This window comes from Arthrobacter sp. M4 (assembly GCF_020251205.1).
Lineage (GTDB): Bacteria > Actinomycetota > Actinomycetes > Actinomycetales > Micrococcaceae > Arthrobacter.
In genome coordinates, this window is record NZ_JAIWYX010000015.1 from 1 (window position 1) to 56501 (window position 56501).

A 56501-nucleotide genomic window follows, 5' to 3' on the forward strand; every position below is an offset into this window, starting at 1 on the left:
CTCACGCGCGTCCCTGATTGACTGTGTCAGCTGTTGCACCGCCAACCCGTGGCACGCAGCGGGCGATTACCCGCTTTGCCCGCTTTGCCCGCTTTGCCCGCTTTGCCCGCACCTAGGCATCACCGGGCAGCAGTTCCTCACGCGCGTCCCTGATTGACTGTGTCAGCTGTTGCACCGCCAACCCGTGGCACGCAGCGGGCGATTACCCGCTTTCCGCTTTCCGCTTTGCCGCTTTCCGCTTTTCCGCTTTTCCCGCACCCAGGACATCACCTAGGCAGTTCCTCACGCTCGTCCCTGATTGCCTGTGTTAGCTGTTGCACCGCCAACCCGTGGCACGCAGCCGGCGATTACCCGCTTTGCCGCTTTCCGCTTTTCCGCTTTACGCTTTTTTCCCGCACCCAGGACATCACCTAGGCAGTTCCTCCCGCGCGTCCGTGATCGCCTGAGTCAGCCGCTGCACCATTTCAGCAAGCAGTTGCAACTGCTCCGGGCTGTAGTCGGCCAGCACGGGTAACATGTGCCGCACCATCGGATCGAACATTTCCCGGCCCGTACTGACGGCATTCGGTGTGGCGGTGAGCAGCACTTGCCGCCGATCGGAGGGACTGTGCTGTCGTTGCAGGTGACCGGTTGCCTCCAGCCGGTCAACCAACGCGGTGGTGGCTGCTGAACTCAGAACCAGCCGCTCGCGCAGGAGCCCGGGAGTGGCTTCGGCATCCGTGCGTTCAGCTTCGATCACGACGTTGAGCGCGTGAACGTCATTGCGGGCCAAGCCGTGCAGCCGACGTGTAGTTTCCGCGTACCTGTCAGCTTCCGTGGTGAAGCGCTGCAACAGGAAGAGAAGCTCGAAGCCCGGAGCGGCGCGCAGTTCGTCACGGTCGGCGCTGGAGTCTTCGCTGTTGGAACGCCCTCCGCGGTTGGAACGCCCTCCGCGGTTGGAACGCCCTCCGCGGTTGGAACGCCCTCCGCGGTTGGAACGCCCTCCGCTGTTGGAACCGGGCTCGGGGGTCGTGGACATGAAGGTCATTTTAGTGCGACGGCCGGCGGCCTCATTTGATCTCCCGATAAGCGTCCAGGGCCTCTTGCCTGCTGGCTTTGAGGTCAACCACGGGGTCGGGATAGTCCGGGGTGTCGAGTTCCGGGATCCATTGCCGGGCGTAGCGTCCGTGGGGATCGAACTTCCGGGATTGTGTTTGGGGATTGAAAATGCGGAAGAACGGTGCCGCGTCTGCCCCGGAGCCTGCTACCCATTGCCAGTTTGCGGGGTTGGAGGCAGGATCCGCGTCCACCAGCGTGTCCCAGAACCACTGCTCACCGAGCCGCCAGTCGATGCCGAAGTTCTTGACCAATAGGCTTGCGGAAACCATACGAACCCGGTTGTGCATCCAGCCGGTCTGCCAGAGCTGTCGCTGGCCGGCGTCGACAATAGGCACGCCAGTCCGTCCGCGTTGCCAAGCCGTCAGCAGCCGCCCGGCGGGACTGTTTGATCCTTGGCGGGGCTGCTCCCACGGGAAGTGATTGAACTGTGGCCGCAGGTTGGTGGTGGCAAGGTCAGCGTGGTGGTAGTACTGGTGCCAGCAAAATTCACGCCATCCTAATTCCGAGGCAAAAGCGCGAGAGCCCTCCGGATGCTGCCGGCGGAGCGTGGACTGAGCGTGCCACACCTGGAACGGGCTCAGCTGTCCCCACCGCAGGAATGGTGAGAGCCGGCTACTCCCGGGAAGATCCGGGCGGTCCCGATCCTCCGCGTAGCGGCCGAGGTGATGATGGGTGAAGTCGTCCAGGAACTCCTGCGCCTGTTGCGTGGATGGCCGCCAGGTTTCCGCTAGTCCGGTTGACCAATCGGGGACAGAAGGGAGCAGCAGCCATTCCTCCAGCCGCTCCCCCTTCGGTAGGTTCCCCTCGAACCCAAGACCGGGTTCGGGCGGGTCCAACGGCCGCCTTATGTCCAGGGCGGAGACAGCTTTCCAGAACGGCGTGTATACCTTGTACTGCTCGGCTTGGCTGGTGCGGACTTTCCACGGTTCGTGCAGGAGGGAGGCCTGGAATGATTCTGCATGAAGCCCGAAGTCCGCGGCCCATGACTTCACCGCCGCATCGATATTGCGTTCCGGCTGACCGTAGCGGCGATTCCAATAGACAGCGCCGGCGTCGAGGTCGCGGGCAACCTCCGGCACAACAGACATGGCCGCCCCGCGGCGCAATAAGAGAGGCACTCCAATGGCGTCGAGTTCTTCCCTCAAAGCCTCCAGCGAATGGTGCAGCCACCAGCGCGCAGCGCCGCCCAGCTGCCTAATGCCCGGCGTCTCCTCGTCCAGGACAAAGAGGGCCACCGCCGCACCGTCGGTCGTCGCTGCGCGGAGTGCGGGATTGTCACGTACGCGGAGATCATCGCGGAACCAGGCGATGGAGGTCTTCGAAGTATGCAAGTGTGTCCCAATGTGGAGCCGACGGAGTGCGGAGCCGAGAGAGTGTGGAGCCGAGGGATAATTATCTCGATAATCTATAAATATCATGATCGAGATACCTTGGGGATGTCCAGACCGTTGCTAACGGGAAGAACGAATGCGAGGAGGATAAAGCCATGAGCACTGACGCTGCAGAGGAGGACGCTGTAGAGGAGCTGGTCCAGTTAGTGGACGACCATGGTCGTCTGCTGGGCAGCGCTCCGAAAGCCACCGTGCACGGCCCCAACACTCCCCTGCACCTGGCGTTCTCCTGCCACGTCGTGTCGCCGCAGGGCCTGGTTCTGGTAACCCGCCGCTCACTCGCCAAAAAGACCTGGCCTGGTGTGTGGACGAACGCGTTCTGCGGCCATCCGGCCCCGGGCGAACCCACAGAGGCGGCCGTCCGCCGTCGAGCAGTCCAGGAGTTGGGGCTGCAATTGGGTTCCAGTCCCGGAAAGCTCGACGCCGTTCTGCCGCACTTCCGGTACCGAGCCGTCGACGCATCGGGAACGGTGGAGAACGAGCTGTGCCCGGTCTTCCGGGCGGTAATCGACGTCGACCCGTCGCCTGATCCGCAGGAAGTTGCGGAGTGGGTGTGGACAGAACCCGCCGAGCTGAGGCGGGCAGTGGCCGCCGCTCCATATGCCTTCAGTCCGTGGCTGGCTTTGCAGCTTCAGGAACTCGACGCCCCTGCTTTATCGCCGGGCGCTGGATAGCTACTTGTTGCCGGTTCCGCCAGTGTGCTTGGAACCCTCCCGCAGGGCTTCCGTGCCTTTGGCCTCCGCTGCCCGCTGCACCACTGCCTCGAGTTCATCCGCACTCAGTAGTTCCGGATGGAGGTGCTTGGTACGGTAGCCCGCGCGTCCCACCATGTGCGCCGCAACCGGGACCGTGAGGAGCTGGAAAATCCAGGCCACCAACAGTATCGGCCAGACCCACCACGTACGCATTTGCAGTCCGATAGCCGCCAGAACCAGGAACAGGCCGAGGACCTGCGGTTTGGTGGCAGCATGCATACGGCTCATCAGGTCCGGGAATCGGATCAAGCCGATGCCGGCGCCCAGCGACATCAACGCGCCAACGATCAGGAAGACGGCGGTCAATGAGTCGATCACCACGTCGAATCCCGAGTCAAAACCGGAGCTGTCAGTCACGTCCCTGCTCCCTTCGGTCGGAAACGAAGCGGGCAACCGTCACCGAACCAATGAACCCGATGAGCGAAAGCGCCACCAGAAGCATGAGGTTGTTGAGGTGCCTATTCACAGCCATGTCGATCGCCAGGGCGGCACCAAGTATCGCCAGGAGGACGTCCGAGGCCAGCACGCGGTCAAGAAGTGATGGGCCGACGGCAATCCGGTAAATCGCGGCGGCAGCGGCAAGGCTGAGGATCACGGCGGTTACCACCAAAACAAGGTCTTTCACCTTCCCCCCTTCCCCCGAGCATCATTTCTGATCGCCTCGGTGGCAGTACCGGCTTCCGCGTCCAGTGCCCTGATCTCTTCGAAGCTGCCCATGATGCGGATGAGCCCTGCTTCGGTGTCCCGGACTTCGCGGCGGAGTTTGTCGGCGTCTGCTGTGCTCCGGATGTTGATTCCATGGATGTAGACGGCGGGCGTCGCCCGGTCCACCTCAACCACCAAGGAACCCGGGATGAGCGAAATGACGTGGCCTGTCGCCGTCACCATGAGGTCTGAGTGGCTGCGCAGCGGCACCTCGACTACAGCGTTAGTCACCTTGGGCCCGTGAAGGATAGCCAGGTACATAACTTGGAAGCTCGCAGCCACAACCTTGCCGATGAACACAATGGCAAAAGGGATGGCCCGGAGAACGTCGAAGCGGCCGCTGAGTTCCACCGGGGGCAGATAGAAAAGTCGGGTGATGACAATGGCAATCACTGCACCGAACAACAGGTTGCCGGGGCTGAAGTCATTCCACAGGGCGCCCCACACGACGACCAGCCAGATGAGCAGGGGCAGTTCGGTCTTGAGCGAGATCGGCTTGCGGCTCACTTGGCCACCGCCTGGGCTGTGGTGTCCAGCTGTTCCGGCTCGCTCGGTAACGCCGACTCACGGTGGGCCGTTGTGCCAGGAACGGGGGCATTCTCACCGAGGACGGCCTGGATGTAGGAGGAGCGGCCCAGCATATCCGTGGCCGACTGGTCCGCGACGTGGAACAGCGGGCCGGCGAAGACCGTCAGTGCGACACCGAATGCCACGAGGCCTGCGGTGGGCCCCACCATAGTGGCCGGGAGCACGCCCGTCTTCCCACCACTCTGCAGCACCGGGTCGGGATATTCCGCATCTTCGGGTTTCCGCCAAAAGGCCCTGTTCCAGACACGGGCAACTGCCAGCAGCGTCAGCAGGCTGGTCACCACGCCACCCACCACAAGGACGACGGCCAGCGGAGTACCCAGTTGCAGGCCCGCTTGCATCAGGCCGAGCTTGCCAAGGAACCCGGAGAACGGCGGGATGCCGGCTAGGTTCATGGCAGGAACAAAGAACAGCAGCGCCAGCAGCGGGGACAGTCTCGCCAGGCCACCCAGCCTGTCGATCGAAGAACTTCCGCCCCTGCGCTCGATGAGACCGGTGACAAGGAATAGAGATGTCTGGATGGTGATGTGGTGGGCCACGTAGTAAACCGCGGCGCCGAGCCCTGCCACCGAGGACATTGCCAGTCCGAACACCATGTAGCCGATGTGGCTGACCAGGGTGAAGGACAGCAGACGCTTGATGTCGCTCTGGGCGATGGCACCGAGGATGCCAACCACCATCGTTAGGAGGGCAACCACCATCAATGGAGTGTTGAGCGAGTCGCCTGGGAACAGCAGCGTCTCAGTGCGTACCAGGGCGTAAACGCCCACCTTGGTCAGCAAACCAGCAAACACGGCCGTGACCGGGGCCGGAGCCGTGGGGTAAGAGTCCGGGAGCCAGAAGGACAGCGGAAACACAGCGGCTTTGATGCCAAAGGCCACCAACAAGAGCACGTGCAGCAGGGCCTGGGTTCCGGGATCGAGCTCGGCAAGTTTGATGGCCAGGTCAGCCATGGTGATGGTACCCGTTGAAGCGTAGATCATGGCGATGGCGATCAGGAACAGCACCGATGAGACCACAGACACCACCACGTAGGTGACACCGGCACGGATGCGCGGTCCGGTGCCGCCCAACGTCATCAAGACGTAGCTCGCAGTCAGCAGGATTTCGAAACCGACATACAGGTTGAACAGGTCACCCGTGAGGAAGGCATTGGACACACCCGCCACAAGGATGAGGTAAGTCGGGTGGAAGATCGAGACTGGGGCATCTTCGTCGCCGTCGGTCATGCCCTGGCCAGTTGCATAGATCAGGACCGCCAGGCTTACGGCAGAGGAAACCACAAGCATGAGCGAGGAGAATTGGTCAACAACCATCACGATGCCCCACGGCGGAAGCCAGCCACCGATGTTTACCGCGGCTGTCCCGCCCTCCCATACGGACGCCAAGAGCCAGCATTCCAGCAGCAGGGTCAGGGACAACAGGCCAACACTGACAGCGCGCTGCGTCCGTGAGTGTCGGATCAGCAAGAAGGTCAGCGCGGATCCGAAGATGGGCAGGACGACGGCGAGCGGCGCCAAGCTGGCGATGTTCACTCTTCTCCTCCCGTAGGTCCGGCTGTAGTTCCAGGGGCTCTGCGCCCGGGCTTTTCTTCTGCAGCCGCGGCTGCGGCCGGCATATGCGTAGCTCCGGCGGGAACCGTTGCTCCCGTGTCGTCCGGCGCGGCAGGCTCGGCATGCGGGAGCGGGAATTCCGATGTCTCAACGGGAACGGCTGCGTCATCCTCTGCGTCGAAGCTCGGAGTCCGCGCCACCCGGCGGTCTTCAACGTCGTCCTGGATGTCATCCTGCCTAGCCAGCGACCACGTGCGGTAAATGATGCCCAGCATGAATGCGGTCACCGCGAAGGAGATCACGATCGACGTCAGAATGAGCGCTTGCGGCAGGGGGTCATTGTATTCATGCGAATCGGTGGCCTTGTTGAACAGCGGCGCCAAACCCGCGTAGCCGCCCGCAGCCAGGATCAGGATGTTCGTGGCGTTGGCCAGCAGCATGAGGCCTAGGAGGACTCGGGTAAGGCTGCGTTCCAGGATGAGGTAGATCCCGCAGGCGTAGAGGACGCCCATCACGATTAGCAGGGTCAGGTTGATGCTCATTCCTGCCCCCTCGCCGCCGCGCCTGCAACGGATTCCACCGGACCCACGTATGTCTCGGCGTGCCTTTCCGGCTCTGTCTTCGGCGCGCCCTCAAAGTGCTCGTCGATTTCGGCGCCGAGGCTGCGCAGGACGTCCAGCGCCAGCCCGACAACCACTATGTACACGCCGATATCAAAGATCGTCGAGGTGACAAACTTGACGTCTCCGAAGACCGGAAGCCAGATCTGGACGATTGCGCTCTGGAAGACCTGGCCACCCAAGAGGAGTGGCACCAGTCCCGAAGCTGCGGCCGTGGCAAGTCCGGCGCCCAGCAGCGAACCTGGACTCACCGGCGCGGCCTCACTCAGCTCGAACCGTCCGCCTGCCATGTAGCGCACGGTAAGGGCCAGACCGGCGGTCAGGCCCCCGGCGAAGCCGCCACCTGGCAGGTTGTGACCAGCTAGCAAAAGGTAGACCGAAAAGATGATGAGCGAGTGGAAAATCAGCCTGGTCACCACTTCGAAAATGATCGACCGGCGCTCCGGAGCGAGCGTCCGGCCAGCCACCAGCCAGGCATCGCGGGAAATGTCGGCAAAGCGGCGCACCATGGCAAGCGTTGCGCCGTCGCGGGAATTGCGTTCGACGCCGGTGCGGCGCCCCACGCTGCCCTCCGGAACCATTGCTGCGGCGCGCAGCCGCTCGCCTCGGCTCCGGACGAAAATGAGGCTGGCTACGCCTGTGGCGGCCACTGCAAGCACCGAAATTTCGCCGAAAGTATCCCAAGCGCGGATATCCACCAGCGTGACATTTACAATGTTTAGCCCGCCCCCGCCTTCATACGCGAGCTTGGGGAACTCCAAGGAGATGGGAGGGGCCACCCGCGCGCCCATCGCATAGATTGCAACGAAGATCATGGTGACCCCGAAGGCCGCACCGATAATGATGCGCACTACTCGGTACTTCCCACCGGTGCGGTCGCGCAGGCCAGCCGGAAGACTCCGCATTGCCAGGACGAAGGCCACCAATACGATCGTCTCCACCAGCATCTGGGTGAGCGCCAGGTCCGGGGCACCCTGTAGGGCGAACATCAGCGCTATCCCGTAGCCCGTCACAGATACCATCAGCACGGCCAGGAAGCGCTTGTTGGCGCGGACGGCAGCCAAGGCCCCAACAACAATGCCGACGGCCACAACGAGTTGCAGCGGAGAGTTGGGATCGATGAGGTAGATGCCACCGGGAATGGGCTTGTTCGCGATGATGAGCGCTGCCAGCGGCACCGCGAACGCCACAGTCAGAATGACCGCCAGATAAAAGTAGAGCGAACCCCGTTGAGTGCGGCCAGTTACCCACACGGCGGTGTCGTCAAGCGCTCCGATGGTGTGCTGGTAGGCACGGTCCCCGTCCACCCAGTCCGGCACACGGCTCTGCAAGCGTTCGACCACTTCGCGCCCATAGTGCATGCCCGCACCGGCTGCGATCGCCAACACGCTTAAGCCGAGTGCGGGCGTCAACCCATGCCATAGGGCCAAATGCCCCGGGCCGCTTCCTTCGCCTCCAGCTGCCGGTGCGAACAGGGCCGCGTATGGCTGGATCCAGGCATCCACCGGGCTTGGCCACAGGCCGTAGACGATGCTGAGGACGCTGAGAACGGCCGGAACGAACAGAAACGAGGGTCGGATCGCCTTGAACGGCGTAGGCTCCACTCCTGGCTTGACGGCAAACGCACCCCACATGAACCTGGCGCTGTAGGCCACGGTAAGGGTTGAACCTAGGACAATCCCCAGCAGCAGAACCAGCCCCCAGGGCCCGGCTGCGGGGTCTTGGCTGTAGTGGAAAAAGGCCTCGAGGACGGACTCCTTGGCAACGAATCCCGCCAGCAGCGGCACGCCGGCCATGGAAGCCGCCGCTACCGCGGCCACCATCCCCAACGCCCTTGACGAGCGGTACACGCCGGAGAGCCTGCGGATATCACGCGTACCAGCCTGGTGGTCGATGATACCCACTACGAGGAACAGCGCTGCCTTGAACAAACCATGGGCCAGGAGGAGCGCCAGTCCGGCCAACGCGGCATCTGGCCGTCCGAGTCCCACAACCATTGTGAGGAACCCAAGCTGGCTGACAGTGCCGTAGGCCAGTATGAGCTTGATATCCGTCTGCCGGAGGGCCCTGTAACCACCCACCAACATCGTGGCGAGACCGAGGCCCAACACTAGGGGAAGCCAGTACGGCGAATCGCTGAAGCCGGGTGCCAGGCGCGCCACGATATAGATGCCGGCCTTCACCATGGCAGCGGCATGCAGGTAAGCGCTCACTGGAGTCGGGGCCGCCATGGCGCCCGGGAGCCAAAAGTGGAAGGGAACAAGGGCGGACTTGGTCACCGCACCCGCGATGATGAGCACGACGGCGACCGCAATGGTGCCTTGCGCAGGTCCGGCTCCCAGCTCGGCCGCCTTCTGCAAAACGGCGGAGATCCGGTACGTGCCGGCAGCATTGCCCACGATGATCAGACCGACCAGCATGGCTAAGCCGCCCGCGGTGGTGACTATCAATGCCTGCAGTGCGGAACGTCGCGCGGAGAGTCGGGTGCGGGCATAGCCAATGAGCAGATAGGACAGGACGGTGGTGAGTTCCCAGAAGATGAACATGACCAACAGGTCGTCGGCAGTCACTAGTCCGAACATTGAGCCTGCGAAGGCCAGCAGCTGGGCGCCGAAGCCTCCCAGGTGATCGTCACTGTTTTTGAAATACCGCGCACAGTAAACCAGGACCAGGGACCCCACGCCCATGATCAGCAATGACATCACCCAGGCCAGCGCATCCATCCGAAAGGCAAGCTCGAGCTTCAAGTCGGGAATCCACGGCAGTATTTCCTCAACAAAACCGGGAGAGCCGGGATAGACCGAACCGAACTGCAACGCCAGCCAAACGGTGGCCCCAGCCGGGATCGCGGCAAGTAGGTAAAACGAATTCCTCTGCATTCTCTGGAAGATCAAGGGCGCCACAGCTGCCATCACAAAGGTCACGGCAAGAACTGTGATCACTGAAATCTCCGCAAAGTCAGAAAGAGTTGTCAAAGAGTTGGAGCAGGCGGTCATGCGTTGGGTTCGGTGACCCCAGTTTATCAAGGCGTTGGTGGGCTCCCAGCCGCCGCAGAGAGGCTATGTGGACCAACGTTTTCCACTTAGGCACCTCGCGCTTCCCCATCGGCCCGCCAGCGGCGGTTAGCATTCAAGCATGAACACGGCTGCAGCCCCGGAAGCACAGCATCCGGCGTCGGAACTCGCCTCAGGCGCGTCTGTCTCCAGCAAGGGTCGGATCCTCGCTTGGGCCTCGTGGGACTGGGGTTCCGCCGCCTTTAACGCCGTTATGACCACCTTCGTCTTCACTGTCTACCTGACATCCCAGTCGTTCGGGGGTGAGGACGCAGCGTCAGCCTCGCTCGGCGGCGCCCTGGCGATTGCCGGAGCCGTGATTGCCTTGCTCGCCCCGGTAACGGGCCAGAGGTCCGACGCCGGCGGGCGGCGGAAACTGTGGCTGGGGGTCAACTCGGCCGCGGTAGCGGTGCTGACCGCGCTGTGCTTCTTCGTCTACCCGCAGCCCGGGTTCCTGCTACTGGGAGTCAGCCTTATTGCGCTGGGCAACATCTTCTTCGAGTTCGCCGGCGTCAACTACAACGCCATGCTGTCCCAGGTTTCCACTCCAGCCAACATCGGCAAAGTCAGCGGCTTCGGCTGGGGTATGGGCTATCTCGGCGGGATCGTCGCCCTGCTCATCGTTCTGCAGCTCTTCGTACAACCCAGCTTCCACTGGTTCGGCGCATCGACGGACAACGCGCTCAACATCCGCCTTGTTGCGGTGTTCTCGGCGTTATGGTTTTTTGTCTTCGCCCTACCCGTGCTGTTCGCGGTTCCGGAACTGCCTCGACGGACGCAGGCCGCCCAGATAGGGTTCCTGCAGTCGTACGGCCTGTTGTTCCGCCGCATCGGGGCAATCTACAAATCCAGCCCCCACACGCTCTATTTCCTTCTGGCAAGTGCAATCTTCCGGGACGGACTGGCGGCCGTATTCACCTTCGGCGGGGTCATCGCCGCCGGCACGTTTGGCTTCGCCCTCAAGGAAGTCATCTTCTTCGCCATCTTTGGCAACATCGTGGCCGCTGTCGGAGCCATGATCGGCGGCTTCCTTGATGACAGGATCGGGCCCAAAAGAGTCATTGTCCTGTCCCTCATCGGACTGCTCGTTGCAGGATCAGCCATCCTGGTCCTGGGCAACGGCAGCTACACAGTTTTTGACGTGGAATGGACGGGAACCGCAACGTTCTGGACGTTCGGGTTGTTCCTCTGCCTGTTCGTCGGTCCAGCGCAATCCTCTTCCCGGGCCTACCTCGCACGGCTCGCTCCTGAAGGCGAGTCCGGGGAACTATTCGGCCTTTACGCCACCACAGGGAGGGCCGTGAGTTTCCTCGCCCCGAGCCTGTTCACGCTGTGCATCGCCATCGCCGCTCCCCTGGTTGCAGCAGGGCAGGCGCAGCGCTGGGGCATCTTGGGAATCATGATCGTGCTGCTGGCCGGACTGCTGGTTATCCTGCCCGTCAAGGCCCCTGAGAAAGCCGGGATTGCAACGGTTCCGGCACGGTGATCCACGTCGTATCGCAGCGGAAACAAGAGAGTTAGTGTGTTCTTATGAACGTTGATGAGACAGAGCTTCCGGGTCTTGGACTTAGGAAGGACTTCATCACGGCCTCGGGTCGCAGGATTGGCGTGGTTGAACTTCGCGAAGGTGCCACGGAACTATTCGTCTCAACATGGGACGACCCGGACACGTGCCAGGCATCCATCCCGCTGACCGCGGACGAGGCAGCCACGTTGGGAAACCTGCTTGGCGGCCAGCACATCGTTATGCGCCTTGCAGAAGATCACAAGGCGATCCCTGGCATCGTCACCCGGCAGTTCTCCATCGGCGCGGATTCACCGTTCGTGAACCAGCCCATGGGCAAGGCACGCATCCGTACGCGTACCAGCGTCTCCATCGTGGCCATCATGCGCGAGGGCGAAGTAGTCCCCTCGCCAAGCCCGGACGTCCTGCTTCACTCCGGTGATCTGCTTGTAGCTGTCGGCACCCAGGAAGGTCTTGATTCCGCGGCTGACATCCTGCGCAACGGCTGAGCGCCATGGACCCGCTGGCGCTGACCCTGATAGAACTCGGGGCGGTAGTTTTCTGCCTCGGTCTGTTGGCCAGGCTGGCCGGCCGCATTGGCATGTCGCCCATTCCCCTTTACCTGCTGGGAGGCTTGGCGTTTGGCGCCGGCGGACTCATCAAGCTGGAAGGCATGCACGAGTTCGCGCATCTCTCCGGCGAGATCGGCGTTATCCTCCTGCTGCTTATGCTCGGCCTGGAGTACACCGCGGCCGAACTGGTCACTGAGCTTCGCAGGTCCTGGCAGGGCGGCGTGCTCGACTTCGTCCTGAACTTCATCCCCGGAGCCGGCATCGCCGTTCTTCTAGGCTGGGGGCTAGTGGGCGCCATTGTAATGGGGGGTGTCACGTACATCTCGTCGTCAGGAATCGCGGCGAAGGTGATCACCGACCTGGGCCGGATCGGTAACCGCGAGACGCCAGTGGTGCTCTCCATCCTGGTGTTCGAGGACCTGGCCATGGCGATCTACCTGCCCATCCTCACCGCAGTACTGGCAGGCATTGGGTTCCTTGGCGGCATGCAGACGGTGGCGGTGTCGCTCGCCGTTGTCAGCCTCGTCCTGCTGGTGGCGCTCCGTCATGGGCACCACGTCTCCAAAGCAGTGCACAGCGAGAACTCCGAGGTCTTCCTGCTCAACGTGCTGGGAGCCGCGCTGTTGGTGGCGGGACTTGCCTCCGCCCTTCAGGTGTCGGCGGCAGTTGGTGCCTTTATGCTGGGCATCGCCATCTCCGGGGCAACGGCGCATAGTGCGTCCCGCATCCTCGAGCCGCTGAGGGACCTATTTGCGGCACTTTTCTTTGTGGCGTTCGGACTTAACACGGATCCCACCACCATTCCGCCAGTCCTGGGCTACGCGATCCTCCTGGCAATAGTTACGGCCGCCACGAAGATATTGACGGGAGTCTGGGCCGCCAAGCGCGCGGGGATCGCACTTCCCGGCCGGTTCCGTGCCGGAGCAGCATTGATTGCCCGCGGCGAGTTCTCAATTGTTATAGCCGGCTTGGCGGTCACTTCAGGAGTTGTGCAGAGGGAACTCGCGGCACTTGCCACGGCCTATGTCCTGATCATGGCCATCACGGGGCCGCTTGCCGCGCGCTTCGTGGAGCCGGTGGTCAAATCATTCCGACGCAACAAACAGCCTGCGCCGGCGCGGGTGGAGGCCTAAACCTCGGCAGCTCAGACCTGGGTGCGGTGGAAGTTCAAGTGGCTGCGGCTCGCCGTCGGACCCCGCTGGCCCTGGTAGCGGTTGCCGTATTGGCCGGAGCCGTACGGGTGTTCCGCGGCGGAGGACAGCCGGAAGAAGCACAGCTGGCCGATCTTCATTCCCGGCCAGAGCTTGATGGGCAGGGTGGCGACGTTGGACAGTTCCAGCGTTACGTGCCCGGAGAAACCAGGGTCAATGAACCCGGCCGTTGAGTGGGTCAGCAGGCCAAGCCGGCCGAGGGAGGACTTTCCTTCAAGGCGCGCCGCAATGTCGTCCGGAAGGCTTACCGTCTCAAATGTTGACCCCAGCACGAACTCTCCGGGGTGGAGGATGAACGGCTCTTCACCATCGACTTCCACCAGGCGGGTCAGCTCCGGCTGCTCCTCGGCGGGGTCGATGTGGGCGTACTTGTGGTTATCGAAGAGTCGGAAGAAGCGGTCAATCCGGACATCCACAGAGGAGGGCTGAACCATCGCCGGTTCGTACGGGTCCAGCACAATCCGCTGGGTATCAATTTCGGCACGAATGTCGCGATCGGAGAGCAGCACAGATCAAAAATACCGTATGGCTCGCTATGCAACCGCGCTGTGACAAACCTGCCTAGGCAACCCGCCTAGTCTGCGGAAAGCTGGCCCTCCAGGACAGCTTTGAGCTTCTCCAACTGGGCCACTTCGCTGACCATGGTCTTCTGGATCATGCCGTCCATGAGTTTTTTGATCCCCTTCGGGTGGTACTCGAGGGCGAACCGGAGCCGTGTCTTTCGTCCTTCGCTGCTGAGGTAGTAGCCGCCGGATGGCCTGGCTGGACCTGCCACTACAACAAAGCGGACCTCCGCACCGGGCCGGGCCTCGACGATTTCGAAGTCGGCAGCAATGGGCCGGCCGCCCGGACCGGTCAGGGTCTGTTGGTACAGCGCGCCTTTCTTTCCCATGGTTCCCGAACGGAGTTGGATGCTCCGGACACCGGCCCGCCACAACGGATTGTTCAGGCCGTCGATAAGGAAGTCGTAGACGGACTTCGCATCCCGCTCAATCAGGACTTCGTACTCGGCAAATGCCACAGGTTCCACTCCTTCAGCGCACGGCTCCAACTCGTAGCCCGGCCCCCACCACTGCGGCTAACTGGTTCAGAATAGACAGGGTGGACGCCGCATAGAACCTCGCTGGACGTTTGGCGGCCCGGGTTTAACCGAAGCGTTATGGGTCTGGGGTGGTTCGACCGTTCCAGCGATCGCTCCAGCGGCGAGTCGGGTCCAGCACACTGCAAATTCTGCGCTAAGCTGGGATCTGCTCCGGCGCACTCCGGGGCGCTGCGGGCGTAGCTCAATGGTAGAGCGCTAGCTTCCCAAGCTCGATACGCGGGTTCGATTCCCGTCGCCCGCTCCATTCTTGGAGCACGCTTCTTCTCTCCTGCACACCCTCACGTGGATTTTGTGCACACAAACCTGGCTACAGGCACGCAACACAGCGTAATACTGTGACAAAAACGTAATCTAGATCACGTTTAGATAACGCCGGAATGACCTCTCGCAGGAGCCGTGTTCGGGTACGGGGAACGCAAGCGGCGTACCTGGTAATCCCCAGCCATCGTGGGCCAAAATGCGTGTTCACCTCGGAAAATGCAGCCAATGGCAGCTCCTGCGGACACGGAACAGTGGGGCCTGTCAACCCGGGAAATGGCCTGCAAATACCCGTGCTAGTGTCGTCAACCATGTCCAGTCCGACGCTCTCGACCAGCTGGTCCGCGGCCCCGTTCCGCCACCGCTCACTGTAGCCACGGATGTGCAGACCCCAGTGACATGGCCTGCACTGGATCTCCCCTAATGGCCTGCTGCCTGCTGCGGGCAGCGCGACCCGAGGTGCCGTTCGCCTTGGCAACCGCGTGCAGGCAACCACCGGCCGCCGTTGTCGCTGCTGACTGGCGGCAAGGGCCAAAATCCATATCACGAAATCTTCCATCACACCGCATGGCAGGTGTGCGGTTCGCCGGGACAGCACGCCTTAGAACACGAATATTCCCCCCAACACGCACCGGCGAACACTTGGAGCTTTACTGATGCTTACTAAACGGAAACGAAACCTCTCCCTGTCGGCCCTGCTCGTGGCTGGTGCCATCGCCGTTACAGGCGGCATCCAAGCCTTCTCCCCCGAACTGGCGTCCTTGGAAGCCGCAGGCAACGTCAAGAATTGCGGCCACGGCGCGTGCACGGGCTCGAAGACGGCCACGACCCCATCGGCGACCTCCACCTCAACGGCTGCGCCAGCTCCGACGACGACGTCGTCTCCTGCGCCCACAACCACGGCAACGCCGTCGCCGTCCACCACAGCAACTTCGTCGCCCAGCCCCACAACGACGGCGGCCCCCGCACCGACCACGTCAAGCTCGCCGTCGCCGTCGCCGACTATCACCTCGTCGACGAACCCTACGAGCGCGCCCCTGGCAGTGACCGGTACGCAGCCGCTGGGCCCGGGCGGAAACTGGACGCTCTCCTTCAACGATGACTTCAATGGCACCTCGTTGGACTCCAGTAAGTGGACCCCATACTGGTTCAGCCCCACCAGCACAATGAACAATGTGGTCACAAACCCTGCCAACGTCCGCGTCTCCAACGGCGAGCTGGGCTTGACCCTGGCCTCGCAAACTGACGGCGCGTTGGTCAGCTCCAACCCCTCCGGCGGAGCCAAGCCCGGCTTCCAGTTCACCTACGGCTACGCCGAGGCGCGTGTGTACTTCCCGGGCTCAGGTTCCACCATCTACAACTGGCCGGCCTGGTGGACTGACGGCCAGAGCTGGCCGACCAACGGCGAGATCGACATCGCCGAGGGCCTGGGCACCATGACCACCAACTACCACTCGCCGTCGGGAGCCAGCAACTCAGGCACCATCTCCGGCACATGGTCTGCCGGCTACCACACCTACGGTGTGAACCGGCAGCCGGGAAAGAACGATATTTACTTTGACGGCAAGCTGGTGCGCTCTTACGCCACAAACGACGGCGGCGCCCCGCACTACCTCATTTTCAACGTCGGTTCCAGCAACAGCCGGACCAACGTCTTCGGCCCGGCCTCCGAGGTCAAGATTGACTACGTCCGGGTGTGGAACGCCTCCTAGCGGAACCGCTCCTGGAGTCGTGTGATCGCGTCCCGACAAAACATGAGCCCCTTGGTGCACGCTGTTGAGCGTTCGGCAAGGGGCTCTTGTCATCAATGCCTGGCTAACCGCGTCCAGACCGAATCACTGCGTCTGTTCCCGACCTGTTTCAGCGAGCCTGGCTCCGCCGTTGAGGTGGGACATCACGGCCTTGCGGATGTCTGCCACCCGGGCCTCTTCACGTTTCTTGATGCTTCCTGCGGTCATGCCGGGAAAGAGTCTGCCGAACCCGCGGGGAGTGATGTCGGCGGTGACAGTCATGCGTGTGCTGTCGGCAACGGGATACACAACGTAGGAGTAGCTGGCCGCCATGGAAGACGTATTGAGCAACTCCGTCCACGAGCGGTCCTGCACGAAGTCCACGAATTCCGGCAGCGGCACTTCCCGTTCAGTGTTCAGGTAATGGACCTTCCGGATGGCCGTTAAGTAGTAAACCTCGGCCCGTCCGCACGGAATAATGATGCTGGTTTCCACCCGAATTGTTGCCATGAAATTCCACGTCCAACTCGCAGGGCCCCGCCCTGCGCCGGGCCACAGCGAAATTCTCACATCCGCTTGGGGGCCGCACAATACCGGCGGGAGTTGTCAAGACTACTGACCTAGCGGACGCCCGCGCCTACACTCAGAGATACACAGTCCGTAGCGTCCAATCCTCCGGGAGGTTCGTGATGACTCTCAACAATGGTGCTGACAGCCCGCTGGCCACGATCAACCGCCTGCTGGAAGCCACCAACAAACACGATCTGGAAGCCTTGGCAGAATGCTTCTCGCCTGGCTATGTGAACGAAACACCCGCGCATCCACTGCGCGGTTTCACAGGCCGCGACCAGGTCCGCAGCAACTGGGAGCAGTTGTTCGCGGCCGTTCCAGACATCAAAGCCCGATTACTGGATCACAGCGTCTCGGGCAACCGCATCTGGACGGAAATGACCCTCACCGGCAACCGTCGGGATGGCGTCATGCATGACCTCACAGGCGTGATCGTCTTCGAGGTGGATAACGACGCCCTGATCAGTGGGGCACGTTTCTTCCTGGAACCGGTGGAACGCCACAGCGGGGACATCAACGAAGCCATCGCCCGCATCACTCACCGCGTCAGCCACGGTCGGCCCGCACCGGTCCACGAGGACCAACGCGAGCCGTCGAACAGCTCGGTCTAGGCCCGTCGGTCTATTGCCGCGCGTGGGCGCGAGCCGTCGAACAGCTCGGCCTAGCCCAGCATCGGCCTAGGCCCGCGCCGGCCTATTGCCGCGCGTGGGCGCGAGCCGTCGAACAGCTCGGTCTAGGCCCGCGCCGGTCTAGGCCCGTCGGTCTATTCCCAAGCGAAGGTTCCCGGAGCCCCCAAGACTCCGGGAACCGCGCTCAGGCCCGCGCGCCGCTGGCCTGCGGGACGATCCGCACCATCTGCCGGCGGTTCCGCAGGTCCACCTTGAGCTTGAGGGAGGACTTGCGCGCCAACAGGATCCCGACGACGGTCGCGGCCGAGGCGGGGACGCCGCCGGAAACCAACAGTGCTGTGTGCGGTTCAAGGTGCTCCGCAAGCCAGCCGAGCATGGGTCCGCCGATCGCCTGGCCTCCGATCAGCACCATGACGTACAAACTCATGACCCTTCCGCGAATCGCCATGTTCGCACTCACCTGGACCAGCTGGTTGGCTGCGGTGAGGAACATCAGGGACCAGAACCCTGAAAGGACCATTGCCAGGGAAAACCACACCATGGAGGGGGCGGCGGCGGAAAGGCACAGCATGGCTCCGTACAGGCCGGCGCTAAACACCACAGTGCGCAGCCGAAGGACCCGGCGGCGCGCCGAAGCTATGGCGCCGCTTAGCGCACCAAGCGCAACCATAGCGTTGAGCAGGCCGTAGCCACCGGCACCGGCGTCGAACACGTGGTCCGCGAAGGCGGCCAGCAGCACAGGCAGGCTCATCGCGAAAACCGACACAAAGCCGGCCATCAGCCAGGGCCAGTAGATCGTGGGCTTGCTTAGCGCATAGCGAAGGCCTTCCTTCAGCATGCCTTTGCGCTTAGGCGTCGGAGCAGTGACGTGCAGTTCGTCCTTCCGGAGGAGCAGAAGCATGGACACCGTTGAACAGCAGGCAGCCGCATTGGCAGCGAACGCCCATCCTGCGCCGACGGCGTTGAGCAGGATGCCCGCGATCGCCGGTCCAATGAGTCCGCCAAGTTGAAACGTCGTGGAGTTCACGCTGATGGCGTTACGGAGGTAGGCGGGGCCAACGAGTTCGTTGACAAAAACTTGGCGGGCCGGCTGGTCCAGAACCGTCACGAGCCCCAGGGCAAACGCGATCAGGTATACCTGCCAAACCTCAATGTGTCCGGTCAGGGCCAACGTGGCGAGGGCCGCCGCCAGCACTGCGGCCATGCTCTGGCACAGGATGAGGATCCTGCGCTTGGCAAAGCGGTCGGCCATCATGCCGCCCCAAGGCCCCAGCAGCAGCGACGGCGTGAACTGCAGGGCCACGGTGATGCCCACCGCGGTGACGGAGCCGGAAAGCTGGAGAACCAGCCAGTCCTGGGCGATCCGCTGCATCCACAGGGCGATAACTGCGATGAAATGCCCTGCAGCGAAAATCTTGAAATTGCGGACTTTCAGGGAAATAAAGGTATGCCGCCAGGGCAGGCGCTCGCTGACGACGGCGATCGGCTGGGTGACGGAGTCCGGGGCCTGGGCGGCAGCGGCTATGGAATCGATGACGGGCTGACTTACGTTTGCCGCAGAGGGCGGTGGGGGTGCCACAAAGAATCCTCAAGTAAACGGTTTCGGGTCGGTGCCATTAACGCTAAGGTGGCCGGTGATGATTGTGGAAGCTTATTGGGCCTATAACTCTCATTGCAGACCGCAATAGGCGGGAATTTCCCGACCAATTGGCGCCGTATTCAGTGCCGGACAATTCCCGGGACAGCCGAACAAATTCCCGGGACCAGGGGACAAAGGAGTCGCATGTTTGAACCCGTCCAGCTTCGATCGTTCCTGGCAGTAGCGGAGACACTGAGCTTCACGAAAGCCGCGGAACGACTCGGCTTGGCGCAGCCCACGGTGAGCCAGCACGTGCGGAAACTCGAGACCGCCGCCAAACGTGTGCTTGTCGCCCGGGACACGCGCGAGGTGCGCCTGACGGACAACGGCGATGCCATGGCCGGCTTCGCTCGCAGCATCCTCGCTGCCCACGATGCCGCCGCCCGTTACTTCTCTGGCTCAGCGATGCGCGGACGCCTGCGCTTCGGCACAGCGGACGACCTTGCGATAACCGGGCTGCCGCGAATTCTTCGCGAATTCCGGCAACTCTATCCGCAGATCAACCTGGAACTCACGGTCAGCCAGAGCGACCAGCTCATTAAAAGACTCAACGCCGGGCAACTTGATCTGGTTTTTGTGAAGTGGGTGGCCGGCGCCAAGGAAGGCACCGTGGTCCGCCACGACACCTTTGCGTGGGTCGGCCTGGAACAGACAGTCCTGGATCCGCGCGATCCCGTGCCGCTCATCGCCTATCCGGCCCCAAGCCTCAGTCGCAAGCTCGCCATCGACGCACTCGAAGCGATGGGCCGCACTTGGCGCATCACCTGCAGTACCAAGCAGATCAGCGGCGTCCTCGCGGCACTTCGGGCGGGTATCGGCGTCGCGGTTATGCCGGCGTCGCTGGTTCCCGAGGACCTCAAGGTGATCACCGCACGCTTCGGCCTCCCGCCCGTAGGCGACGTCGACTTCACGCTCATCCGCAACCCGCTCGCCAACGCAGAAGTGATCGACGCCCTCACGCAGGCCATCATGGGCAGGACGCTGAACAAGTCGAGCTGAAAGACCGCCGTTTCCGTCCGGCAGCAAAGTACGACGGCGGCACTAACTCGCGGCGGGCTGCGGCAGCAGGGCTTCTGCCGCCAGGCGGACGGTCCTTACAATGGCCGCCCGTCGACGCTCTGCACGGTCCTTGGCCCCGCCCGTGAGGAGTCCATCAAGGGCGGGGAGGGCGGCGGGCACGTCGCAAAGGCTGATGATGGTCAACAGCAGGTCCGCCGCATCTTCCTGCTGAACGCCGGGCAGGACCTCCATGGTCCGCCGCACCTTCGCAACGCAGTTCTCCCTGCGTGCAAGGCGGTCCACCACGTAGTCACCACGCTCCAGGCCCTCCCAGAAAAGCAGGCGCGGCAACGTTGCGTCGGCCAAGTGATGATCGAAAAGCCGGCCAGCATAATCCGCCATTGCTTCGGGGCCATGGCCTTCAATGGGAACTTCATCCATGACCGCGCGCAACTGCGAGCCGATCACGGTGTCAAAAAGCGCGTCCTTCTTGCCGAAGTATTGATATATGCGTTCCTTATTGACACCCGCGGCCGCTGCGATGCGGTCCACGCGGGCACCCGCCAAGCCGGACTGGCAAAACTCCACGGTGGCTGCTTCCAAGAGAAGGCGCTTGGTTCGCTCTGTATCCCACGCCATTTCCTTAGTATAGTTGACTCCAACCAAACGGTTGCAATCGCCAGCTGAGGGGCGCTAGACTCAAGGTCAGCCGCAAAAACAACTAGTTAGTTGGAGAATGTCGTGAGCGTCCAGAATCCCGTTGAACCCTCGATGCCAGTTGAGCCTCCCGTCGTCGAAGTAGTCTCCCCGGCAGTCGGCGCCCCGGCGCCGCCGCCCGCCCCGGCACCCATAGCAGCGCCCGGGATGCCGGCAATGCCGTCAATCCACGTGCGCGCCATCATTACGTGGCTGGCCATTTTCCCACTCGTTGCAATCTGCATGGTCACCACCGGGCCGCTGATGGATGGCTGGCCTCCTGTGCTGCGGTCGTTCGTGCTCACCCTGATTGTGGTGCCGGTCGCGGTGTATGTTGTGGTTCCCCGGATGCTCGCCGCGTACGGGAAAATTCGCCAGCGGACCGCCGCAAAAGCCCGCCCCTAATTGTTGCTGCGTGTACGCCACCTCACAGCGGCGCGCAGGACCCCGGGGCTAAACTGTTCACGTTATGAATCGCACAATGTTTAAGTCCAAGATTCACCGCGCCACGGTCACGCATGCTGACCTACACTACGTCGGTTCGGTCACTGTCGACCTGGACCTGCTGGACGCTGCGGACATTCTCCCCGGCGAACTCGTCTCCATTGTCGACGTCACCAACGGGGCACGCCTGGAAACCTACACGATCGCTGGCGAACGTGGCTCCGGTGTCATCGGCATTAACGGCGCAGCGGCCCACCTCATTCATGAGAACGACATTGTGATTCTCATTAGCTACGCGGATATGACCACCGAAGAGGCCCGCGCCTACGAGCCGAAGGTGGTCCACGTGGATAAGCACAACAAGATCGTCCAGCTCGGCAACGATCCGGCTGACGGAGGCTTGATTCCCGGCCTGCTGCGCCCTCCGTTCGCGCTGAACAACGCCGCAACACTCAGCTAGCCGGCGGCGTCCGGTAAGTGGCTTGTCCGCATATCGGGAAATCGGTCAACCGATTCAGGATGGCTGAATAAATCTGATTAGGCTGGGAAGCGTGAACTCCCTGCCTACTCCTGACAAACCCCTCGGGGCGCCTCTGTGCTAGGTGTGCTCGCGGGGTTCTTCGTAGTCTGGTCCATCATTTTGGTGGGCTGGTTCATTGGAAAACGCCGCTTGCTTGGGGAGAACGCCCGCCCCGTCCTCAGCGCCCTGACCTTTTTTGTTGCGAGTCCGGCACTCCTGTTCGAGACGCTGAGCAAGGCAAATCTGCGGGAGATCTTCTCCGCACCGCTGCTCGTGGCAGGCGTTAGCGCAATCGCCACCGGGGTCCTCTTCTTTACGTTGGCCAAGTTCTGGTTGAAACGCACCATGCCCGAGGCTTTGGTTTCTTCAATGAGTGCGTCCCTGGCCAATTCGGCGAACCTTGGAATCCCCATCGCCGTTTTTGTGCTCGGCAGCGCGAGCTACGTGGCGCCACTGCTGATTTTCCAGCTGGCCTTCTTCACGCCCCTGTACCTCATGTTGCTTGATTCGAGCATGAGCACGCACCGGACTACTCCCCTGCGGTTCGTCCTGATGATCACCAAGAATCCGATGATTGTGGGTTCTGCTATCGGCCTCCTGGTGGCTGGCACCGGGTTCAAAGTTCCGGATCTGATTCTCCAGCCCATCCACCTGATTGGCGGCGCCGCGATCCCCGCGATGCTTCTGGCATTCGGAATGAGCCTCAATGGTTCCCGACCCCTTCAAAAGAGCTCGGCCCGCCGCATCGATGCCCTCCTGGCCACAAGCTTCAAGCTGCTCGTGCACCCGGCCCTCGCATTCCTTTTTGCACGGTTCGCCCTGGGGCTGGATGGGCACGACCTGTTCGCCGCCGTTATCGCGGCAGCCCTTCCAACCGCCCAAAACGTGTTCGTCGCAGCCAGCCGCTACAAGGCCGGCATCATCGTGGCCAAGGACACTGTCCTGCTGACCACCGTGATAGCAGTCCCCGCGATGATCGTGCTGGCACTGCTTCTCGCTTGAGAGCGGTTCCCTATTCTTCCTCGACTGACGCCAAATACTTATCGAGCAGTTGTGCGCAACGGATGAAGCCTAGGTGTGAGTAGGCCTGCGGGTGGTTCCCCAAGTGGGTTTCCGTTGAGGGATCGTACTCTTCGGGCAGCAGGCCGGTGGGGCCGAACAACGCCACGAGCTGGTTGAAGAGCGTCACGGCATCGTCCAGGCGACCAACTGCGAGGTACGCCTCGATCAGCCATGTGGTGCAGATGTGGAAGCCGCCCTCCAAACCCGGCAGGCCGTCGTCGTATCTGTACCGGAAAACCGTGGGTCCGGCGCGCAACTCGCGTTCGACGGCGGCCACGGTGTCCAGGAAGCGCTGGTCGCGGACGTCCAGGAGGCCGGAGAGGCCGATGTGCAGCACGGCGGCATCCAGGTCCGAGCTGTCATAGGCCACTGTGTAGGAGGCTGCGGAGTCGTCCCAGCCTTGGTGCAACACTTCGTCCCTGATGGTTGCCGCCGTGGCAACCCAGCTCTCCGCCGGCTCCCGGCCGTGCAGTTCAGCAGTTTTGAGGGCCCTGTCCATCGTCACCCAGCACATCACTTTGGTGTACACGTGGTGGCGCGGAGCGCGTCGGGCTTCCCATATGCCGTGATCGGGCTCGTGCCAGCGGGCCATCACTGCATGGACCATCTGCTCCATGAGCTTCCAGTGCTCGTCCGGAAGTTCCCTGCGCCGGACGCTGAGGCCGTGAATGAGCTCGGCGATCGGGCCGAAAACATCCAGCTGGACCTGGTGGTCGGCCGCGTTTCCGATGCGCACCGGGCGGGAGCCCGCGTAACCGGGAAGGCTCTCGATGGTGGCCTCCGTGGACAGCGGGGAGCCCGTCACCGAATACAACGGGTGTAGCCACTCGGGACCCGGGGCGCTCTCCAGGATACGGCCAAGCCACCGGAGGAAGCCGTCAGCTTCGTCTGTAGAGCCGAGGTCGACGAGGGCGTTGACAGTCATGGAGCCGTCCCGGAGCCAGCAGTAACGGTAATCCCAGTTGCGCGTGCCACCTATTCCCTCCGGCAGGGAGGTGGTGGGGGCGGCCAGGACGGCGCCGGTGGGCTCATGGACCAGCGCCTTGAGGACCAACGCCGACCGGCGCACCAAGGAGGGTTTCATGTTGGGCAGATCAAGCTCCCGCACCCATTGGCGGGTGGAATTCGCGACGGCGGCACGCCGCATTGGCTCTCCGCCCGGATCCGCCTGGGCCGGCTCAGTGTCACCGCATCGAAGGTTCAACACAACGGGGCCGTGGTGCAGGTTGACCTCCGCGGTGGCTGTGGCGTGCCGTCCGTCGCTGGTGACGGTGAAGTGGACGCCGGGCGCCGTGAGGATGATGGGGTCGGCCGTACCCACAACATGCACTTCGTCGCCGCGGGCTTCCATGCTGAAGGGCGCGTTGGCGTAATCGGGACGCGGGGCGAAGACGATGCGGGCGGCGCCGGTGCCGGACAGGACCCGCACCAAGCTGGTGATGCCGTCGGGAGCGGGTTCCAGGTAGTCCGTGACCATGACGTCGGCCCAGCGGGTTTCCACAATCATCGTGTTGTCCACATAGCGCTGCCCCAAGACAGGCGACGCCTTGACCGGTTCTATGCTGAAATGACCGGCCGGATCGCCGCCCAGGATGTGGGCGAACAATGAACCCGAATCAGGAAGGGGGTGGCTCATCCAACAAACCTTGGCATCAGGCGTCAGCAGCGCCGTTGAGGTTCCGTTGCCAATCAGCGAGTGGCGTTCGAGCCCTACGGCGTCTTCTCCGAAAAGCCAGGCGCGGCGGAGCTCGAACAGGATTGCCAGGACTTTGGCGAAAGCTTCCGGGCTGGGCAGGCGGTGCCGGGCAAGCGAATCGCCGTCGCCTACGTGAAGTCCCAAGTCCGGACCCCTCAACGTGGCAATGGCAAGCTCGTCGCTGGCTGCGTCACCTGCGAAGAGAGCGGCGCTAACGCCAAGCCTGGAACGAAGCTGCTCCAGCGCGGCGGCCTTGGAAGGCTCCACCACGGAAAGGTCGTAAACAGTGCCATCGACGATGAAGAAGAGTCCGTGCTCCTTGGCGATTTCCTCCGCCCGGGCTACGACTTTGGCCACAACATCCGGCGTGGCGGAACGCGTATGGACCCCGACGGCAACGGGCTTGCGTTCGATGCTGATGCCCTTCTCGAAGCCAACGGCTTCAGTGAGGGCGGATGCGGTTTGTTGCAGGACTGCCTCGGTAGCCAGGGAGACGCCGTAGGCGAAAGTCATGTCGAATTCAGCGCCGTGGCAACCGACAAGATGCACTTCGGCCGGCAGGCGTGACACCGCGGCGAGGTCCCGGAGTGAGCGTCCTGAGATTACGGCGGTGTGCGTATTGGGCAGGGCCGCCAATGCCCGCAGTGCGACGGCGGCGCTGCCCAGCGGGAGCGTTTCCGTGGAGACACCTTCGGCCGCGCAGAGCGTTCCCCCATAGTTGCAGGCCACCAGCAATCCAGGAGTGCGCGCCAGGACCTTGAGCTCCGCCAGAAGCTGCGATGTGATGCCGTAATCTTCCTCTTCCGACCTCACGAAAGCCCGCAGCATTCCCAAGGGGAGGGCATTGGTCAAGAGAGCGGAATCAGCCACGGATTGGTTGAGCGGAGTTGGCATGGGCCGGGGTCCTTCCGAGCGGTGTTCTCCAGTGTGGGGCCGGAGAGTTTCGCCTGAATGACTCCTTGATTGCGGGCCTGTAAAAGGCCTGCATCATGCTCTGGAGCGAGCGTCAGCGGGCGGCGACGGCCAGGAAGCGGATCGGCAGTTCGATTAGCCGGAGGGGCCCGTGTGGTCCCTCGCCTTCGAAGACCAGGGAGTCCCCGGGCGAAAGCTCATACTCGTAGGAGCCGTGGCCGTAGACCATGCGCCCCTCGAGCATGTAGATGAATTCCGTGCCCGAGTGCTGGAACAGGGGAAAAACGTCCGATGCGCTGGTGAGGGTGACCAGGCTGGGTTCGATCGCGTTTTCGCGCCGCTTCAACGAGCCGAGCGAACGGTATTCGTGGCCGTGCCTGGTCCCGGTTCGGACCGTGACGCTGCCCTCGCCCGCGCGGGTGAGCGTCGCTTCGCGTTCGGTGTCCGCGCCTTGGAAAAGCGACGTTACGGGCAGGTTGAGTCCCGTCGCGAGGCGCTGCAGGGTTGTCAGGGAGCAGGAGGTGCTGGCGGATTCGATCTTGGAGATCATCGCCTTGGAGAGTCCGGTACGGGCGGCCAACTCTGCGGCGGACATCCCGGCCTCGGTCCGGTACCTCTTCACCTGGACGGCGATGATCGCTTCAAGGGAGCCGGGAGTTTCTTCTGTTGAGTCGGCCTCGGTGATGTTCGTGTGCTCGACCTCCCCGGTAGTCATGGATCGAGTATAGGCAGGTGGCAGTGCCCGTTAGGTCGTGCCGGGCCGGCGCCGCCACCTGCCAAACGGAGTTGGAATCAGAAACCAGTTCCTGTGACACCCGGAATCCAGGAGGTTCCGGCCAGCGGCACGCGGGCCATGGCCGCCGACTCGATGGTTAGGGCCACGAGGTCCTCGGGCTCGAGGTTGTGCAGATGGGCCTTGCCGCAGGCCCGGGCGATGGTCTGGGCTTCCATGGTGAGCACTCGCAGGTAGTTGGCAATGCGCCGACCGCCCGTCACCGGGTCGAGCCGAGCCGAAAGCTCCGGGTCCTGGGTGCTGATGCCGGCGGGGTCGCGGCCGTCCTGGAAATCATCGTAGAAGCCGGCCGCAGAGCCGAGCCGAGCGTATTCCGCGGCGTAGCGGGGGCTGTTGTCACCCAGTGCAATAAGCGCCGCGGTACCGATCGCCACCGCGTCTGCCCCCAGGGCCATGGCCTTGGCCACGTCGGCTCCGGTGCGGATACCGCCGGACACGATGAGCTGGACCTTCCGGTGCATGCCTAGTTCCTGCAGGGCCTGCACTGCCTGCGGAATGGCGGCGAGCGTGGGGATGCCAACGTTTTCGATGAATACCTGCTGCGTCGCGGCCGTGCCGCCCTGCATGCCGTCCAGGACCACCACGTCGGCGCCCGACTTTACCGCAAGCGCCGTGTCGTAGTAAGGACGGGACGCACCAATCTTGACGTAGATCGGCTTTTCCCAGTCGGTGATTTCACGGAGCTCGGCGATCTTGATCTCCAGGTCGTCGGGGCCGGTCCAGTCGGGGTGGCGGCAGGCAGAGCGCTGGTCGATGCCTATCGGCAACGTGCGCATCCCGGCGACGCGTTCTGTGATCTTCTGGCCGAGCAGCATGCCACCGCCGCCCGGCTTGGCGCCCTGCCCGAGAACCACTTCAATCGCGTCGGCCTTGCGGAGGTCGTCCGGGTTCATGCCATAACGGGAGGGCAGGTACTGGTAGACGAGGTGCTTGGACTGGCCGCGCTCCTCCGGCGTCATGCCGCCGTCGCCGGTTGTTGTTGAGGTGCCGACGGCGCTGGCGCCGCGGCCCAAGGCCTCTTTCGCGTTGGCCGAAAGGGCGCCGAAGCTCATGCCGGCAATAGTCACCGGGGTCTCCAGGTGCAGCGGCTTGGAAGCGTACCGGTCGCCGAGGACGACGTCGGTGCCGCACTTTTCGCGGTAGCCCTCCAGCGGGTAGCGGGACATGGAGGCGCCGAGGAACAGCAGGTCGTCGAAGTGTGGGACCTTGCGCTTGGCTCCCCAGCCGCGGATGTCGTAGATACCGGTTTCGGCGGCGCGCTGGATATCGGCGATTGTGGCTCGGTCGAAGGTGGCGGATTCGCGAAGGCCGAGCTCCGCGAGGTTGGATGCAGCGGGGGAGGGTACGGAGGCTGCCAGGGCGTGGTCTGGGGCGGTGAGGGTCATGGCGGTCTCCTAGTAGGCGCTGGAGTTGTCGACGTGGAAGTTGTAGAGGGTGCGGGCCGAACCGTAGCGGGTGAAATCCGCGGGATCGTCGTCGCGTCCGGCGGCCTGCAGGAGCTCTGCAAGCTCAGCAAGGTGTACGGGACGCATCTCCTTCGCGATGCAGTCGGCACCGAGGGAAGCCACGGAACCCTTCACGTAAATGCGTGCTTCGTAAATCGAGTCACCGAGGGCTTCGCCAGCGTCGCCACAGACCACCAGGCGGCCCGCCTGGGCCATGAACGCCGACATGTGGCCGATATTGCCGCCCACCACGATGTCCACGCCCTTCATGGAGATGCCGCAGCGGGCGGAAGCATTGCCGCCGATCACCAAGAGGCCGCCGTGGGCCGTGGCCCCGGCCGACTGCGAGGCGTCGCCTTTCACGTGGACGGTGCCGGACATCATGTTCTCCGCCACGCCAACACCGGCGTTGCCATGGATGGTGATGCGTCCGTGCTGGTTCATTCCAGCTGCGTAGTAGCCGGCGTGGCCGTTGATGTCGACGTCGATTTCGGCGTTAATGCCGACAGCCAGACTGTGCTTTCCGCCGGGATGTTCCACGACGAACGACTCCCCGCCGGTGGCCTGGTGGATGGCTTTGTTGAGCGTGCGGACGTCGTCGAGCTTGAGGTCATAGACCTGGGGTGCGGTGGCCGCCGCTGAGGCGGCGGGAATGCTTTCGATTGTGGTTGTCACGGAGGACTCCTTCTAAAAGTGTTGGCTGCTCAGGACCTGGCTCTCAGAGCGACCAGGTGTAGACCTTGCCGGGCTCAGGTTCGAAGATGCGGGCGTTCTCGATGCCGGGCAGTTCCGCGAGCGCCCGGAACTCGGAGGCCATGGCCACCCAGTCGTCAGTTTCGGCGATGATCGCCGGCTTGCAGGCGATGGGGTCGCGGACCACGGCCATGCTGTCCGCCGTCGTAACCACCAGCGTGTAGAAGCCGTCCAGGACCTTACCGAGGTTTACCAGCGCGGTCTCCAGGTCGTCGCCCTGTTCCAGCCGGTGGGCCACGTACCGCGCGCCCACCTCGGTGTCGTTCTCGGAATCGAACTCGACCCCCAGCCGCTTCAGCTCACGCCGTACAGAAGCGTGGTTGGAGAAGGAGCCGTTGTGCACCAGGCAGAGATCATCCGCCACGGAGAAGGGGTGGGAGCCGCCAGCGGTCACCGCGGATTCGGTGGCCATACGGGTGTGGCTGACGGCCTGCGTGCCGTACATACCGTCCAGGCCGTGACGTTCCGCCACTTCCACGGGGTGGCCCACGCTCTTCATCACGGTCACGCGCTCTCCCCTGCCGGCGACCACGACGCCGGGACTCGCCTTGACGACCGCACCGGCCAGTTCCGCGGCGGGCACCTCGGCTGAAACCAGTGTGGTGTCGCCGACTACCTTGACCTGGGACGCGGCGCCTTCCGGGAGGATTCCGGCGAGCAGTGCGTCGATCTCGGCTGAGCTAATGTCCAGGTCACCGCCAAGGAGGCTGAGCGTCGCAATGCCCTCGGTGTTGAGATCAGGGTTGTCATAGACGGCCAGGCCTGCGGAGTCCGGGCCACGGTCCACGATTTCGCAAAGCATAGTGGAAAGCAGGGCGCCCATCTTTGGGCGCAGCTCCGGGTTCCGGAGCTGCAGGGCGGCGATTCCGCACATGGTTGGTTCCTCTTCTGTTGTCGCTGGATTCTGTTGTCGCTGGGGCGGTGGGTGTTGTTGCCTAGATGGCGGTCAGGTAGTGGTTCACTTCCCAGTCCGTGACCTGGTTGTGCCACTGGAAGAATTCGGTCTCCTTGGCGGAGGCGTAATAGCGGCCAACTGCTTCAGATGCGCTCAAGGCCGAGAGCATCACTGGATCCTGGCGGAGTTCCTGAACTGCGTGCAGCAGGGTAGGCGGCAAAGTGGCAGCATCTGGCTTTCGCTCGCCCGGACCACAGGGTGCCCCCGGGTCCAGCTCGCGTTGCATGCCGTCCAGGCCTGCAGCGATCACGGCGGCCATCGCCAAGTAGGGGTTAGCTGAACCGTCCCCGGAGCGGAGTTCGATGCGGTGGGCGTCGGGCACGCGGATCATATGGGTTCGGTCATTGCCGCCATAGGAAGCCTTGTTAGTGGACCACGTCGCTCCGGACTCTGTGGTGGTCGCACCGGTGCGCTTGTACGAATTCACCGTGGGGGCAAGGAAGGCCTGGAGTGCGGGAGCGTGGTCAAGGATGCCGGCCAGGAAGCTATAGGCCGTCGCGGAGAGGCCGAGTCCGTGGCGGTCTTCGCCTGCGGATGGGAAAAGCTCGCCGCCGTCGGAGTCCCACAAGGACAAGTGGAAGTGCAGGCCGTTGCCCGTTCGGTTGGTGAAGGGCTTGGGCATAAAGGTGGCCACCATGCCGCGCTGTTCCGCGAAGACATTGAGCAAGTACCGTAGCGTGACCACGCGGTCCGCAGTCACCAGCGCGTCGTCGTAATCGAAGTTCTGCTCGAACTGGCCGGCGCCGTCCTCGTGGTCGTTGGCGTAGTTTCCCCAGCCCAGCTGGTTCATGACGTCCGAAACCTCGGTCAGGTGCTCGTACATGCGGGTTACCCCACGGGCGTCGTAGCAAGGGTGGGCGCCGTCATCCTTGGCGTCCGCCGTGGCGAGCGTGCCGTCGTCGTTCTTTTTCACGAGGTAGTACTCCACCTCGGCACCGGCCTTGGCCGTCATGTCCTTTTCCGCCAGGCGGGCCAGTGCCTCCTTGAGGATCACACGGGGCGCGAAGGGCCAGGGCTTGCCGTCCACGTAAGGATCGCAGTGGACCAGCGCGAGGCCTGGACGGACTGCGTCGAGTGGAGTGAAACTTGCCGGGTCCGGCACGGCGCACAAGTCGCCGTCCTGCGGGTTTTGCCCCATCAAACCGGCCGCATAGCCAGCGAAACCGAGCTTTCCGGCCTCGAGTTCAGCGATCGCGGAAACCGGCACCAACTTGGCGCAGGGTTTGCCGTTCATATCCACAAAGGTGGCCAGGATGAACCTGGTGCCATGGGCAGCAGCGAGCTCAGCCAGCGGCGAGGCGGCTGGTTGAGGGAAGTCAGCGAGGACTTCTGAGGGGTCCGATACGAGTGCTGTCATCGTTCGTCCAATCTTTCCATAAAGTGTTCCCTGTCAGGAAACTGCGTTGAATACAGTTACTCATGCGCCGTGTTTCCAGACAACGCCCCTCATGTAAAAAGCGTGTTTCAAGTCTTCGCAAGCAGCGGCAACGCGGAATTAACCGGCGCGAAACCCAAAACCGTTCACCAACAGTGATTGTTGTTTCATAACAGTGATCGATCTACGAGCATGCGGAGGCAGCACATTATGGACAGCACATTGATGGGAACCCTGACCACGGCCGGGGCTATCCACAAGGTCGAAGCCGGCCACAGCGGGTTGCCAAGCATGAACATCGCGGGGACGGAGGCGTTCATCGGCGATTCCCTCGCCAACCCTGCTGACTCGGTGATGTGTTCCGGGTTCTTCGAACTCAGGGCAAGCGAGCCCTTGGTTTACGAGTACACGTACGACGAGATGAAGCTTGTGGTGCAGGGCGAGTTCATCCTCACGGACATGGCCACGAATGAGACAACAGTCGCCAAGGAGCGCGACATCCTCTTCTTCCCCAAGGGCACCACGGTCAAGTTCGAGACGACCGACTATGCCCTGGGCTTCTTTGTTGGCGACCGCACGTTTGCGCCCTGACATGAAAGCCTTCAGCAGCGTCCCGGACAATGCTCCGCCTAAGCCACCGGGCCGCGCCACGGAATTCTTTGCGCTTTCTTTTGGGGAAGCGGGCAGGGCTGCGGCTACCGAGTGGCTCGCCCAGGCCAACTCCTCGGCGCAGCGGCGGCATGTGGTGGCCGAAGAAGCCAGCGACCATGCCCTGGCGACCCTTCGCGGCCACTTGCGTACCGCCGTCGTTGGCTTGCGGGTCTTGATTGCGGGGCCGGAGGCTGACGCCTACAAGGCGGCTGCAGTCGCCTGCGAGGCGGGACTCGTGCAAGAGGAACTGATTGTGGCGGTCACCAATCGCAACGCGAAGCGGGTCTTTTGTCCGCATTGCCGGACTGAAACCCGCACCGCCAAGGCGATTGGCGCCGTCGCTCCCTGTAACGGATGCGGCCGCCAACTGGAGATTTATCACCACTTTTCCCGCCGCACGGCAAGCTACCTGGGCTTCATGGCTGACGCGGAGGAGCCCCGGCCCGCTGCTCTGGGGGTGGTTGCATGAGCACGCCGTTGCTGACCGCGCCTCAGGTGGGAGTCCACCTTGACCTGGTGGTGGCCGATTCGAGCTATCAGGCTGCTGGCATCCGCGAGCTTGTGCTCCGCCATCCGGGACGAGCAATCTTGCCCAGCTTTGCCCCGGGCAGCCATATCGTCATCGAGTGCGAGGGGCATACCAATGCCTACTCGCTCACGGGCTCCGGCGATTTTCCAGAGGAGTATCGCATCTCAGTCCTGTACTGTCCGGACGGGCGCGGCGGCTCTGCGGCCGTTCACCGGCTGATGCACGGCGAGCAGGTGCGGGTGTCCGCGCCCCGAAGCGCCTTCCCGCCCGTGGCGAATGCCCGGCGCCACCTACTCATTGCAGGCGGCATCGGCATCACGCCCATGGTCTCGCACCTTCGGGCGGCAGCGGAGTGGGGCCGCGACGCTGAGCTGCTGTATTCCTACCGACCCGGACAGGGCGCCCACCTCGCCGACGTTCAGGCATTGTGCGGCAGTTCGCCGGGGTTGTCCCTGAGCGAATTCACGAACCGGCGAAGCTTCCGGGCTGGACTGGCTGAAGCACTTCGGCGGCAGCCGCTCGGCACGCACCTGTATGTTTGCGGCCCGCAGGCGTTTATGGACACGGTGATCGCCGAAGCCAGGGCGGCCTGCTGGCCGGAGTCCCGGCTGCATCTGGAAGCCTTCGGTTCCGCGGAACTCGACGCCGGACGGCCTTTTTCGGTGCGGCTGGGCCGCAGTGGCCGTTCAGTTGCGGTGCCGTCCGGGGTGTCGCTGCTGGATGCGCTGGACCGTGTTGGAGTCACCATGCCGAGGCTATGTCGCCAGGGCGTCTGCGGCGAGTGCGTTGTCCCGGTCAAGGCCGGGCGCCCCGAACACCGCGACCTTTTCCTCAGCGATGCCGAGAAATCAGCGAACTCCGCCATCATGTGCTGCGTCTCCCGCAGCCTGGACCCAGAACTGGAGCTGGATCTATGAAGCGGTTCCCCTTCCCGTTTCCGCACGATGCCTACCGCTACAGCGCCAATATCGAACCGGCCCTGACACGCGCGGAAACGGCCGCTGGCGCCTGGGGCGACACCGTGCTGGAGGTCGACGGCGACTACCGCGTTGAGCTTGCCGAGCGGCGGGCCATCCTCCAATCAGACCCGAGCCGAATGGCCCTCTTGGACCACATGCGGCCGGCCGCCTGGGATGCCTTGGTGCTCCTCCTCGAAACGCTCGCCCAGCAATATCCCCGTGATATGGCTTTCGAGCGTTCGGGCAGATCGTGCCGCTGGGTCAACCGGCTACTCGATGAGGAGCGGGACTTCGTCCTGGGCGATGATTCCTCGCTCCCCGGCGGCCCGCTCGCCTACGCGTCCAGCCAGGTCCAGGAGGACATCGTCCTGCTGGACCAGCGGGAGGACGCGTTGTGGCTCGACGCCGGCGTGGTCACCTTCGCTGCCGACTGGTCCATGGGGTTCGACGTCGGCATGCGTTTCCTTGAGGTGCACGGCCCCGTCCCGCGCATCCACGAGGAACAGATCATCTCTAGGGCACAGCATTTCATCATGCGTCTGCAGCCCGGCAGAAACTACCGCAGGACCAACTGGACCATGACCGTAGGCCGCCGCTTGGACACCTCCACCGAAACATACCCGGAATGGGGTCCGGACCGGGTGTCCATCGTGGACGATCCTGAGCTGCCCGAGCGGCTGCACCTTCGCGTCGAGGTTCAGCACCTCATTCGGTTGCCACGCTCGGGTGCCGTCATGTTCCTGGTCCGCACATACCTTGCCTCGCTGGCTGAAGTGGCCACGATTCCGGCCTGGCGCGATCGCCTCGGCAAGGTCCTGGCCGAACTCCCCCAGGACATGGCCGACTACAAGGGCATAAGCCGCTACCGGGAAGCCGCGTCGGACTGGCTGCTTGGCGTCTAACTGCCCCAACCCCCGCAACCTATCCCATTCTCCCTCTCCCGTTTCGCATCCCGATTGGAGCTCCTATGGACACTGGACATACCGCTTGGATCCTGGCCGCCGCAGCCTTGGTCTGTATTTTGATCCCCGCCCTTGCGCTCTTTTACGGAGGCATGGTGGGTTCCCGCCGCATCCTGAACATGATGATGATGTGCTTCGGCGGCGTCAGCGTCGTCGCCGTGTTGTGGGCGGTTTTCGGCTACTCGGCCGTGTTCGGCAACTCTGTGGGCGGACTTGGCCTGATTGGCGACGTCACTGAGTATTTGGGCCTGGACCAATTGCTGGCAGAAAACCCGGATGCCCCTATTCCCGCTGCGCTGTTTGCCGCCTTCCAGCTTTTCTTCGCCGGCATCACCACGGCGATCATCGCGGGTGCAGCTGCAGGGCGCATGAAGTTCGGCGCGTGGATGCTGTTCGCCGGACTGTGGTCCACGCTTGTGTACCTGCCCGTTGCGCACTGGGTGTTCGCGCTGAGTTCCACCGACGGCGCTGTCATCGGCGGTTGGATCCTCAATGGCATCAAGGCCATCGACTTCGCCGGTGGGACCGCCGTGCACGTCAACGCCGGTGTTGCCGCATTGGCGCTCTCCTTGGTCCTGGGCCGCAGCGCGGGCTGGCCGCAGAGTGAGCACGTCCGGCCGCACAGCCGACCGCTGGTCCTGGTAGGTGCAGGGCTGCTCTGGGTTGGCTGGTTCGGTTTCAACGCCGGTTCAGCCCTGGCGGCAGGCAACTCTGCAGCCGTTGTCTTCCTCAACACCGCCGTCGCAGGCGCCGCTGCCCTGCTGGGCTGGATCGCCGTCGAACGCCTCCGCCTTGGCCGGGCAAGCAGCGTTGGTGCGGCGTCCGGGCTGGTCGCTGGCTTGGTTGCGATCACGCCGGCCTGTGGCGCCGTGAGCCCGCTGGGTGCCATTGCCATCGGTGCAATTGCCGGAGCTGTCTGCTCCCTGGCGATCGAGTGGAAGTTCCGCCTTGGCTTCGACGACTCGTTGGACGTGGTGGGCGTGCACTTGGTGGGCGGCGTGATCGGTACCTTGCTGATTGGGCTCTTCGCCACCGATGCCGCACCGAACAAGACGGCAGGGCTCTTCTATGGCGGCGGCTTTGAACTGCTGGGTGTGCAGACCTTGGCCACCGCGGCTGTGCTGGTGTACTCGTTCGTGGTCACGTGGATCACGGCAAAGATCGTCCAGGTCACGGTTGGTTTGCGGATCAAACCCGAGGAGGAGCTCCGCGGCATCGACATCGCGGCCCACGCCGAAGAGGCCTACCTCATCGACGAAGAGCCAGTGCAGCTGGGGTCGCCGTCACGAAGCTAAGCAAGCTGCCCTATCTCGAGCCGGTTGCCCCGCGTGATCCGTCACGCGGGGCAACTTTTGGGCCTGCTATGCCGCCACGGCTACCTTTGCAAGCAGCTCCACGGAACGCAAACGGGCCTCCGTGCCCGTGCTCTGGTGTGCCACGATCAGCTCGTCGGCGTCTGCGTGCTCCGCGAACTCGTCCAGGTACTCCCGCACCATGTCCGGGGTACCGACGGCGGAGTACCGCATCATGTCGATGAGGTGCTGGCCTTGCGCTGAATCAAGGATCAGGTCGGCCTCGTCGTCGGTGAATTCGCGGCCGCCGCCGAGGAAGCGGCTCACGCGATCGCGCTTGACGGAGTGGAAGATTTCCTGGGCCTCGGCAGCTGTGTCGGCCGCGATGACGTTGACGCCAGCAATCACGTAGGGCGCGGACAGTTGATCGGAAGGCTGGAACTCTCGCCGGTAGATGGCCACCGCATCCTGCAATGCTGCGGGCGCGAAGTGCGAGGCGAAGCCATAGGGGAGGCCAAGCTGCGCGGCGAGCCGGGCACCAAACAAGGACGAGCCAAGAATGTACAGCGGAACGTTGGTCCCCTTGCCCGGCGTTGCTTCGACCCCTTGTATCCGGGTGGGACCGGTGACGTAGCCCTGCAGCTCCAACACATCCTGCGGGAAGGTGTCCGCCGCGGCATGGTTCCGCCGGAGCGCACGCATGGTGTTCTGGTCACTGCCCGGTGCGCGGCCAAGCCCCAGGTCTATCCGGCCCGGGTGAAGGGTTTCCAACGTGCCGAACTGCTCAGCGATGGTGAGCGGCGAATGGTTGGGCAGCATGATGCCGCCTGCGCCAAGCCGGATGCTGCTGGTGTGCGCGGCAATGTGGGCGATCAATACGCTGGTGGCCGACGATGCGATGGATGACATGTTGTGGTGCTCGGCGTACCAGATGCGCTTGTAGCCAAGTCGCTCGGCGAGCTGGGCCATGGCGACGCTGCCCGCGAAGCTCTCCGCCGCCGTCTGGCCTTTGCCGATAATTGCCAGATCGAGGATGGAGAGTGGAACAGTCACGTCGGTGCCGGCCTTTCGTTCAGAGTTTGGTTCTGGGCGCCCGCCGTGCGGGACCCAGAGGCAACAACCACGACGGCGTCCTGGTTATTTCTGGGGGCCCCTCACCGGGACCAGGCGGACGCAGCAGCGATCCGGTGCCGGGTCCAAGACAGCCCGCCACTCGCCGCGATTATTTTGTTTACTGGCGGCGTCACCTTCCACGGACGGATCCGACGGCGGCCGCGCGCCGCCGTCGTCCTCTTCCGTGTCCTTCGTGCCCGACGGCGGCCGCTCCACCAGCGCGCCCAGCAACCCGACGTTCAAGCCGCACACCGTATCCGTGTGCTTCCGCGCCAGGCGGTGGAAGGGGCAGTTTCGGAGCAGGATGCTGCCGTCGGTGTCATGGAAGGGTTCGTAGCCCTGCTGCGCGAGGAGTTCGAGGAGCCGCAGACCCGTACCGGCATCCTCAGCCGCTTCCCGGATTTCCCGTCCGGCCGCCGACGCCACTCGTTGAACTGACTCCGCTACGGGTCGGCCGCTTTGCGACGAATCCTCAATCGCCGCCGCAAGGAGTTCTCCGGCCAGGTCGTAATGGCGCTGCGGGAGGCTTACGGAGATTTCACCCGCGGCACGGGAGTACATCTTGGTAGGCCGCCCCGACCCCGGCCCGGTGCGTCCATGGAGGCGGCGGTAGCTCACCGCCAAGAGCCCTTCCTTGGCCAGACGATCCAGATGAAACGCAGCGGTGCTCCGAACCATGCCTAGCGCAGCCGCAACGTCGTCGCGCCCCACTTCACGGCCCGACTCGCGGCCTGCGGCAAGGACATATTCATAGACCGCTCGTCGGGACGCATCACCCAACACGGCAACCGAGGACAACGAATCCGGGGCTGGATCTGGCTTCATGGAAAAACCCTACTCTAAAAGCAAGATCTATTGATACAAGAAGCAAAGAGTTCTAAAGTCAAGTATCACTAACTTTAGAAAGGAAAGGCCATGCTGACGCATTCAACCCGTCTGTCCACCAACCCACTCCGGCAAGCGCCCGCGCATCAGGCCTATTTACTGCTGCGCACTGTCTTCACTGTGGCGCCGATCCTGTTTGGCCTCGACAAATTCGCAAACGTGCTCACGGACTGGACCATCTACCTGGCACCGTTGGCGACGCAGATCATCCCAGTCTCGCCACGGGCGTTTATGTACGCAGTGGGCGTGGTGGAGGTTGTGGCAGGCCTGCTGGTCGCGTGGAAACCCCGGATCGGATCGCTGGTGGTTGCACTCTGGCTGGCTGGCATCATCGTCAACCTGCTCCTGGTTCCCGGGTACTTCGACGTGGCGCTCCGCGATTTCGGACTCCTGGTTGGGGCGCTGGCGTTGAACCGCTTGTCCGTCGCCGAGCACAAGAACAGCACAGTACCTGCCCACTGAGCCCGGTTTTGTGACCCTTTCAGTCGCCCGATGAAGCGCCGTTACCCCCTGTATCCAAGCGTTTCATCGGGCTTTGACCGCCCTGCAAAACCTCCCGGATAGTTGCTCAACAAGCACGAATCACAGACATCCCGGAGGCAACACGATGGCAATTTCCAGGTCAAAAACAGGCGCTGCTGCCGCGCTTGCGGCAGTGGCAGCACTGGCGCTCAGCGCCTGCTCGGACCCGGGCGCGTCGGCGGCGACAGCACCGTCGTCGGGCGCGCCCACCGCAACTGTGGCGGGCAAGACGTTCAACCTCAGCCCGGAACAGAACCGCTTCCCCGTCACCAAGGACGACGCCGCGGCGGCATTGGTTCCCGACGCCATCAAAGCCGACGGCAAGTTGACCGTCGTCACCACGGGAGGCACTGCTCCCCTGAGCCTCTTCGCCACGGACAACAAGACCCTGATCGGCAACGAGGTTGATATCGCGTACGCCGTGGGCGAGACGCTGGGGCTGAAGGTCGAGGTGCTGCCCGTGGCGTGGGCCGACTGGCCGCTCGGCATCGAGTCCGCCAAGTATGAGGCCGTGCTGTCCAACGTAACTGTCACCGAGGCACGCAAGGAAAAGTTCGACTTCGCCAGCTACCGGCAGGACCTGCTGGGCTTCTACGCCAAGAGCGACTCAACCATCAGTGGGATCAAGGAAGCCAAGGACGTAGCCGGCAAACGCATCATTGTGGGTTCCGGCACCAACCAGGAGGCGATCCTGGTGCGCTGGGATGAGGAGAACAAAAAGAACGGCCTCAAGCCCGTGGAGTTCCAGTACTACGACGACGACTCGGCCTCCACGTTGGCGCTGCAATCCGGCCGCGCGGACCTGACCTTCGGCCCGAACGCCGGCGCGGCCTATAAGGCCGCAAAGGATGGCAAGACCAAGCAGGTGGGAACACTGAACGGCGGCTGGCCGCTCACCGCGGACATTGCCTTCACCACCAAAAAGGGCAACGGCCTCGCCGCGGCTGCCCAGGCGGCACTGAACAAGCTCATCGAAAACGGCACGTATGGCAAGATCCTGGACCGCTGGGGCCTGTCCTCCGAGGCCATTGCGAAGTCCGAACTGAACCCGGCGGGCCTACCCAAGAAGTAGCGACTCGGACCCGCCGACGCCGAATCCCCGCCGGACACCATCCGGCGGGGATTCTTGTATTTTGAGTACGGCAGTCTCAACGACCGCATACATAAGGAGCCCCATGACTCAGCGCCTTGCCATCCTGGATGACTATCAAGAGGTTTCCCTCGACTACGCGCCGTGGGGCGAGCTCGCGGCCCACGGCATCGAGGTCACCGTCTTCACGGAGCCGTTCGGAGGGGACCGGGACCCTGTGCATATCCTGGGTGACTTTGACGTCATCGTAGCGATGCGGGAACGCACGGCGTTCGACGCCGAACGGCTCCGGCAGCTGCCAAAGCTAAAGCTGCTGGTCACCACGGGCATGGCAAATGCCTCCATCGACGTCGAGGCGGCCAGGGAGCTTGGAATCACCGTTTGCGGGACGGGCGGGTCTTCCGCCGCAGCACCGGAGATGACGTGGGCCCTGCTCTTGGCCGCCGCCCGCCATGTGCCGTTCGAGGATGGCCGGATGCGGGCGGGGCGCTGGCAAAGCACCGTGGGTTTTGAGCTGGCCGGCAAGACTCTCGGGATATTGGGGCTCGGGAAGATCGGCGGCCGAATAGCAGGCTACGCGCGGGCTTTTGGAATGGAAGTTCTAGCGTGGAGCACGAACCTGACGGAGGAGACGGCGATCGCCCATGGTGCCCGTCTGGTTAGTAAGAATGAACTCTTTAAGAATTCCGACGTCGTTTCGCTGCACCTCCGATTGTCCGAGCGTTCGCGGGGCATTGTTGGGGAGCAGGAACTTCAGCTCCTCGGGCCGAACGGGCTCCTGGTGAATACGGCCCGCGGGCCTTTGGTGGATGAAGACGCCTTGGTGCGTGGCCTGAACGAGGGCTGGCTGGGCGGGGCGGCGCTGGACGTTTACGACGTCGAGCCCCTCCCCGCGGACCATCCACTCCGCACGGCGCCGCGAACCGTTCTGACACCGCATCTGGGGTACGTCACGCGCGAGAGCTACACGCGCTTTTACGGCGAGGCGTACGAGGATGTGGTGGCCTGGGTCCGCGGGGAGCCGGTACGGGTGCTCTAGTCGGAGTGAGCCAGCGGGAACGTTGGCGGGAAGAGCTGTTCGGGCGACCGGCTCATCAGGTCACGTTCGGCGTACGCGGCCCGCATCTTCTCGAAGAGTTCCTGGGCCTTTGATCTAAGGCCTTCCAAGTCAATGCCTGTGATGGTTCCATCCAGCTGGACCGTCTGGCCCGCTACCACTGTCATGCGCACGTCCCGTGCTGATCCATTCATGACCACGGTCCTGATCGGGTCGTCCACTACCCCCATCCGCGCGTCGGACAGGTCGATGGCGATGATGTCCGCCTGAGCGCCTGGGGCGAGGCGGCCGATGTCGGCTCGCCCCAGCGCCGCTGCTCCGCCGAGCGTCGCAGCCCGGAAATAGTCCGCGATGCTGCCGGCGTCCAGACGACCAGTCACAACCTTGGCCAGGCTGCTGCCGACGTCCATGCCTCGGATCATGTCCGGCGGGAAGCTGTCCGTTCCCATCGCAATCCGGACGCCTGCGTCGCGGTACCGGTCAAAAGACCGGAGCACCATTCCGTAATGCAGGGACGTAAGCGGGCAATGAACGACGGCGACGCCCGCTTCCGCGAGCACCGCAAGCTCCGCGTCGCCCGGGGAGGCATGCTCGCCGTCGCCGGATCCGAAGATGGCATGCGGCACGAGGAGCTGGCAGCCGAGCAGGCCGGACTCCTCGATGAGTTGCAGCGGCGAGCTGCCGTGCTGCCTGCCCAGCAGTTCGAGCTCGAGCCTCCCCTGCATCGCGTGTAGCCGAACGGGGACATCGTGTTCCTTGGCCGCCTTGGCAATGCCCCGCATCAACTCTGGGGTGAGCGTTTCGATGCGGCACGGAAGCAAGGCGCCCCGGATGAGTGGATGGTCGAGCGATTCAGCGTAGTCGAGGAACCGGGCGGCGTCGGCCAGGCCGGCGTCACCCTCTCCCTCGTCCCAGAGCACGTCACGGCGCCCGTCGACTCGGGCCACGTTGACCCCCGCGCGGAAACTTGGCCCAATATACGCACGGATCCCAATACGCTGTGCGGCATCCGCGATGACAACCGCGTCGTCGAACGTCTCCGCCCAGGAACTGTGGACCTCGGAGGCAATTGGCATGCACGTCGTAACTCCATGGAGGGCCAGCTGGGCGAGTGCGAATTCCCTGATGAGGCGCCGCTCGGCCAGGGTGAACACATCCTTCCGTCCCTCTGCAAAGTACCTTTCGGACCATTGCAGGCCGAGTGCGGTCTCGTGCGAAGCCCAGGAGTCGAGCAACGCATGGTCGATGTCTGCGAGGGCGTCGAGGTCGATGAATCCGGGCGCCAGGAGCGCGTTGCCGAGGTCCATCTCATGGTCCGTGGGACCATCCCAGCCGGGCCCGACGTGGATGATCCGATCGTCCTCGTAGACGACGGACGCATCGTGATGCAGGACATGGTCGGCTCCGTCGAAGCCGACCACATACCTGGCGTGGAGAGCAGTTCGCACCGCCGTCAGCCCTGGGTGACCGTTGCTTGGTGCAATGTGCGCTGTTCGATGCCCGCGAGCGTGGCCCTTAGGTGCTCCGCGCTGCGCCGGATGAACGCTTCGCCGTCGTAAGCCTGCGCCCGGAACTCCTCGATGGTGGGCACCTCAGACCGCCGCGCCCGCTCGTCGTAGTCGCGTGCGAGCCTGTATAGCTCAGCGACTTCCGCGGGGTCGAGGTCGGGGTGGACGGCACGCCAGGCTTCGTCTGACAGGCCAATGGGCATCTGCATCGTCGGAGCGGCGGGCTCGATCGAAGCCCACAGATCGGGGTTGTGCTCCCATAACGCGCCGAGCACTCCGTCCCAGTCGATCACACCGAGGCCACACGGCGAGAAGCTGCGGGCCAATCCGAAGTCGGTGATCGCCAGCACCGAGTCGCGCAGGTGCGTGGCGCGGACGTACGGTGCCACCCGGCGAGCGGCGGCCACTGGGTCTTCACCGCGGGCCAGGACGTTGGCCGTGTCGAGGGTGATACCCAAGACGTCGGGTCCCACCGATTCGACGAGCCGCACTACCTCATTTGTGGTGATTTCCTCATGCGTCTCGATGTTCAGGTGAATATCGAGGTCTCGGGCGGCGGGCGCGAGCTGGTGGAGGAACTTCTCGATCGCCGCCAGCTGGTCCGGCCATGGTGCGTCGGTGCGGAACCTGTCGTTTGCGTAGTAGCCGGGCAGCTCGGGCTTGTAGTTTCCGCAGGCGACCCATAGCTCGCCGCAGTCGGCTCCCTCGCGGCAGGCTTCCATCAGTCGGATGATGCCCCGCGTGTAGTCGCCTTGGCCCAGGACGCGTACCTCCGGCGCTTCGGCCGAAGCATACGGGTTGACCTTGGCGAGTCCCATCTGGAGGTAAAGGCCCAGGGCGTCCGCATGCTCGCGCACCTCGCGAAGCACTCCGAGGTCCAGGGATGGGGTGATGTCCAGGACGGTGCGGAAGTAGACGCCTTCCATGCCGAGGGACTTGGCGTGCTCGAGGATTGCGATGGGGCTGTGTTCTGCCGCGCCGGGGATCTTGCGCCCGTCGACTCCGATCTTCATCTCTTCTCCTTTGAAAAGGCTGGTGGGGGATGCTTTGGTGCCGCGCCGCCGTCGTCGTCGGTTAAGGGGCGACGACGGCGGGCGGCGACTTTAGGGCCTTACCGGCCCCAGTCCGCGAGCCGGAAGTTCGGTGCGTAAGCGAAGTGCTTCACGTCGGGGCTGACGACGGCCGTGAACTTTGCCCGGTAGAGGATGATCGTCGGGGAGTTCTCCAGCCACTTCTGCACGAGGGAGTCGACGATCGGCTGCTGCGCTGCGGGATCGGCCGTGTTGTTGAGCTGATCAAGCAGCGGCATGGTTCCCGGGATGCAAATGTGCTGGTTGTTGGTCGGGGCATCGCACGTGAGCTTCTTCCGGAGTTCATAGCCGCCAATCGGGGTGCTGTTCTCGAACAGCAACGCGGACTGGTACTTGCCCTGGTTGAAGAGTGTGGTGAAGTCGGCCGGGGGTTTCGCGTCGATGTTCACGGTGACACCGATCTGCTGCCATGCCGATTGGAGCAGCGTTGCGATGTCGGAAACACCTGGGGCGGTGGGGTTGATCATGAGATTGAGCGTCGGCGAGTTCACGCCGGATTCGGCCATCAGTTGCTTCGCCTTGCCCAGGTCATAGGTCCTCGCGGGCTCGAGCGAGGCTTTGTAGCCAGCCATGCCGGGAACGATCGGCCCGTAGTAGGAGTCGCCGTAGCCGTAGGCCACCTTATTGATGATGTCGGTGTACGGCACAGCGTAGGTGAGGGCTTCACGGAACTTCGCGTTGTTGGTGAGCTCACCCTGGTAGTTCATGGAAACGGTCACGGGGGTGGGGCTGTCCGCGGTGATCACCTTGCAGCACGCCTGGGTGCTGAGGTTTTTCACCACCTGCGGGGGCAGTCCCAAAGTGACGTCGGCTTCGCGGTTCTGTGCCTGGACCTGCAGCGTCGGGACAGCGGTTACGAAGTTCACGCGGACGGTCGGTTCGAGCGCCGGGGTTCCGTAGTAGTTGGGGTTGCGCGTGAGCACGGCATGGTTGCCCGGAACGTACTCGGAGAGGACGTAGGGGCCGCTGCTACTTGCCGTGTGGCTCTGCAGCCACTGGTTGGGCGAGTTGGCCTGCACGCCGCCATGGGCCTCGATCTCTTTCGGGTTGTAGATCGACCCACGGCTCTGGGCGAGGCTGTAGAGGAGGGCAGGGTATGCCTGGCGCATGTGGATGACCACGGTCGTGGCGTTGGGCGCCTCAACGCTCGTGATGAGCGGGGGTTGGGTAATGCCGAGCTGGAGGGACAGGGCCCCGCAAGCCCCGATCTTGAGCGTGCGGTCAAGCGAATACTTGACGGCCGCAGCGTCCAGCGGGTCGCCGTTGTCGAACTTCTTGCCGGACTGAAGCGTGAAAGTGTAGGTCTTCCCCTCGTCGGAGACGTCCCACTTGGTCGCGAAGTCCGGTTGGACTTTGCTGGGGTCGGGATCTATCTGCGTGATGCCCGGGCTCGTCTCGTTCGTTGACAGTTTGACGAGGCGGCCGTAGAAGTTGCTCGCGAAGCTGTTCTCGTCGCCGGGGCAGGTGAACGCAGGGTCGAGGCTTGTGATGTTGACGGCCCAATTGACCGTGAACGGCTTGCTGGCTGTTGTGCTGCCCGACGAACTTGTCGAGCCGCATGCGGAGAGGGCTCCGGCGAACAGGACGACGGCTGCGCCGATGGCGCTGCGCTGGACGCGGCCGCGTGCTTCGATGCGACGTGGCATGGTCTTCCTTCCTAGTGGGGTCTCTTAGAGACCGTTGGGGGTGGCGTTTGCTTGAGGTGTGGCGAGCGCCGCGCGGCGGGCCGCCATCACGTCCGGGTCGGGGACGGGGGCCGCCATGAGCAGGCTGACGGTGTAAGGGTGGAGCGGGTTGTCGAACAGCTCCTTGGAAGGCGCAATCTCGACGATCTTCCCGCGGTTCATCACCGCGATCCGGTGGCATAGGTACTGCGCCACTGCCAGATCGTGGACGATGAATAAATAGGTGAGGTTCAGCTCCTTCTGCAGTTCGGTGAGGAGGTTGAGGACTTGTGCCTGGACCGACACGTCGAGGGCGGTAACCGGTTCGTCGAGGACCACGAGTTCCGGATTGAGGACAAGGGCCCGTGCGATGGCAATGCGCTGCCGCTGTCCACCCGAGAAGGCATGTGCGTTGCGCTCGGCCTGTGAGGCTGAGAGGCCTACCCGCTCAAGCATCTGCAGCGCCCGTTCGCGGCGCACCCGCTCGTCACGAACGCCGTGGACGAGCAGCGGCTCCTCGACCAGCTCGCGTACCGAGAACCGCGGGTCCAGCGAGCCGTATGGATCCTGGAACACGATCTGCATACGTGAGCGCAGGCGGCGCATCTCGGCCTTCGAGAGGGACCTAACGTCCACGCCGTCGAAGTGGACGGAGCCCGAATCAGGCTCGATAAGGCGCAGGATGCACGAGGCGGCGGTGGATTTCCCGGAACCGGATTCGCCCACGAGGCCCAGCGTCTCACCCCGTTTGACGTCGAAGGACACGTCCTGGAGCGCCTTGAACTCGCGTGAGCGCCGCAGCCTGCTGCCTACGGACTTGGAGCGGTACGTCTTCGAGAGTCCCCGGACTTCGAGCAGCGGGCGCACGGCGTCGTCGGTCGCGATGGTCATTGATCCTCCTTGAGCTCGAGCTGTCCGGCGAAGTGGCACTTGGCCAACTGGACGCCGTGTGGTCCTTGGACTGTGGCAAGGGGCGGCTCCACGCCCTGGCAGAGGGGATTGCCCTTGCCGAGCGGGCACCGGGGTTCGAACGAGCAGCCCTTGAAAGGCTGCGTGGGATCGGGCAGCGTGCCCGGGATCGTCGAGAGGAGGCCCTCCTGGCGGCGGTCCGTCCGCAGCACGCACTTGAGGAGCTCGCGCGAGTACGGGTGGGCCGCAGAGGCAAACAGGGCCCGGCTCTCGCTCTCCTCGATGAGCTGCCCCGCGTACATCACCTTCACGCTGTCGCAGAAGCCCGCGACGATGCCGAGGTTGTGCGTGATGAGCATGAGTGCGGCTCCGCGGTCCGTGACCAGGCGGTCCAACAGCTCGAGGACCTGCGCCTGCGTGGTGACGTCAAGGGCAGTCGTCGGCTCATCGGCGATGACCAGCTCCGGCGAGTTGGCCAGTGCCATCGCAATGAGGACGCGCTGGCGCATGCCGCCCGAATATTGGTGGGGGTAGTCCGAGAGTCGGCTCGACGCGTCGGTGACGCCCACCTCGCCCAAGAGGTCCGCCGCTTGCCGGCGTGCCATCCGCTTGCTCACGGACTGGTGTACGCGGATACTCTCGATCATTTGGGAACCGATGGTGCGGATCGGGTCGAAGGCGCTCATCGGGTCCTGGAATACCAGGGAGATCCGGCCCCCGCGCACCTCTGAGAGCTTCCTGTCGGACAGCTCCCGCAAATTCGTGCCGCCCAGGCGAATTTCGCCCGCGGTAACCCGGCCCGGTGGCTGGATGAGCCCCACAATGGACATTGCCATCGCGGACTTGCCCGATCCCGACTCGCCGACGATGGCGAGCCGCTGGCGCCGTCGAATCGTGAAGCTCACGTCCCGCACGGCGGCCACCCGGCCGCGCGCGGTCTGGAATTCGGTGCGCAGGCCGCGGACATCGAGGAGTGTGTCTCTTTCCGGGGCGGCGTTGGCTGCGTCGATGGTCATGGTGCTTGCGTTGCTTTCGGTCATGTCACTTTGCTCCTGCTCGGATGCGGGGGTCGACGACGACGTACACGACGTCCGCGAGGAAGCTCACCGTTACGTAGAGGGTGGCGCTGAGGAGGATGACGCCCTGCACCACCGCGAAGTCCTTCTGCAGAATGGCGTCCACCGTGAGGGAGCCGACCCCTGGCCAGCCGAAGACTTTCTCGACGAGCACACTGCCTGTCATGGTCTCCGCGAGGAGCATCGCCGTCGCCGCCACGAGGGAAAGAAGCGAGTTCGGAACGGCGTGCCGCAGGAACACGGATCCCCGCAACAGCCCGCGGCTGCGGGCAACCACGATGAACGGTTCGCGCATCGTGTTGCGCAGCTGGGAGCGGAAGAGGCGGCTTAGGAACGCGAAGGGTCCGACAGCGATCGTCAGCGCCGGAAGGATGAGGTGCCGTAGTGCGTCGAAGAAGGTCCCGAACTGGCCCGACAGAATCGAGTCCACGGTGTAGAGGCCAGTGATCGTGGGCGGCGGGAGGAGGCTCGGCGACAGGCGGCCTTCCGGGCCCGGGAAGATGCCGAGGTTGACTGAAAGCAGGAGGATCGCTACGAGGGCGAGCCAGAAGGGCGGCGAGCCCATCGCCAACGAGGACGCGATCCGAAGCGAGACATCCGCGCCCTTCTTCTTGCGGTAAACGGCAATGGCGGCGAATACCGTGGCCAGGACGACGGCGGTGGCGACGCCGGTGAGGCCCAGTTCCACAGTGGCGGGTAGCCGGGTGCGGACCAGTTCACTCACGGGCTGACCGATGGTGTAGGAGAAGCCGAGGTCGCCGTGGAAGGACGAGGTGATGTAGTTCCAGAACTGTTCTTGGAGGGGCGAATCCAGGCCCATTGCTTGGCGGAGCGAGGTGATGGTCTGCTCGTCCGCGAGCTCGCCGCCGACCAGCCGTGCGGGATCGCCGGGGAGCTTGCGCAGGAGGAAGAAGGAGAAGAGGCTCGCGCCAAGGATGGTAGCGGCGGCAACCCCGAAGCGTTTGAGAATCAGGTTGAGCATGTGTGGCTCCTAGTCAGTCCGCAACGATGTATTCGCCGCGCGGGTCAAGGAGTTCGCGGGCGCGGTCGGCGATGACGGTGGTGAGGGTGACGGCGATGAGGAGGACGAGGCCGGGGAAGGCTGCCATCCACCACTGCCCGGTAAGGAAGAACTGTTGCCCTTCGGTGATCATTGCGCCGAGCTCCGCCTCGGGCGGCTGGGCTCCCATCCCCAGGAAGCCCATGGCGGCGAGGGAGAGTACCGCGGCTCCGAAGACGGCGGCCATCTGCAGCACAATCGTAGAAACCAGGTGCGGAAAGATGTGCCGGAACAGGATTCGGCCCTGGGATGCGCCAATCGCATTCGTGGACTTGACGAAGTCGAGTGCGGCGATGCGCATGACCTCCCCGCGGATCGTGCGCATGTACCAGGGGAATGAGTGGATCGATAGCCCGATGACGACGGCGGGGATGCCTGGCTTGAGCGCCATGACGACGGCCATCGCGAGCATGATCGAGGGGAAGCACAGGATCGAGTTCGTGAGCCAGGTCAGGACTGTGTCGACCATACCCCCGAGTGCGCCGGCAAGGAGGCCCGTTACTGATCCGAGCACGGCACCTGCTATGACGACGACGGCGCCCGCCCCCAAGGAAGTCCGCGCCCCCGTGAGGACCCGGGCAAGCAGGTCTCGGCCCAGGTTGTCGGTGCCCAGTGGGTGCTCGGCAGATGGCGCAGAGAGCTGGGCGGTCAGCTCGGTGGCGTTCGCATCGTAGTGCCACACGAAGGGGCCCACGATCACGATGAGTGCTATGAGGGCGAGCCCGCCCAATGCTCCGACAAGGACTTTGTCGCCCTTGACGATACGACGCCGTGCTACCGTGATCGGCGCTTCAGCGACTGCTACTGCCACGATGTCCTCCCGGGATTGTGTCGATGACTTCACGGAGCCAGGTGGCGCTCTCGGCGAGTTGGCTCCGCCGATCGAGTGGGCTTGGGTCCTGGTCGAGCTCAGCAAGTGACGGGAAGTCGCCTGCCGCGGCCCCGCGCTCGCAGGTCAGGGCATACCGGAACAGCGTTGCCAGTTCCTTGGCGCTGACGTGGGGTTCGGCGTCGAACCAGGCAGGGTCGAAAACGTCGGCGTCAAACCTTCCCAAGTGCTGTTCGAGTGTGAGGTGACGCGCGGGGGCTTCCTCGACGAGCGTGCGAAGGATCGCGTCCCAGTCAAGGACACCCGCCCCGCATGGCCGAAGCCGCCGGCGAAGGCCACGGTCCACGAAAAAGAGGGCCACGTCTTCGAGGTGGGTCTGGTGAATATGCGGCGCGAGTCGCCGCGTCGCCTCAACGGGATCCTCGCCCCGCACTACGAGGTTCGCCACGTCGAGGCTCACACCGACTACGTCGGGGCCGGACGCCTCGACGAGCCGCAGCACTTCCTGCGAGGAAAGGTCCTCATGGGTCTTGAGGTTGAGCCGGAGGCCTTCGGCCCGAAGCCGCGGTACCAGGCCCTGCAGGGTCCGCTGGATTTCGTCGAGCTGTTCTCCGTGAGGGACGTCTACATCGTGGCGGTCAGTTCGTGTGTAGGCGAAGAACTCCTCGCATCCCGCGGCTGCCGCCGCATCAATGAGCGCGTTGAGCCCCGACAGGCGGTCATCGGCAGGACCGAACGGCCCGAGGCTTCCGATGCCGACTTCAAGATAGAGGCCAAGACTGGAGGCCAGCTCACCCGCTTCCTTGAGGGCGACGTCGTCGAGCTCGGGGCTGATCGACCGGGGAGTTGCGAAGAGTGCACCCTCGAATCCGCTCGCGCTGACCCAGGCAAGAGCCTCTTCAGCATGACCGTCCTCGAAGCCTTGAGCGCGGCCGCACATGACGCCAATCCTCATCGACTGGCGTTCCCGGCTGCCGCCGGGTTCGAATCTGGGGTTCTCGACCCCGGACAAATGAGTCGTCATGACATATGATTATCAGGTCGTCTGATGTTTAGGGAAGAGGTTGGGACAAGATCTTTTCCCGCTAATGTGCAATGCAGGCACTTTGCCTCAGGCGCTCCAGCAGCTCGAGCAGGCGAGGCATGAAGAGTTCGTTCAGACCGGAAGGGGTCGAGAGGATGCTCAAAGTCAACCGGGTATCGGCGGTCGATGCAGTGATTGAGGAAATCCGGGCGCGCATTCGGGAGGGCGAATGGGGCCCCGGCGACCGGCTGCCTTCGGAGTCGGAACTCACCCAGAGCTTCGGCATCAGCCGCGCCTCCTTGCGCGAGGCGACACGCGCGCTTGTGCACGCAGGCCTCCTGGTGGTCCGGCAGGGCGACGGAACCTACGTCGATGCAGTGGACGAGGCGGCCGTGGCGCTCAACCGCAAGGTCAACAACAGCAAGATCGCGGAGGTCATCGAGGTTCGCCGCGGGCTCGACGCGCTCGCAGTGTCCCTCGCCACAGTGCGGCGAACCGAGGAAGACCTAGCTTCCATGCGCACGGCCCTGGACGACCGCAACGCAGGCGCCAGCAACAATGATCACGACGCCTTCGTGGAAGGCGATCTGGGCTTCCACATGGCCGTGGCCAGCGCGGCGCACAACGAGCTCCTCACCGACCTCTACCAGAGCCTCAATGTCGCTTTCCGCAAGTCCATCGGGCATGCTATGGGCCACGGCACAGAGGACCATGAAGCGCTCTACCGTGCCATCCAGGAGCGCGACACCACCACCGCGATGGAACTGTCCCTGGCGATCATTGCACGCATGGAGGCGATGCCGGAGACACAAGCCGACTCCCAAGACTTCGCCGGCGACGAGCTGGCGCAATGAGCAAGGGATCCTTGCTCATCACCGGAGTGCGTCCCTGGGGTCGCGCGGAGTGCGACATCCTCATCCGGGACGGCATCATCCACGAAGTGCGCCCGACCGCGGGAATGACGTCCCTCAACGACGGCCCGCCCGCAGGGGAGGTTTTGGACGGCCGCGGCATGCTCGCCCTTCCCAGTTTTTCCGACGTGCACGCGCACTTGGATTCAACGCGCCTCGGGCTTCCCTTCCGACCGCACACCGCGGAGCCGGGACTCCTCGGCCTCATCGCCAATGACCTCGAGAATTGGCGGAGCGCCGAGGAAAGCGTTGCTGACCGCGCTACGAGGACGCTCGGGCTGACGATCGCCTCGGGCGCAACGCTTGTCCGGAGCCATGCGCAGGTCGACTCCTATTCGGGTCTCGACCGCTTCGAGGGCGTGGTCGCCGCGCGGGAGGCCCACTCAGGGCGCGCGCGAGTGCAGGTGGTGGCATTCCCCCAAGCCGGCATCGTGCGGGACCCGGGCACCGCAGACCTGCTCGAGAAGGCCGTCGCTGGGGGCGCGGACCTCGTGGGCGGCATCGATCCGTGCGCCGTGGACCGTGACCCGGCCCGTCACCTGGACATCGTCTTCGGCATCGCAGAGCGCCACGGCGTCGGAGTGGACATCCACCTTCATGAGCCCGGAGAGCTGGGAGCCTTCACCATCGAGCTCGTGTGCGAGCGCGTGCGTGCGCTGGGACTGCAGGGCAGGGCAACCATTTCGCACTGCTTCGCCCTCGCGACCTTGCCCGCCGACCGCAGTGAGGCTTTGGTCGAGCAGCTCGCCGAACTCGATATCGCCCTGACGACGATCGCCCCGAGTGGCCAGCGCGGCCTCCCGGCAGACCGCCTCGCTGCCGCCGGGGTGCGACTTGGATTGGGCCAGGACGGCACTCGCGACTACTGGTCCCCTTTCGGAGACGGGGACATGCTGGGCAGGGCGTGGCAGCTGGCCTTCACCCAGCAGTTGCGTCGCGACGATCACATTGAGCGGACTGTGGCCATCGCGACAGTTGGCGGGCGGTCGATTGCGGAGCCGGGGAGTACGACGGCGAACTGGACTGACAGCGCGGACAGCCTGCCCGGCATTCAGTCCGGCGAGCCTGCTGATCTCGTCCTCCTTCCGGGCGAGACCGTTACCTCGGCGGTCATGGACCGGCCTGGGAACAGGATTGTCATCCATCGCGGGAACGTCGTCGCGATAGACGGATCACTCATATGACGGCGATGAATGGACGCCAGGTGCTCAAAGTCGCGTTGCTGGGCTGCGGAACGGTGGGCAGCCAAGTGGCGCGGATCCTCCTGGAGGATGCGGAGGCACTCGCGGCGCGTTCGGGTGTGCGGGTCGAACTGGCGGGGGTCGCGGTGCGGAACGTCGGTGCGACGCGCGACGTAGACCTGCCACGCACTCTCTTCACGGCCGATGCCGAGGCACTCGTGGATTCAGCGGACCTTACCGTGGAGCTTATGGGCGGAGTGGAGCCGGCACGTTCGCTCATACTGCGAGCCATCCGAAAGGGTGCCTCCGTAGTAACAGCAAACAAGATGCTGCTGGCGCAGCACGGGCCCGTTCTGTTCGAGGAGGCAGACCGGCACGGTGCGGAGCTGAGCTTCGAGGCAGCCGTTGCAGGCGCTATTCCGATCGTCCGTCCCATCCGCGAGAGCCTTAGGGGTGACCGTATTACGCGCATTTCCGGGATCCTGAACGGAACGACGAACTTCATCCTGGATCAGATGGACACCACGGGCGCCGACTTTGAGAACGCGCTAGCCGAAGCCCAGCGTCTCGGATACGCGGAGGCGGATCCGACGGCGGATGTGGAGGGATACGACGCCGCCGCGAAGGCCGCCCTCCTTGCAACGCTCGCTTTCCACATGCCGGTGGGGCTCGAGGACGTGAGTTGCCAGGGCATCTCCGGGATCACGGCCCAGGACATCTCGAAGGCGAGGGAGTCCGGCTCCGTCATCAAGCTGCTTGCAACGGCCGAGCTCGTGCGCTCTGGTGCGGGCCGGGTGGGAGCGGATATACGCGTGCATCCGGCACTGCTGCCGCGGGAGCATCCACTTGCGTCGGTGCGCGGGGCATATAACGCGGTCTTCGTCGAGGCTGAGAACGCGGGCCAGCTGATGTTTTACGGCGCCGGCGCGGGTGGCCGACCGACCGCCTCCGCGGTGATGGGGGACCTCATCTCTGCCGCTCGCAAAGTTGCCTCAAGGCCAAGCCTGGCTGAAGCGGCAGTATGAATTAAAGCCACTGGGACCAAACCGTCAGCTGCAACGAGAGCAGCTGACGGTCGGCGTCCGTGCGACTGTCGCCATCCGAACCGCGTAGAGGCTCCTCGCCGCCGTCGACGTCGGTGGGCAACCGGCCGGCCCTGGTCACCGTCCGCTCCCGACGGCGGCCGCCGCTTCAATTGCCAGGTCCCCTGCGCCACCGGGCCGGGAAGGGACCGGCAACCCAAGGTGTTCGCGAAGCGTCGAACCGCGGTATTCCGTCGGATACACACCACGCTCCTGCAACTCCGGAACGAGGTGGTTGACGATGTCGTCCAGGCCGCTCGGAATGAGCCATGGCGAGATGTTGAAGCCGTCCACCGCACCAACACGTGCGTACTCGGCCAACTGATCCGCCACGGAAGAGTACGAACCGGTAAAGGTCGAATCAATGCGCGCGGTCCGGGAGGTCACAAACTGCCGGATCGATTGCCCTTTCTCCTTGGCCTCTGCCCGCCACTGATCAGCCAGTTGCCGGGCCTTGGCGCCGTGGAAGCCGCTCCCCCGGGTTTCCGACGTTTCCTCCACCACGGGGTCGATTTCCGGCAGCGGCCCGTCGGGATCGAACTCGGACAGCTCGCGGCCCCAGAACTGCTCCAGGTAGGCGATGGCCTGCTGCGGACCGATCTGCAGGCCGCGAACCCACTCCTTCTTCTCCGCGGCTTCGGTGTCCGTTGCCCCAAGGATGAACTCGCTGGCCGGCATGACCTGCAGCTCGTTTGGTCCCCGTCCCGCCGCAGCAGTCCGGGCGATGAGGTCCTTCCGGAACTGGACGGCGTCGTCGAGCTTCGGATGCGCGGAGAAGATCACGTCTGACTGGCGGGCGGCAAAGTCCCGGCCTTCCGGCGAATCGCCCGCCTGGAACAGCACCGGCCGGTACTGCGCGCTCCGCGGCAGGCGCGGGGTTACATCTATGGTGTAGTGCTGGCCCTCGTGCCGCACGCGGCCCCATGATCCACCGGACGGCGATCCAGAACCGTCCCATGCATCCCAAATCCTTTTGGCCGTTCGCACGAACGCCTCGGCATGCACATAGCGGTCGGCATGATCCAGGTAGCCGCCGCGCCGGAAGTTGGCCCCGGTCCAGGCGTTGTCCGTGGTCACGATGTTCCACGCCGCCCGTCCACCGGACAGCAGATCCAGCGTAGAGAGCCGGTGTGCCAAGTCTGCCGGATCGTTGTATGTGGTGTTCTGCGTGGCTACAAGACCAATCTTCGATGTCACAGCAGCGAGCGCCGCAAGCATCGTCTGCGCATCAGGCCTGCCAGCGACATCCAGCTCATGCGGGCGTCCCAGGTGCTCGCGGAGCCGCAGGCCCTCGCCGAGGAAGAACGCGGCAAAGAGACCCCGCTCGGCGGTCTGCGCAACGCGGCGGAACGATTCGAAGTCCGTCTGCGAGCCAGACTGCTCGGACTTCCAAATGGTCCCTGAGTTCACGCCTTGGAAGAAGACTCCAAACTGGATCTGGCCAGACGGCTTGAAGCCGGCGTCGGTGATAACGCCATTAGTCATGATTACTCCCCAATTCCCGACGTCGATTGGCTGGCATAGCGGCTGGCCGGGCGTTCGAGGCCCAGCAATTCGCGGAACGTGCCGCCGTTTCTCACGGGTAGCAGCGCACCGCGGCGCCGCAGTTCCGGAAGCACCAGCCGTGACAGTTCCTCAAGATCGACGGCGACGTCAGCTGGGTGCAGCCTGACGCCGTCGGCCTCTGCCAACAGCTCGTCCAGCAGCGCCGTGAGTTCGACGGCGGTGCCCACGAAGCGCGCCCGAACGGAGGGCTCCAGCAAAGCGGCCCGAGCCGCAGCGGAGGCACCCCGCGCGTCCAGAACGATGTCCAGCTCCGCGATCACGGCCGGTCCGCCCGCGGTCCCGGCCCCAAAACGCGAGCGAGCGTCCCGAACCTCCACAGCAAGCAGCTCAGGAGTTGGCGCGGAAACCAACACGGCATCAACGGCCGAAGGCGAAACATGCCCCTCCCCGATCAGCGCAGCGGGAGCGAAGATCGGAAGCTGCCCCTGCGGCGGTCGCGGCGTAATCGCGGGCCCCTTGACCGAATATCCCGGCCCCTCCGTATCCACATAGTGCAGCTTGCTCGCGTCCAGGTACCGTCCGGTGGCGACATCGCGGATCACGGCGTCGTCCTCCCAGGAATCCCAGAGTCGGCGGCTCACTTCGATCGAAGCAGCGGCCTCCTCCGCGAGCGCCGTGCCGTCAACAACCAAGCGTCCGACGGCGGCAGCGGCCTCGCTGCCTCCGTCACCGGGGGCCGCGGCAGTGGCGATCCAGCCGGCGCGACCCAGGGAGACGTAGTCCAGGCTGGCCAATTGCGTGGCGACGTGGAACGGCTCCGTATAAACGGTGTCGACTTCGGGGACCAGGGCGATGGAACGGGTCAGCGGACCGGCGAAGGCAGCCCGCTGCAGGGCATTAAGCCGATGCGCCGGCCGTCCTTCAAGAACCGGTCCGTCCGCGAACGTAGCCACGTGGAACCCGGCGGACTCGGCGGCCAGCACCGTCGTCGCGAGGTCTACCGGACGGACGCCATCCAGGTCGATGGCCAGGAAACCAGACTGGCCGGAACTATCCTTGGCAGCGGTCACTGTGCGGCCTTCCTTTCGAACGGGATCTTTTCGCCGGCCTCAATCGCGATGTCCAGGCGGTTTTCGGCAGGCGGCAGCGGGCACGTTGCCAGGTCCGTATAAGCGCAGGGCAGGTTCACGGCGCGGTTGAAGTCCACCACGACAGTGCCGTCGGCGGCCGGCGGCGCAATGGCCAGGGAGCGATTCGCCGCGTAGGTGGTGACGCCGGACGTTGCATCGGTGAACAGGACGAACAGCGAACCTGGCGTGTGACCGTTGAACGCGGTCAGCTTCAGTTCACGGCCAGCAAGGTTGAAACGGACCTTGCCCGGCGCCTCATAAACGTGCTGGATTCCTTCGACGGCGGCACCCACAGTGGTGGGCCTCGGCTGGTCGAAGGCTTCGTAGCGGCCCTCGACGGCGAATGCCGGGTTCGGTTCGAAAGCCTCGGTCCCGCGATAGTTGACCAGCAGCTCGTTCCGCGGGTGACGTGGGCGGACGATGTATTCGCCGCCGCGCTTGGCTAGCTCGATGACGGTGTCGCCGGAAACGAGGTCGATGCCGCCGCGCTCCTCGATGGGCCCGAATTCAAGGGCCGTTCCCGTGCGGGAGTTCAGTTCTTCGCCGTCCCGCGTGAGGCTCTCCCCGGCGGACAGGACAACCCGCACCACGTCGTCCTCGACGCTCCAGGTTCCCGGGACGCCGTCGAGCCTTTCAGGCTCGGAGGCCAGCCAATGCAGGTGAGTCACCGCCAGGAAGCCGTGCGCATCGGCGCGGCGGCGTTCGTGCTCGGCGTGCCATTCACGCCATGTGGCGGCAAATTCCGCGGCAAAGGACGTAGTCTCAGTGGGCGTAAACGTAGGCATCGTCGCTCCTGTCATGTTTCCGGTTTCGGTAGTGTTCGTTGGCGGCGTCGACGACGGCGGCAGCGTCCGGTTCGGAAGCCCCGGCAGCTTCGGGTCGGCCGCCGTACGGGTCGGCGGCTTCCCATAGGGTGGTTGGCGCAGAAGCGCGGACAACGGGAATGACCTCGGCGGCAAATCGCTCCAGAATGTCCAACTGCTGCCCGAACGGGAGCGTGGTGGGCAACGAGATGGACTGCAGGTCGTGCCCGTACAGCTCGTGGTACGTCAGGATCTTCTCGGCCACCTGCCCGGGGCTGCCTACCAGGGCCGGGCCTTCGGCGACGGCGTGGTCGATATCCCTGAACGGAGTGTTGTTCCCGGGCACATTGCGCGCCGCAGTCAGTGCTTCATACACCGGCCCGTACTGGCGCTTGGCTTCCTGGGTGGTGTCCGCGATGAAGACGCCGCCGGCCCCGCTGCCAGAACCCAAGTACTGGTACCGGGGGTCATGGCCGTACCGTTCGTACTCTTCACGGTAGTGGTCGATGAGGACCTTGTAGTTCTCGCGCGGCTGGATGGCGTTCGCGGTAAACAACGGGTCGCCCCACTTGGCCGCGAGCGCTGCGGAGGTCAGTGTGGTGGCCGAGCCGTGCCAAACCCGGGGTGCCCCCGCGAAGGGGCGTGGCGTCGTCGTTGTTTCCTCGGTCAAGGGGGCCCGGAAGCGGCCGGACCACGTGACGTCCGATTCCCGCCACAGCCGCCGCAGCAAGCCGTACTTTTCGGCGAGCAACTCCCATTGATCGTCCAGGGAGAGGCCGAAGAGTGGATACTGCAGCACCTCATTGCCCTTGCCGATCACAAGTTCCAGCCGGCCGCGGCTGAATTGGTCGATGGTGGCGTAGTCCTCGGCCACACGGACGGGGTCCAGCACGGCCAGGACAGCGACGCCGGTGTGCAACCTGATGCGGTCGGTGACTGCCGCGATCGCGGCGAGGACCGTCGTCGGGGATGAGGAGATGAACTCCCCGGCGTGCCGCTCCCCTACGGAGAAGCTGTCATAGCCGAGCTTTTCGGCCGC

At 64.0% G+C, this 56501-nt stretch carries 54 protein-coding genes, 1 tRNA gene and 1 pseudogene (1 of these 56 running past the window's edge); 23 read left to right on the top strand and 33 right to left on the bottom strand.

Features of this window, described 5'->3' with window-relative positions:
• Nucleotides 1–406: 406 nt before the first annotated feature.
• Entirely contained in the window at nt 407–1018 is a 612-nt protein-coding gene (locus LD110_RS19190; protein ID WP_225501191.1) for a MarR family winged helix-turn-helix transcriptional regulator, read from the bottom strand.
• A 31-nt stretch (nt 1019–1049) separates the two neighbouring features.
• Nucleotides 1050–2429, bottom strand: coding sequence for a deoxyribodipyrimidine photo-lyase (locus tag LD110_RS19195; RefSeq protein ID WP_225501193.1), 1380 nt, complete (start codon nt 2427–2429; stop codon nt 1050–1052).
• 155 nt (nt 2430–2584) lie between these two features.
• On the opposite strand from LD110_RS19195, the gene idi reads away from it, so the two are divergent.
• On the top strand, nt 2585–3163 hold the full coding sequence (idi, locus tag LD110_RS19200; protein ID WP_225501195.1) for an isopentenyl-diphosphate Delta-isomerase: 579 nt from the start codon (nt 2585–2587) through the stop codon (nt 3161–3163).
• Here idi and mnhG read toward each other — a convergent pair whose 3' ends face one another.
• The 6 genes from mnhG to LD110_RS19230 are packed head-to-tail and all read right to left on the bottom strand — an operon-like array spanning nt 3164 to nt 9652.
• Nucleotides 3164–3601 (bottom strand): monovalent cation/H(+) antiporter subunit G, encoded by a 438-nt coding sequence (mnhG, locus tag LD110_RS19205; RefSeq protein WP_225501196.1) that lies wholly within the window; start codon nt 3599–3601, stop codon nt 3164–3166.
• A complete protein-coding gene (locus LD110_RS19210) occupies nt 3594–3869 on the bottom strand; it encodes a monovalent cation/H+ antiporter complex subunit F (RefSeq protein ID WP_225501197.1) in 276 nt (91 codons plus the stop codon). Before LD110_RS19210 ends, mnhG begins: the two co-directional genes overlap by 8 nt.
• On the bottom strand, nt 3866–4456 hold the full coding sequence (locus LD110_RS19215) for a Na+/H+ antiporter subunit E (RefSeq protein WP_225501199.1): 591 nt from the start codon (nt 4454–4456) through the stop codon (nt 3866–3868). Before LD110_RS19215 ends, LD110_RS19210 begins: the two co-directional genes overlap by 4 nt.
• Entirely contained in the window at nt 4453–6072 is a 1620-nt protein-coding gene (locus tag LD110_RS19220) for a Na+/H+ antiporter subunit D (RefSeq protein ID WP_225501201.1), read from the bottom strand. The genes LD110_RS19215 and LD110_RS19220 overlap by 4 nt, the downstream gene beginning before the upstream one ends.
• Nucleotides 6069–6632, bottom strand: a complete 564-nt coding sequence (locus tag LD110_RS19225; RefSeq protein WP_225501203.1) for a Na(+)/H(+) antiporter subunit C — start codon at nt 6630–6632, stop codon at nt 6069–6071. The genes LD110_RS19220 and LD110_RS19225 overlap by 4 nt, the downstream gene beginning before the upstream one ends.
• Complete coding sequence (locus tag LD110_RS19230) at nt 6629–9652, bottom strand: Na+/H+ antiporter subunit A (RefSeq protein WP_225501205.1); 3024 nt, start codon at nt 9650–9652, stop codon at nt 6629–6631. Before LD110_RS19230 ends, LD110_RS19225 begins: the two co-directional genes overlap by 4 nt.
• 193 nt (nt 9653–9845) lie before the next feature.
• On the opposite strand from LD110_RS19230, the gene LD110_RS19235 reads away from it, so the two are divergent.
• Genes LD110_RS19235 through LD110_RS19245 form a run of 3 tightly spaced genes read left to right on the top strand, consistent with a single transcriptional unit; the run spans nt 9846 to nt 12972 of the window.
• The gene (locus LD110_RS19235; protein ID WP_225501207.1) at nt 9846–11249 is read left to right on the top strand and encodes an MFS transporter; all 1404 of its coding nucleotides are present in this window, start codon (nt 9846–9848) and stop codon (nt 11247–11249) included.
• Nucleotides 11250–11293: 44 nt separating this feature from the next.
• Nucleotides 11294–11776, top strand: a complete 483-nt coding sequence (locus tag LD110_RS19240; protein WP_225501209.1) for a cation:proton antiporter regulatory subunit — start codon at nt 11294–11296, stop codon at nt 11774–11776.
• 5 nt (nt 11777–11781) lie between these two features.
• Nucleotides 11782–12972, top strand: a complete 1191-nt coding sequence (locus LD110_RS19245) for a cation:proton antiporter (RefSeq protein WP_225501212.1) — start codon at nt 11782–11784, stop codon at nt 12970–12972.
• Nucleotides 12973–12983: 11 nt separating this feature from the next.
• Here the strand turns inward: LD110_RS19245 and dcd are convergent, their stop codons facing one another.
• Together dcd and LD110_RS19255 are read right to left on the bottom strand one after the other, a co-directional pair.
• Nucleotides 12984–13559, bottom strand: a complete 576-nt coding sequence (dcd, locus tag LD110_RS19250; protein ID WP_225501214.1) for a dCTP deaminase — start codon at nt 13557–13559, stop codon at nt 12984–12986.
• A 65-nt stretch (nt 13560–13624) separates the two neighbouring features.
• Nucleotides 13625–14071, bottom strand: coding sequence for an SRPBCC family protein (locus LD110_RS19255; protein ID WP_225501216.1), 447 nt, complete (start codon nt 14069–14071; stop codon nt 13625–13627).
• A 251-nt stretch (nt 14072–14322) separates the two neighbouring features.
• Here LD110_RS19255 and LD110_RS19260 point away from each other — a divergent pair.
• The 3 genes from LD110_RS19260 to LD110_RS19270 all read left to right on the top strand — a co-directional run bounded on the left by LD110_RS19260 (nt 14323) and on the right by LD110_RS19270 (nt 16122).
• Nucleotides 14323–14396, top strand: a tRNA-Gly gene (locus LD110_RS19260).
• Between the two features lie 816 nt (nt 14397–15212).
• Nucleotides 15213–15512 (top strand): hypothetical protein, encoded by a 300-nt coding sequence (locus tag LD110_RS19265; RefSeq protein ID WP_225501218.1) that lies wholly within the window; start codon nt 15213–15215, stop codon nt 15510–15512.
• A 73-nt stretch (nt 15513–15585) separates the two neighbouring features.
• Nucleotides 15586–16122 carry a glycoside hydrolase family 16 protein gene (locus tag LD110_RS19270; protein ID WP_308012461.1) on the top strand — a complete coding sequence of 179 codons (537 nt, stop codon included), beginning with the start codon at nt 15586–15588 and terminating at the stop codon, nt 16120–16122.
• Between the two features lie 123 nt (nt 16123–16245).
• On the opposite strand, the gene LD110_RS19275 is transcribed toward LD110_RS19270, so the two are convergent.
• Entirely contained in the window at nt 16246–16650 is a 405-nt protein-coding gene (locus LD110_RS19275; RefSeq protein WP_225501220.1) for a hypothetical protein, read from the bottom strand.
• A 179-nt stretch (nt 16651–16829) separates the two neighbouring features.
• Here LD110_RS19275 and LD110_RS19280 point away from each other — a divergent pair, with 179 nt between their 5' ends.
• Nucleotides 16830–17321 (top strand): nuclear transport factor 2 family protein, encoded by a 492-nt coding sequence (locus LD110_RS19280; RefSeq protein WP_225501223.1) that lies wholly within the window; start codon nt 16830–16832, stop codon nt 17319–17321.
• 202 nt (nt 17322–17523) lie between these two features.
• Here LD110_RS19280 and LD110_RS19285 read toward each other — a convergent pair whose 3' ends face one another.
• Nucleotides 17524–18918 (bottom strand): MFS transporter, encoded by a 1395-nt coding sequence (locus LD110_RS19285; protein ID WP_225501225.1) that lies wholly within the window; start codon nt 18916–18918, stop codon nt 17524–17526.
• A gap of 204 nt (nt 18919–19122) precedes the next feature.
• Here LD110_RS19285 and LD110_RS19290 point away from each other — a divergent pair, with 204 nt between their 5' ends.
• Entirely contained in the window at nt 19123–19977 is an 855-nt protein-coding gene (locus LD110_RS19290) for a LysR substrate-binding domain-containing protein (RefSeq protein ID WP_225501227.1), read from the top strand.
• A 42-nt stretch (nt 19978–20019) separates the two neighbouring features.
• On the opposite strand, the gene LD110_RS19295 is transcribed toward LD110_RS19290, so the two are convergent.
• Nucleotides 20020–20616: a TetR/AcrR family transcriptional regulator gene (locus LD110_RS19295; RefSeq protein WP_225501229.1), complete on the bottom strand. Its 597-nt coding sequence runs from the start codon at nt 20614–20616 to the stop codon at nt 20020–20022.
• A gap of 102 nt (nt 20617–20718) precedes the next feature.
• Between LD110_RS19295 and LD110_RS19300 the strand changes: the two genes are divergently transcribed.
• From LD110_RS19300 to LD110_RS19310, 3 genes are all read left to right on the top strand, one after another.
• Nucleotides 20719–21078 carry a hypothetical protein gene (locus LD110_RS19300; RefSeq protein WP_225501231.1) on the top strand — a complete coding sequence of 120 codons (360 nt, stop codon included), beginning with the start codon at nt 20719–20721 and terminating at the stop codon, nt 21076–21078.
• A 64-nt stretch (nt 21079–21142) separates the two neighbouring features.
• Nucleotides 21143–21577, top strand: a complete 435-nt coding sequence (panD, locus tag LD110_RS19305; RefSeq protein ID WP_225501234.1) for an aspartate 1-decarboxylase — start codon at nt 21143–21145, stop codon at nt 21575–21577.
• A 135-nt stretch (nt 21578–21712) separates the two neighbouring features.
• A complete protein-coding gene (locus LD110_RS19310; RefSeq protein ID WP_225501236.1) occupies nt 21713–22639 on the top strand; it encodes an AEC family transporter in 927 nt (308 codons plus the stop codon).
• 10 nt (nt 22640–22649) lie between these two features.
• Here the strand turns inward: LD110_RS19310 and LD110_RS19315 are convergent, their stop codons facing one another.
• The 6 genes from LD110_RS19315 to glnT all read right to left on the bottom strand — a co-directional run bounded on the left by LD110_RS19315 (nt 22650) and on the right by glnT (nt 30610).
• Nucleotides 22650–25289 (bottom strand): trehalase-like domain-containing protein, encoded by a 2640-nt coding sequence (locus LD110_RS19315; RefSeq protein WP_225501238.1) that lies wholly within the window; start codon nt 25287–25289, stop codon nt 22650–22652.
• A gap of 112 nt (nt 25290–25401) precedes the next feature.
• Nucleotides 25402–26022, bottom strand: coding sequence for an XRE family transcriptional regulator (locus LD110_RS19320; protein WP_225501239.1), 621 nt, complete (start codon nt 26020–26022; stop codon nt 25402–25404).
• A 77-nt stretch (nt 26023–26099) separates the two neighbouring features.
• Nucleotides 26100–27485: an FMN-binding glutamate synthase family protein gene (locus tag LD110_RS19325; RefSeq protein ID WP_225501240.1), complete on the bottom strand. Its 1386-nt coding sequence runs from the start codon at nt 27483–27485 to the stop codon at nt 26100–26102.
• Nucleotides 27486–27494: 9 nt separating this feature from the next.
• On the bottom strand, nt 27495–28220 hold the full coding sequence (locus LD110_RS19330) for a protein glxC (protein ID WP_225501241.1): 726 nt from the start codon (nt 28218–28220) through the stop codon (nt 27495–27497).
• A 43-nt stretch (nt 28221–28263) separates the two neighbouring features.
• Nucleotides 28264–29172: a glutamine amidotransferase gene (locus LD110_RS19335; protein ID WP_225501244.1), complete on the bottom strand. Its 909-nt coding sequence runs from the start codon at nt 29170–29172 to the stop codon at nt 28264–28266.
• Between the two features lie 61 nt (nt 29173–29233).
• On the bottom strand, nt 29234–30610 hold the full coding sequence (glnT, locus tag LD110_RS19340) for a type III glutamate--ammonia ligase (RefSeq protein WP_225501246.1): 1377 nt from the start codon (nt 30608–30610) through the stop codon (nt 29234–29236).
• Nucleotides 30611–30838: 228 nt separating this feature from the next.
• On the opposite strand from glnT, the gene LD110_RS19345 reads away from it, so the two are divergent.
• From LD110_RS19345 to LD110_RS19365, 5 genes are all read left to right on the top strand, one after another.
• Complete coding sequence (locus LD110_RS19345) at nt 30839–31219, top strand: ethanolamine utilization protein (protein ID WP_225501247.1); 381 nt, start codon at nt 30839–30841, stop codon at nt 31217–31219.
• Between the two features lies 1 nt (nt 31220).
• Nucleotides 31221–31748 carry a dimethylamine monooxygenase subunit DmmA family protein gene (locus LD110_RS19350; RefSeq protein ID WP_225501250.1) on the top strand — a complete coding sequence of 176 codons (528 nt, stop codon included), beginning with the start codon at nt 31221–31223 and terminating at the stop codon, nt 31746–31748.
• Nucleotides 31745–32725: a PDR/VanB family oxidoreductase gene (locus LD110_RS19355; protein ID WP_225501252.1), complete on the top strand. Its 981-nt coding sequence runs from the start codon at nt 31745–31747 to the stop codon at nt 32723–32725. The genes LD110_RS19350 and LD110_RS19355 overlap by 4 nt, the downstream gene beginning before the upstream one ends.
• Nucleotides 32722–33669: a DUF3445 domain-containing protein gene (locus LD110_RS19360; protein ID WP_225501253.1), complete on the top strand. Its 948-nt coding sequence runs from the start codon at nt 32722–32724 to the stop codon at nt 33667–33669. The genes LD110_RS19355 and LD110_RS19360 overlap by 4 nt, the downstream gene beginning before the upstream one ends.
• A 65-nt stretch (nt 33670–33734) precedes the next feature.
• Entirely contained in the window at nt 33735–35024 is a 1290-nt protein-coding gene (locus LD110_RS19365) for an ammonium transporter (RefSeq protein ID WP_225501255.1), read from the top strand.
• Between the two features lie 66 nt (nt 35025–35090).
• Here the strand turns inward: LD110_RS19365 and LD110_RS19370 are convergent, their stop codons facing one another.
• Both LD110_RS19370 and LD110_RS19375 read right to left on the bottom strand, forming a co-directional pair.
• Complete coding sequence (locus tag LD110_RS19370; protein WP_225501257.1) at nt 35091–36074, bottom strand: LLM class flavin-dependent oxidoreductase; 984 nt, start codon at nt 36072–36074, stop codon at nt 35091–35093.
• Nucleotides 36075–36158: 84 nt separating this feature from the next.
• A complete protein-coding gene (locus tag LD110_RS19375) occupies nt 36159–36959 on the bottom strand; it encodes a metalloregulator ArsR/SmtB family transcription factor (RefSeq protein ID WP_225501259.1) in 801 nt (266 codons plus the stop codon).
• 90 nt (nt 36960–37049) lie between these two features.
• On the opposite strand from LD110_RS19375, the gene LD110_RS19380 reads away from it, so the two are divergent.
• The 3 genes from LD110_RS19380 (at nt 37050) to LD110_RS19390 (ending at nt 39670) form a co-directional block, all read left to right on the top strand.
• Nucleotides 37050–37481 (top strand): hypothetical protein, encoded by a 432-nt coding sequence (locus LD110_RS19380; RefSeq protein WP_225501261.1) that lies wholly within the window; start codon nt 37050–37052, stop codon nt 37479–37481.
• A gap of 145 nt (nt 37482–37626) precedes the next feature.
• Entirely contained in the window at nt 37627–38613 is a 987-nt protein-coding gene (locus LD110_RS19385; protein WP_225501263.1) for an ABC transporter substrate-binding protein, read from the top strand.
• Nucleotides 38614–38716: 103 nt separating this feature from the next.
• Nucleotides 38717–39670 (top strand): D-2-hydroxyacid dehydrogenase family protein, encoded by a 954-nt coding sequence (locus tag LD110_RS19390; RefSeq protein WP_225501264.1) that lies wholly within the window; start codon nt 38717–38719, stop codon nt 39668–39670.
• Here LD110_RS19390 and LD110_RS19395 read toward each other — a convergent pair.
• From LD110_RS19395 to LD110_RS19430, 8 genes are all read right to left on the bottom strand, one after another.
• Entirely contained in the window at nt 39667–41136 is a 1470-nt protein-coding gene (locus LD110_RS19395) for a chlorohydrolase family protein (RefSeq protein ID WP_225501266.1), read from the bottom strand. The genes LD110_RS19390 and LD110_RS19395 overlap by 4 nt on opposite strands.
• A 5-nt stretch (nt 41137–41141) precedes the next feature.
• Nucleotides 41142–42209, bottom strand: coding sequence for a sugar phosphate isomerase/epimerase (locus tag LD110_RS19400; protein ID WP_225501268.1), 1068 nt, complete (start codon nt 42207–42209; stop codon nt 41142–41144).
• 98 nt (nt 42210–42307) lie between these two features.
• Nucleotides 42308–43933: an ABC transporter substrate-binding protein gene (locus LD110_RS19405; RefSeq protein WP_225501270.1), complete on the bottom strand. Its 1626-nt coding sequence runs from the start codon at nt 43931–43933 to the stop codon at nt 42308–42310.
• Between the two features lie 24 nt (nt 43934–43957).
• The gene (locus LD110_RS19410; RefSeq protein WP_225501271.1) at nt 43958–44842 is read right to left on the bottom strand and encodes an ABC transporter ATP-binding protein; all 885 of its coding nucleotides are present in this window, start codon (nt 44840–44842) and stop codon (nt 43958–43960) included.
• Complete coding sequence (locus LD110_RS19415; protein ID WP_225501273.1) at nt 44839–45900, bottom strand: ABC transporter ATP-binding protein; 1062 nt, start codon at nt 45898–45900, stop codon at nt 44839–44841. Before LD110_RS19415 ends, LD110_RS19410 begins: the two co-directional genes overlap by 4 nt.
• 1 nt (nt 45901) lies before the next feature.
• The gene (locus tag LD110_RS19420; protein ID WP_225501275.1) at nt 45902–46918 is read right to left on the bottom strand and encodes an ABC transporter permease; all 1017 of its coding nucleotides are present in this window, start codon (nt 46916–46918) and stop codon (nt 45902–45904) included.
• A 13-nt stretch (nt 46919–46931) separates the two neighbouring features.
• Nucleotides 46932–47807 (bottom strand): ABC transporter permease, encoded by an 876-nt coding sequence (locus tag LD110_RS19425; RefSeq protein ID WP_225501277.1) that lies wholly within the window; start codon nt 47805–47807, stop codon nt 46932–46934.
• Nucleotides 47788–48849: a sugar phosphate isomerase/epimerase gene (locus tag LD110_RS19430; protein ID WP_225501279.1), complete on the bottom strand. Its 1062-nt coding sequence runs from the start codon at nt 48847–48849 to the stop codon at nt 47788–47790. Before LD110_RS19430 ends, LD110_RS19425 begins: the two co-directional genes overlap by 20 nt.
• A 155-nt stretch (nt 48850–49004) precedes the next feature.
• Here LD110_RS19430 and LD110_RS19435 point away from each other — a divergent pair, with 155 nt between their 5' ends.
• From LD110_RS19435 to LD110_RS19445, 3 genes and pseudogenes are all read left to right on the top strand, one after another.
• Nucleotides 49005–49703: a FadR/GntR family transcriptional regulator gene (locus LD110_RS19435; RefSeq protein WP_225501281.1), complete on the top strand. Its 699-nt coding sequence runs from the start codon at nt 49005–49007 to the stop codon at nt 49701–49703.
• Nucleotides 49700–50944: an amidohydrolase family protein gene (locus LD110_RS19440; RefSeq protein WP_225501283.1), complete on the top strand. Its 1245-nt coding sequence runs from the start codon at nt 49700–49702 to the stop codon at nt 50942–50944. The genes LD110_RS19435 and LD110_RS19440 overlap by 4 nt, the downstream gene beginning before the upstream one ends.
• A 5-nt stretch (nt 50945–50949) precedes the next feature.
• A pseudogene (locus tag LD110_RS19445) lies at nt 50950–51930 on the top strand (homoserine dehydrogenase); the annotation flags it as partial.
• 171 nt (nt 51931–52101) lie between these two features.
• On the opposite strand, the gene LD110_RS19450 reads toward LD110_RS19445, so the two are convergent.
• The 4 genes in view from LD110_RS19450 to LD110_RS19465 are tightly spaced (at most 2 nt apart) and all read right to left on the bottom strand, a layout consistent with a single transcriptional unit that may run on beyond the window.
• Nucleotides 52102–53508, bottom strand: coding sequence for an NtaA/DmoA family FMN-dependent monooxygenase (locus LD110_RS19450; RefSeq protein ID WP_225501286.1), 1407 nt, complete (start codon nt 53506–53508; stop codon nt 52102–52104).
• Nucleotides 53509–53510: 2 nt separating this feature from the next.
• A complete protein-coding gene (locus LD110_RS19455) occupies nt 53511–54599 on the bottom strand; it encodes an LLM class flavin-dependent oxidoreductase (protein WP_225501288.1) in 1089 nt (362 codons plus the stop codon).
• Nucleotides 54596–55444: a DUF1684 domain-containing protein gene (locus LD110_RS19460; protein WP_225501289.1), complete on the bottom strand. Its 849-nt coding sequence runs from the start codon at nt 55442–55444 to the stop codon at nt 54596–54598. The genes LD110_RS19455 and LD110_RS19460 overlap by 4 nt, the downstream gene beginning before the upstream one ends.
• Nucleotides 55422–56501, bottom strand: partial view of an LLM class flavin-dependent oxidoreductase gene (locus LD110_RS19465; protein WP_225501291.1) — the 3' portion only. It continues 105 nt past the right edge of the window; the window shows 1080 of its 1185 coding nt (coding positions 106–1185); its start codon lies off the right edge, out of view — the gene reads right to left on this strand; it ends in the stop codon at nt 55422–55424. The genes LD110_RS19460 and LD110_RS19465 overlap by 23 nt, the downstream gene beginning before the upstream one ends.

Excerpts from the sequence above, each read along its gene's own strand:
- LD110_RS19190 (WP_225501191.1), bottom strand. The coding sequence starts at position 1,018 with ATGTCCACGACCCCCGAGCCCGGTTCCAACAGCGGAGGGCGTTCCAAC.
- idi (WP_225501195.1), top strand. The coding sequence starts at position 2,585 with ATGAGCACTGACGCTGCAGAGGAGGACGCTGTAGAGGAGCTGGTCCAG.
- LD110_RS19225 (WP_225501203.1), bottom strand. The coding sequence starts at position 6,632 with ATGAGCATCAACCTGACCCTGCTAATCGTGATGGGCGTCCTCTACGCC.
- LD110_RS19235 (WP_225501207.1), top strand. The coding sequence starts at position 9,846 with ATGAACACGGCTGCAGCCCCGGAAGCACAGCATCCGGCGTCGGAACTC.
- LD110_RS19240 (WP_225501209.1), top strand. The coding sequence starts at position 11,294 with ATGAACGTTGATGAGACAGAGCTTCCGGGTCTTGGACTTAGGAAGGAC.
- LD110_RS19245 (WP_225501212.1), top strand. The coding sequence starts at position 11,782 with ATGGACCCGCTGGCGCTGACCCTGATAGAACTCGGGGCGGTAGTTTTC.
- LD110_RS19275 (WP_225501220.1), bottom strand. The coding sequence starts at position 16,650 with ATGGCAACAATTCGGGTGGAAACCAGCATCATTATTCCGTGCGGACGG.
- LD110_RS19280 (WP_225501223.1), top strand. The coding sequence starts at position 16,830 with ATGACTCTCAACAATGGTGCTGACAGCCCGCTGGCCACGATCAACCGC.
- LD110_RS19290 (WP_225501227.1), top strand. The coding sequence starts at position 19,123 with ATGTTTGAACCCGTCCAGCTTCGATCGTTCCTGGCAGTAGCGGAGACA.
- LD110_RS19295 (WP_225501229.1), bottom strand. The coding sequence starts at position 20,616 with ATGGCGTGGGATACAGAGCGAACCAAGCGCCTTCTCTTGGAAGCAGCC.
- panD (WP_225501234.1), top strand. The coding sequence starts at position 21,143 with ATGAATCGCACAATGTTTAAGTCCAAGATTCACCGCGCCACGGTCACG.
- LD110_RS19315 (WP_225501238.1), bottom strand. The coding sequence starts at position 25,289 with ATGCCAACTCCGCTCAACCAATCCGTGGCTGATTCCGCTCTCTTGACC.
- LD110_RS19320 (WP_225501239.1), bottom strand. The coding sequence starts at position 26,022 with ATGACTACCGGGGAGGTCGAGCACACGAACATCACCGAGGCCGACTCA.
- LD110_RS19325 (WP_225501240.1), bottom strand. The coding sequence starts at position 27,485 with ATGACCCTCACCGCCCCAGACCACGCCCTGGCAGCCTCCGTACCCTCC.
- LD110_RS19335 (WP_225501244.1), bottom strand. The coding sequence starts at position 29,172 with ATGTGCGGAATCGCCGCCCTGCAGCTCCGGAACCCGGAGCTGCGCCCA.
- glnT (WP_225501246.1), bottom strand. The coding sequence starts at position 30,610 with ATGACAGCACTCGTATCGGACCCCTCAGAAGTCCTCGCTGACTTCCCT.
- LD110_RS19345 (WP_225501247.1), top strand. The coding sequence starts at position 30,839 with ATGGACAGCACATTGATGGGAACCCTGACCACGGCCGGGGCTATCCAC.
- LD110_RS19350 (WP_225501250.1), top strand. The coding sequence starts at position 31,221 with ATGAAAGCCTTCAGCAGCGTCCCGGACAATGCTCCGCCTAAGCCACCG.
- LD110_RS19355 (WP_225501252.1), top strand. The coding sequence starts at position 31,745 with ATGAGCACGCCGTTGCTGACCGCGCCTCAGGTGGGAGTCCACCTTGAC.
- LD110_RS19360 (WP_225501253.1), top strand. The coding sequence starts at position 32,722 with ATGAAGCGGTTCCCCTTCCCGTTTCCGCACGATGCCTACCGCTACAGC.
- LD110_RS19365 (WP_225501255.1), top strand. The coding sequence starts at position 33,735 with ATGGACACTGGACATACCGCTTGGATCCTGGCCGCCGCAGCCTTGGTC.
- LD110_RS19375 (WP_225501259.1), bottom strand. The coding sequence starts at position 36,959 with ATGAAGCCAGATCCAGCCCCGGATTCGTTGTCCTCGGTTGCCGTGTTG.
- LD110_RS19380 (WP_225501261.1), top strand. The coding sequence starts at position 37,050 with ATGCTGACGCATTCAACCCGTCTGTCCACCAACCCACTCCGGCAAGCG.
- LD110_RS19385 (WP_225501263.1), top strand. The coding sequence starts at position 37,627 with ATGGCAATTTCCAGGTCAAAAACAGGCGCTGCTGCCGCGCTTGCGGCA.
- LD110_RS19390 (WP_225501264.1), top strand. The coding sequence starts at position 38,717 with ATGACTCAGCGCCTTGCCATCCTGGATGACTATCAAGAGGTTTCCCTC.
- LD110_RS19400 (WP_225501268.1), bottom strand. The coding sequence starts at position 42,209 with ATGAAGATCGGAGTCGACGGGCGCAAGATCCCCGGCGCGGCAGAACAC.
- LD110_RS19405 (WP_225501270.1), bottom strand. The coding sequence starts at position 43,933 with ATGCCACGTCGCATCGAAGCACGCGGCCGCGTCCAGCGCAGCGCCATC.
- LD110_RS19410 (WP_225501271.1), bottom strand. The coding sequence starts at position 44,842 with ATGACCATCGCGACCGACGACGCCGTGCGCCCGCTGCTCGAAGTCCGG.
- LD110_RS19415 (WP_225501273.1), bottom strand. The coding sequence starts at position 45,900 with ATGACCGAAAGCAACGCAAGCACCATGACCATCGACGCAGCCAACGCC.
- LD110_RS19420 (WP_225501275.1), bottom strand. The coding sequence starts at position 46,918 with ATGCTCAACCTGATTCTCAAACGCTTCGGGGTTGCCGCCGCTACCATC.
- LD110_RS19430 (WP_225501279.1), bottom strand. The coding sequence starts at position 48,849 with ATGACGACTCATTTGTCCGGGGTCGAGAACCCCAGATTCGAACCCGGC.
- LD110_RS19435 (WP_225501281.1), top strand. The coding sequence starts at position 49,005 with ATGCTCAAAGTCAACCGGGTATCGGCGGTCGATGCAGTGATTGAGGAA.
- LD110_RS19440 (WP_225501283.1), top strand. The coding sequence starts at position 49,700 with ATGAGCAAGGGATCCTTGCTCATCACCGGAGTGCGTCCCTGGGGTCGC.
- LD110_RS19450 (WP_225501286.1), bottom strand. The coding sequence starts at position 53,508 with ATGACTAATGGCGTTATCACCGACGCCGGCTTCAAGCCGTCTGGCCAG.
- LD110_RS19460 (WP_225501289.1), bottom strand. The coding sequence starts at position 55,444 with ATGCCTACGTTTACGCCCACTGAGACTACGTCCTTTGCCGCGGAATTT.